This is a genomic window from Curvibacter sp. GW821-FHT09D12 (assembly GCF_059416245.1).
Map to the genome: position 1 here is coordinate 55,679 of NZ_JBWKOU010000011.1, position 55,653 is coordinate 111,331.

The 55,653-nt window shown below is 63.8% G+C and carries 54 protein-coding genes (2 of these 54 only partly in view); 30 read left to right on the forward strand and 24 right to left on the reverse strand.

Annotation, left to right across the window (positions count from 1 at the left end; translation table 11 throughout):
* On the reverse strand, positions 1–373 hold the 5' portion of the coding sequence (locus AC07PT_RS18155) for a DUF938 domain-containing protein (RefSeq protein ID WP_494657598.1). It extends 239 nt beyond the left edge of the window; only the first 373 of its 612 coding nucleotides appear in the window; the start codon lies at positions 371–373; the stop codon falls past the left edge of the window.
* 137 nt (positions 374–510) lie between these two features.
* Here AC07PT_RS18155 and AC07PT_RS18160 point away from each other — a divergent pair, with 137 nt between their 5' ends.
* The gene (locus tag AC07PT_RS18160) at positions 511–1,434 is read left to right on the forward strand and encodes an alpha/beta hydrolase (protein WP_494657599.1); all 924 of its coding nucleotides are present in this window, start codon (positions 511–513) and stop codon (positions 1,432–1,434) included.
* 34 nt (positions 1,435–1,468) lie between these two features.
* Here the strand turns inward: AC07PT_RS18160 and AC07PT_RS18165 are convergent, their stop codons facing one another.
* Entirely contained in the window at positions 1,469–2,002 is a 534-nt protein-coding gene (locus AC07PT_RS18165) for a hypothetical protein (protein ID WP_494657601.1), read from the reverse strand.
* A 353-nt stretch (positions 2,003–2,355) separates the two neighbouring features.
* Here AC07PT_RS18165 and AC07PT_RS18170 point away from each other — a divergent pair, with 353 nt between their 5' ends.
* The 4 genes from AC07PT_RS18170 to pal all read left to right on the forward strand — a co-directional run bounded on the left by AC07PT_RS18170 (position 2,356) and on the right by pal (position 5,553).
* Positions 2,356–3,414, forward strand: coding sequence for an LLM class flavin-dependent oxidoreductase (locus AC07PT_RS18170; RefSeq protein ID WP_494657602.1), 1,059 nt, complete (start codon positions 2,356–2,358; stop codon positions 3,412–3,414).
* A 15-nt stretch (positions 3,415–3,429) separates the two neighbouring features.
* Complete coding sequence (locus AC07PT_RS18175; protein WP_494657603.1) at positions 3,430–4,266, forward strand: DODA-type extradiol aromatic ring-opening family dioxygenase; 837 nt, start codon at positions 3,430–3,432, stop codon at positions 4,264–4,266.
* Positions 4,267–4,313: 47 nt separating this feature from the next.
* Positions 4,314–4,829, forward strand: a complete 516-nt coding sequence (locus AC07PT_RS18180) for a MarR family winged helix-turn-helix transcriptional regulator (protein ID WP_494657604.1) — start codon at positions 4,314–4,316, stop codon at positions 4,827–4,829.
* Positions 4,830–5,016: 187 nt separating this feature from the next.
* Positions 5,017–5,553, forward strand: coding sequence for a peptidoglycan-associated lipoprotein Pal (gene pal / locus AC07PT_RS18185; RefSeq protein ID WP_492345725.1), 537 nt, complete (start codon positions 5,017–5,019; stop codon positions 5,551–5,553).
* A 196-nt stretch (positions 5,554–5,749) separates the two neighbouring features.
* Here the strand turns inward: pal and map are convergent, their stop codons facing one another.
* Positions 5,750–6,544 carry a type I methionyl aminopeptidase gene (map, locus tag AC07PT_RS18190; RefSeq protein ID WP_494657605.1) on the reverse strand — a complete coding sequence of 265 codons (795 nt, stop codon included), beginning with the start codon at positions 6,542–6,544 and terminating at the stop codon, positions 5,750–5,752.
* A complete protein-coding gene (locus tag AC07PT_RS18195) occupies positions 6,541–6,795 on the reverse strand; it encodes a ParD-like family protein (protein ID WP_494657606.1) in 255 nt (84 codons plus the stop codon). The genes map and AC07PT_RS18195 overlap by 4 nt, the downstream gene beginning before the upstream one ends.
* 404 nt (positions 6,796–7,199) lie before the next feature.
* Here AC07PT_RS18195 and AC07PT_RS18200 point away from each other — a divergent pair, with 404 nt between their 5' ends.
* A complete protein-coding gene (locus AC07PT_RS18200; protein WP_494657607.1) occupies positions 7,200–10,601 on the forward strand; it encodes a bifunctional diguanylate cyclase/phosphodiesterase in 3,402 nt (1,133 codons plus the stop codon).
* A gap of 36 nt (positions 10,602–10,637) precedes the next feature.
* Here AC07PT_RS18200 and AC07PT_RS18205 read toward each other — a convergent pair whose 3' ends face one another.
* The 4 genes from AC07PT_RS18205 to AC07PT_RS18220 form a co-directional block, all read right to left on the reverse strand.
* A complete protein-coding gene (locus AC07PT_RS18205; RefSeq protein ID WP_494657608.1) occupies positions 10,638–11,729 on the reverse strand; it encodes a GTP pyrophosphokinase in 1,092 nt (363 codons plus the stop codon).
* 146 nt (positions 11,730–11,875) lie between these two features.
* A complete protein-coding gene (locus tag AC07PT_RS18210; protein WP_494657609.1) occupies positions 11,876–13,600 on the reverse strand; it encodes a methyl-accepting chemotaxis protein in 1,725 nt (574 codons plus the stop codon).
* A 161-nt stretch (positions 13,601–13,761) separates the two neighbouring features.
* Complete coding sequence (locus AC07PT_RS18215) at positions 13,762–16,866, reverse strand: diguanylate cyclase domain-containing protein (RefSeq protein ID WP_494657610.1); 3,105 nt, start codon at positions 16,864–16,866, stop codon at positions 13,762–13,764.
* A gap of 57 nt (positions 16,867–16,923) precedes the next feature.
* Complete coding sequence (locus AC07PT_RS18220; protein WP_492345734.1) at positions 16,924–17,196, reverse strand: hypothetical protein; 273 nt, start codon at positions 17,194–17,196, stop codon at positions 16,924–16,926.
* Between the two features lie 294 nt (positions 17,197–17,490).
* Between AC07PT_RS18220 and AC07PT_RS18225 the strand changes: the two genes are divergently transcribed.
* Both AC07PT_RS18225 and AC07PT_RS18230 read left to right on the forward strand, forming a co-directional pair.
* Entirely contained in the window at positions 17,491–18,429 is a 939-nt protein-coding gene (locus AC07PT_RS18225; protein ID WP_494657611.1) for a restriction endonuclease, read from the forward strand.
* Between the two features lie 151 nt (positions 18,430–18,580).
* Entirely contained in the window at positions 18,581–19,657 is a 1,077-nt protein-coding gene (locus AC07PT_RS18230) for an MBL fold metallo-hydrolase (RefSeq protein ID WP_494657612.1), read from the forward strand.
* Positions 19,658–19,726: 69 nt separating this feature from the next.
* Here the strand turns inward: AC07PT_RS18230 and AC07PT_RS18235 are convergent, their stop codons facing one another.
* Entirely contained in the window at positions 19,727–20,440 is a 714-nt protein-coding gene (locus AC07PT_RS18235; RefSeq protein ID WP_494657613.1) for a YebC/PmpR family DNA-binding transcriptional regulator, read from the reverse strand.
* 280 nt (positions 20,441–20,720) lie between these two features.
* On the opposite strand from AC07PT_RS18235, the gene AC07PT_RS18240 reads away from it, so the two are divergent.
* The gene (locus AC07PT_RS18240; protein ID WP_494657614.1) at positions 20,721–21,428 is read left to right on the forward strand and encodes an SRPBCC family protein; all 708 of its coding nucleotides are present in this window, start codon (positions 20,721–20,723) and stop codon (positions 21,426–21,428) included.
* Positions 21,425–21,670 carry a DUF2789 domain-containing protein gene (locus AC07PT_RS18245; protein WP_492345739.1) on the forward strand — a complete coding sequence of 82 codons (246 nt, stop codon included), beginning with the start codon at positions 21,425–21,427 and terminating at the stop codon, positions 21,668–21,670. Before AC07PT_RS18240 ends, AC07PT_RS18245 begins: the two co-directional genes overlap by 4 nt.
* A 10-nt stretch (positions 21,671–21,680) precedes the next feature.
* On the opposite strand, the gene AC07PT_RS18250 is transcribed toward AC07PT_RS18245, so the two are convergent.
* Positions 21,681–22,601 (reverse strand): LysR family transcriptional regulator, encoded by a 921-nt coding sequence (locus AC07PT_RS18250; protein WP_494657615.1) that lies wholly within the window; start codon positions 22,599–22,601, stop codon positions 21,681–21,683.
* Positions 22,602–22,785: 184 nt separating this feature from the next.
* Here AC07PT_RS18250 and AC07PT_RS18255 point away from each other — a divergent pair, with 184 nt between their 5' ends.
* The gene (locus AC07PT_RS18255; protein ID WP_494657699.1) at positions 22,786–23,925 is read left to right on the forward strand and encodes an alpha-hydroxy acid oxidase; all 1,140 of its coding nucleotides are present in this window, start codon (positions 22,786–22,788) and stop codon (positions 23,923–23,925) included.
* A gap of 44 nt (positions 23,926–23,969) precedes the next feature.
* The gene (locus AC07PT_RS18260; RefSeq protein ID WP_494657616.1) at positions 23,970–24,974 is read left to right on the forward strand and encodes a tripartite tricarboxylate transporter substrate binding protein BugE; all 1,005 of its coding nucleotides are present in this window, start codon (positions 23,970–23,972) and stop codon (positions 24,972–24,974) included.
* A gap of 54 nt (positions 24,975–25,028) precedes the next feature.
* Here AC07PT_RS18260 and AC07PT_RS18265 read toward each other — a convergent pair whose 3' ends face one another.
* Complete coding sequence (locus tag AC07PT_RS18265) at positions 25,029–26,024, reverse strand: tripartite tricarboxylate transporter substrate-binding protein (RefSeq protein WP_494657617.1); 996 nt, start codon at positions 26,022–26,024, stop codon at positions 25,029–25,031.
* A 26-nt stretch (positions 26,025–26,050) separates the two neighbouring features.
* A complete protein-coding gene (locus AC07PT_RS18270; protein ID WP_494657618.1) occupies positions 26,051–27,274 on the reverse strand; it encodes a M20 aminoacylase family protein in 1,224 nt (407 codons plus the stop codon).
* Between the two features lie 161 nt (positions 27,275–27,435).
* Here AC07PT_RS18270 and AC07PT_RS18275 point away from each other — a divergent pair, with 161 nt between their 5' ends.
* From AC07PT_RS18275 to AC07PT_RS18285, 3 genes are all read left to right on the forward strand, one after another.
* Positions 27,436–28,401 carry a LysR family transcriptional regulator gene (locus AC07PT_RS18275; protein ID WP_494657619.1) on the forward strand — a complete coding sequence of 322 codons (966 nt, stop codon included), beginning with the start codon at positions 27,436–27,438 and terminating at the stop codon, positions 28,399–28,401.
* Between the two features lie 242 nt (positions 28,402–28,643).
* Positions 28,644–29,384: a LysM peptidoglycan-binding domain-containing protein gene (locus AC07PT_RS18280; protein WP_494657620.1), complete on the forward strand. Its 741-nt coding sequence runs from the start codon at positions 28,644–28,646 to the stop codon at positions 29,382–29,384.
* Positions 29,372–29,815: a lysozyme inhibitor LprI family protein gene (locus tag AC07PT_RS18285; protein ID WP_494657621.1), complete on the forward strand. Its 444-nt coding sequence runs from the start codon at positions 29,372–29,374 to the stop codon at positions 29,813–29,815. The genes AC07PT_RS18280 and AC07PT_RS18285 overlap by 13 nt, the downstream gene beginning before the upstream one ends.
* An 89-nt stretch (positions 29,816–29,904) precedes the next feature.
* On the opposite strand, the gene AC07PT_RS18290 is transcribed toward AC07PT_RS18285, so the two are convergent.
* Both AC07PT_RS18290 and AC07PT_RS18295 read right to left on the reverse strand, forming a co-directional pair.
* Positions 29,905–31,221 (reverse strand): MFS transporter, encoded by a 1,317-nt coding sequence (locus AC07PT_RS18290; protein ID WP_494657622.1) that lies wholly within the window; start codon positions 31,219–31,221, stop codon positions 29,905–29,907.
* 40 nt (positions 31,222–31,261) lie between these two features.
* Complete coding sequence (locus AC07PT_RS18295) at positions 31,262–32,548, reverse strand: gallate dioxygenase (RefSeq protein WP_494657623.1); 1,287 nt, start codon at positions 32,546–32,548, stop codon at positions 31,262–31,264.
* A gap of 297 nt (positions 32,549–32,845) precedes the next feature.
* On the opposite strand from AC07PT_RS18295, the gene mgrA reads away from it, so the two are divergent.
* The 9 genes from mgrA (at position 32,846) to AC07PT_RS18340 (ending at position 41,574) form a co-directional block, all read left to right on the forward strand.
* Positions 32,846–33,889 carry an L-glyceraldehyde 3-phosphate reductase gene (gene mgrA, locus AC07PT_RS18300; protein WP_494657624.1) on the forward strand — a complete coding sequence of 348 codons (1,044 nt, stop codon included), beginning with the start codon at positions 32,846–32,848 and terminating at the stop codon, positions 33,887–33,889.
* A gap of 39 nt (positions 33,890–33,928) precedes the next feature.
* Positions 33,929–34,114: a hypothetical protein gene (locus AC07PT_RS18305; protein WP_494657625.1), complete on the forward strand. Its 186-nt coding sequence runs from the start codon at positions 33,929–33,931 to the stop codon at positions 34,112–34,114.
* Between the two features lie 295 nt (positions 34,115–34,409).
* The gene (locus AC07PT_RS18310) at positions 34,410–35,390 is read left to right on the forward strand and encodes a Bug family tripartite tricarboxylate transporter substrate binding protein (protein WP_494657626.1); all 981 of its coding nucleotides are present in this window, start codon (positions 34,410–34,412) and stop codon (positions 35,388–35,390) included.
* A gap of 155 nt (positions 35,391–35,545) precedes the next feature.
* Positions 35,546–36,091: an ABC transporter ATP-binding protein gene (locus AC07PT_RS18315; protein WP_494657627.1), complete on the forward strand. Its 546-nt coding sequence runs from the start codon at positions 35,546–35,548 to the stop codon at positions 36,089–36,091.
* Between the two features lie 355 nt (positions 36,092–36,446).
* On the forward strand, positions 36,447–37,586 hold the full coding sequence (locus tag AC07PT_RS18320; RefSeq protein ID WP_494657628.1) for an acyl-CoA dehydrogenase family protein: 1,140 nt from the start codon (positions 36,447–36,449) through the stop codon (positions 37,584–37,586).
* An 8-nt stretch (positions 37,587–37,594) separates the two neighbouring features.
* Positions 37,595–38,401 (forward strand): ABC transporter ATP-binding protein, encoded by an 807-nt coding sequence (locus AC07PT_RS18325; RefSeq protein ID WP_494657629.1) that lies wholly within the window; start codon positions 37,595–37,597, stop codon positions 38,399–38,401.
* A gap of 39 nt (positions 38,402–38,440) precedes the next feature.
* Positions 38,441–39,682 (forward strand): ABC transporter substrate-binding protein, encoded by a 1,242-nt coding sequence (locus tag AC07PT_RS18330; RefSeq protein WP_494657630.1) that lies wholly within the window; start codon positions 38,441–38,443, stop codon positions 39,680–39,682.
* Positions 39,679–40,449 carry an ABC transporter permease gene (locus AC07PT_RS18335; RefSeq protein ID WP_494657631.1) on the forward strand — a complete coding sequence of 257 codons (771 nt, stop codon included), beginning with the start codon at positions 39,679–39,681 and terminating at the stop codon, positions 40,447–40,449. The genes AC07PT_RS18330 and AC07PT_RS18335 overlap by 4 nt, the downstream gene beginning before the upstream one ends.
* Before the next feature lie 159 nt (positions 40,450–40,608).
* Positions 40,609–41,574 carry an aliphatic sulfonate ABC transporter substrate-binding protein gene (locus AC07PT_RS18340; protein WP_494657632.1) on the forward strand — a complete coding sequence of 322 codons (966 nt, stop codon included), beginning with the start codon at positions 40,609–40,611 and terminating at the stop codon, positions 41,572–41,574.
* 27 nt (positions 41,575–41,601) lie between these two features.
* On the opposite strand, the gene AC07PT_RS18345 is transcribed toward AC07PT_RS18340, so the two are convergent.
* The 4 genes from AC07PT_RS18345 to AC07PT_RS18360 form a co-directional block, all read right to left on the reverse strand.
* Complete coding sequence (locus AC07PT_RS18345; RefSeq protein WP_492345764.1) at positions 41,602–42,006, reverse strand: 6-pyruvoyl trahydropterin synthase family protein; 405 nt, start codon at positions 42,004–42,006, stop codon at positions 41,602–41,604.
* The gene (gene queE / locus AC07PT_RS18350; RefSeq protein WP_494657633.1) at positions 42,003–42,635 is read right to left on the reverse strand and encodes a 7-carboxy-7-deazaguanine synthase; all 633 of its coding nucleotides are present in this window, start codon (positions 42,633–42,635) and stop codon (positions 42,003–42,005) included. The genes AC07PT_RS18345 and queE overlap by 4 nt, the downstream gene beginning before the upstream one ends.
* Positions 42,636–42,870: 235 nt before the next feature.
* Positions 42,871–43,209 (reverse strand): hypothetical protein, encoded by a 339-nt coding sequence (locus AC07PT_RS18355; RefSeq protein ID WP_492345766.1) that lies wholly within the window; start codon positions 43,207–43,209, stop codon positions 42,871–42,873.
* A 181-nt stretch (positions 43,210–43,390) separates the two neighbouring features.
* Entirely contained in the window at positions 43,391–43,552 is a 162-nt protein-coding gene (locus AC07PT_RS18360) for a hypothetical protein (RefSeq protein ID WP_494657634.1), read from the reverse strand.
* A gap of 63 nt (positions 43,553–43,615) precedes the next feature.
* On the opposite strand from AC07PT_RS18360, the gene AC07PT_RS18365 reads away from it, so the two are divergent.
* Entirely contained in the window at positions 43,616–44,008 is a 393-nt protein-coding gene (locus AC07PT_RS18365) for a type IV pilin protein (protein ID WP_494657635.1), read from the forward strand.
* A gap of 147 nt (positions 44,009–44,155) precedes the next feature.
* Here AC07PT_RS18365 and AC07PT_RS18370 read toward each other — a convergent pair whose 3' ends face one another.
* From AC07PT_RS18370 to AC07PT_RS18385, 4 genes are all read right to left on the reverse strand, one after another.
* The gene (locus tag AC07PT_RS18370) at positions 44,156–44,944 is read right to left on the reverse strand and encodes a response regulator transcription factor (RefSeq protein WP_494657636.1); all 789 of its coding nucleotides are present in this window, start codon (positions 44,942–44,944) and stop codon (positions 44,156–44,158) included.
* A gap of 222 nt (positions 44,945–45,166) precedes the next feature.
* Positions 45,167–46,708 (reverse strand): amidase, encoded by a 1,542-nt coding sequence (locus AC07PT_RS18375; RefSeq protein WP_494657637.1) that lies wholly within the window; start codon positions 46,706–46,708, stop codon positions 45,167–45,169.
* Positions 46,709–46,781: 73 nt separating this feature from the next.
* Entirely contained in the window at positions 46,782–47,783 is a 1,002-nt protein-coding gene (locus tag AC07PT_RS18380) for a Bug family tripartite tricarboxylate transporter substrate binding protein (protein ID WP_494657638.1), read from the reverse strand.
* A 131-nt stretch (positions 47,784–47,914) separates the two neighbouring features.
* Positions 47,915–48,460 carry a DUF2799 domain-containing protein gene (locus AC07PT_RS18385; RefSeq protein ID WP_494657639.1) on the reverse strand — a complete coding sequence of 182 codons (546 nt, stop codon included), beginning with the start codon at positions 48,458–48,460 and terminating at the stop codon, positions 47,915–47,917.
* A 212-nt stretch (positions 48,461–48,672) separates the two neighbouring features.
* On the opposite strand from AC07PT_RS18385, the gene AC07PT_RS18390 reads away from it, so the two are divergent.
* From AC07PT_RS18390 to AC07PT_RS18405, 4 genes are all read left to right on the forward strand, one after another.
* A complete protein-coding gene (locus AC07PT_RS18390) occupies positions 48,673–49,584 on the forward strand; it encodes a LysR family transcriptional regulator (protein ID WP_494657640.1) in 912 nt (303 codons plus the stop codon).
* A 209-nt stretch (positions 49,585–49,793) separates the two neighbouring features.
* Positions 49,794–50,723 (forward strand): LysR family transcriptional regulator, encoded by a 930-nt coding sequence (locus AC07PT_RS18395; protein ID WP_494657641.1) that lies wholly within the window; start codon positions 49,794–49,796, stop codon positions 50,721–50,723.
* A 177-nt stretch (positions 50,724–50,900) separates the two neighbouring features.
* Complete coding sequence (locus AC07PT_RS18400; protein WP_494657642.1) at positions 50,901–51,488, forward strand: outer membrane lipoprotein; 588 nt, start codon at positions 50,901–50,903, stop codon at positions 51,486–51,488.
* 68 nt (positions 51,489–51,556) lie between these two features.
* Complete coding sequence (locus AC07PT_RS18405; protein ID WP_494657643.1) at positions 51,557–51,880, forward strand: DUF2845 domain-containing protein; 324 nt, start codon at positions 51,557–51,559, stop codon at positions 51,878–51,880.
* A gap of 30 nt (positions 51,881–51,910) precedes the next feature.
* Here the strand turns inward: AC07PT_RS18405 and amaB are convergent, their stop codons facing one another.
* Both amaB and AC07PT_RS18415 read right to left on the reverse strand, forming a co-directional pair.
* A complete protein-coding gene (gene amaB / locus AC07PT_RS18410; RefSeq protein WP_492346158.1) occupies positions 51,911–53,401 on the reverse strand; it encodes an L-piperidine-6-carboxylate dehydrogenase in 1,491 nt (496 codons plus the stop codon).
* Between the two features lie 233 nt (positions 53,402–53,634).
* Positions 53,635–54,486 (reverse strand): IclR family transcriptional regulator, encoded by an 852-nt coding sequence (locus tag AC07PT_RS18415; protein WP_492345776.1) that lies wholly within the window; start codon positions 54,484–54,486, stop codon positions 53,635–53,637.
* Between the two features lie 205 nt (positions 54,487–54,691).
* Here AC07PT_RS18415 and AC07PT_RS18420 point away from each other — a divergent pair, with 205 nt between their 5' ends.
* Positions 54,692–55,653 carry the 5' portion of an ABC transporter ATP-binding protein gene (locus AC07PT_RS18420; protein ID WP_494657644.1) on the forward strand. Its footprint extends 130 nt past the window's final position, so 962 of the gene's 1,092 nt are visible here — the first part of the coding sequence; the start codon lies at positions 54,692–54,694; the stop codon falls past the right edge of the window.

The window sequence follows — 55,653 nt, forward strand, 5'->3', positions numbered from 1 at the left end:
CCCCTTGCATCAATGCGGCGGTGCAGGCCCACGGGGCGATGTGGATCATGTTGGCGCAGAAAACGGCGTCCACGCTGTCGGGCAAGGTTTTTGGCCAGGGCTTGCTCAGCACATCCAGTTGCACGGGGGGGCGAACTCTGTCCAGGCCTTCGCACCAGGCTCGGATGGAGTCGAGGGACCGGGCCTCGAAATCGGTGGGTTGCCACTCCCAGCCTGGCAAGCCCGTGCTGAAGGCCGCGGCGTGTTGCCCGGTGCCGCTGGCGATTTCCAGCATCAGACCCTGGGCTGGCAATGAGGCCTGCAACTGGGTCAGGATGGGGGCGGCATTGCGATCCGCGGCGGGGCTGTGCAATCGAGCGTCTGGAGCAAGCATCGCTTTAGGGTGTGGGTGGGTGGAACGGGTTGCCTAGAATACCCGCAGGCCCGAATGTGGCCCGACGGAGTGAACAGATGGATGACCGTACTTTGCCCCCAGCGATGCGTCTTTCGATGGCCCGACGGAGACGGTTGATGACGACGGCGTTGGTTGGTGCATTGGGGTATGCGTTGGCTGAAGGGGCTTCGGCTGGCCCGCTGCTGGACCGGCTTCGTGAGCGGCGCATGGCCGCCGGCCAGGCCCAGGCGCCAAGTGCTGTTTCAAACCAAAGCCCCCGTCTGGCCAACGTGTCGTATGGACCCGATCCGGCTCAGGTGTATGACGTCTATTTGCCCAGTGGCGGAGCCCGTACCCCGGGGGCGCCGGTCATTTTCATGGTGCATGGCGGTGCCTGGGCGGTGGGCGACAAAGCCATGAGCCGTGTGGTTGACGCCAAGGTGGCGCGCTGGGGGGCTCGGGGCTTTGTGCTGGTGTCGGTCAATTATCGGATGCTGCCCGATGTGCCGCCCGATGGTCAGTTGCACGACGTGGCATTGGCGCTGGCGCATGCCCAGGCGCAGGCGGGTGATTGGGGCGGCGATCCAGGGCAGTTCGTGCTCATGGGGCACTCGGCAGGCGCCCACCTGGTGGCCTTGCTGGCGAGCGCGAGGCCCACCCGCCCCGGTCTGGGCGGGCCACCCGTGCTGGGGACGGTGGCTCTCGACAGTGCCGCCATGGATGTGGAGCGCGTCATGACACATCCTCACCTGCGGCTGTACGACCGGCCGTTCGGCGCGGACCCAGGCTATTGGCGGGCCATGTCGCCCGTGCATCAATTGCACCCAGGGGCCGCCCCGGTGTTGGCGGTCTGCTCGACGCGGCGTGAAGACGCCTGTGCGCAGGCCCAGGCGTTTGTGGCGCGAGCCTTGCAGTTGGGTGTTCGCGCCCAATGGCTGGGCCAAGACCTGAGCCATGGCGACATCAATGCCACATTGGGCCAGGACAACGAGTACACCCACGCGGTCGAAGCGTTCATGGCCACGCTGAGCCCCGGCATCGCTCAGCACCTGAGCCGCTGAGTTGCATCAGTGCTGGCCGCGGGGGGGCGATGGGTCAGAGTTCGGTCGAATCGCGATCTGCGTGCACTTCGTGCACCAGAAGCAACTGGCAGGTGCCGGGCATCTGATTCAGATACAGCCGCACGTCATAGGCGCCGGCAGCCCAGGCCGTGGAGGCCTGAGCTGTCTGTGCATCGCCATTGGCTGCACCGGCGTGGCCCAGGCGCTGGTTGATTCTGGCCACCAGGGTTTGATATTGGCTGGCCGCCTGGCAGCGGGCCGGATCCGCGCGCCAACGCTCTTCGATGTGCACCACGGCTTGGTTGCGCGCAAAGAACAAGGTCTCCAATCGGCCCTGGTCCAGGGTGACGCTGGGCAAGGCCCACCAGGCTTTCAGACCCCGGGGCCCGGTCTGTGGGTGGCGCAGGCGCTGGATCTCGGGGACTGCGGTGGGCAAGGCGGCTTCGCTCAGGCCGAGCCATTGCGCCATGGGGGCGATGGGCCATGCCCTGTCCTCGGCCTGGGCGGCGTGCCATGGCGCTGACGCGGCGCCAAGCAACAGCGTGAGTGTGGTCAGGACTTTGCCCAATGGAGTCCTGAATCGGTGGGGTGTTTGAGGCGAGGACACTTGCATCGGGATGGGAGTCTAGCGAATTGCGCCTTCGACCACATGAAGGCGCAGCGCATGATGCCCTCACGGTGTTGCCTGTTGGCCTGATGATTCCGTGCAAGCTCAGGCCACGCACCCTACGTGCTTGGGACGCCTTCCAGGCACCATGAGGTTGGTTGTCTTGGCCCACTCGACCCACTGCGCGCGTGACCGCGGAATTGTTCCAATTTTGAAGACAGTCAAAACCGCAGATCTGGGTTTATCGCGTGATTTCAAGCCAGTAAAGTGCCCCATCGTGCCCAAGCCAAGCGGGCCGGCCAACAAACGGAGGTATGGGTTTGGAAATTGGCATTTACACCTTTGGTGATCTGCCGGGCGGGCTCTCGGGATCTCAGGGGCAACTGGCTGCAAAACAACGACTTGACGAAGTGCTGGCCGCCGCCCGCCTGGCCGATGAGGCTGGGCTGCAGGTGTTCGGGGTGGGCGAGCACCACCGCAGCGACTACGCCATCTCGGCCCACGCGGTGGTGTTGGGTGCCGTGGCGAGTGTGACACGACAGATCCGGCTGACCAGCGCGGTCACCATCCTCAGTTCGGCTGACCCGGTGCGGGTGTTCGAGGAATTTGCCACGCTGGACTTGTTGTCGGGTGGGCGCGCGGAGTTGATGGCGGGGCGGGGGGCCTTTGTAGAGTCGTTTCCCTTGTTCGGTTGCGAGTTGAGCGACTACGACACCTTGTATGAAGAAAAACTGGCGTTGTTGTTGCAATTGCGGCGCCAGGCCCGGGTGAGCTGGCGTGGGCGGCATCGCCCGGCCCTGCACGATGCCGAAGTGGCGCCGCGCCCTCTGCAGCCTCTGCTGCCGGTGTGGGTGGCCGCGGGCGGGACTCCCGCCAGCGCTGTGCGGGCTGGCCAGGCGGGTCTGCCCTTGAACCTGGCCAACATCGGCGGGCAACCGGCGCAGTTCAAGCCCTTCATCGACCTGTACCGGGAGACCGGACTGCGGGCCGGTCATGCCCTGGGCGACTTGAAGGTGGCTGTGTCGGGGCACCTGCATGTGCAGCGTGATGCCCAGCAGGCCCGCGACGAGTTTTATGGGCATTACAGCCACTACATGCGGCACAACCTGCCCCAACGCGATCATGGCTGGCAGGTGTCACGCTCAGCCTATGAACAACTGGCCAGCCCGCATGGCTCGTTGTTTGTCGGCAGCCCGCAGCAGATCGTGGACAAGATCCTGTATGAGCACGAGCTGTTCGGGCACCAGCGCTTTTTGGCCCAGATCGACATTGGCGGCCTGCCTTTTGCCAAAGTGGCCCGGTCGATTGAACTGCTGGCCACCGAAGTCATGCCGGCCGTGCGCAAGGCCTTGGCTGGCAACGTCACCCCTTGATTTCTGGAGAACCTGATGTCTGATGAAAACCCTGTTTCCAACGCAAGTGCTGCGACACGCATGCCCACGTGGTTCATTCCGCATGGTGGTGGCCCTTGCTTCTTCATGGACTGGAACCCACCCGATGCCTGGGACAAGATGGCCGCCTTCCTGAAGGGGCAGTCGGCCACGTTGCCAGCGGCGCCAAAGGCCATCCTGTTGGTGTCCGCCCATTGGCTGGAGCCGCAGTTCGGTGTGACTTCGGCGGCTCAGCCCGAGTTGATTTATGACTACTACGGCTTCCCTCCACACACTTACGAGTTGACATACCCGGCACCGGGCGAACCCGCCTTGGCCGACCGGGTGACCCAGTTGCTCGGCCAAGCGGGGGTGCCGGCTCAGGGCCACCCCGGCCGCGGCTTTGACCATGGCATGTTCATTCCGCTGATGCTGATGTTTCCGCAGGCCAGCATCCCGGTGGTGCAACTGTCACTGACCAGCGATCTGAATCCCGAGGCCCACCTGCGTGCCGGTCAGGCGCTGGCCCCGCTGCGGGATGAGGGTGTCTTGATTGTGGGCAGCGGCATGAGTTTTCACAACATGCGGGGCTATGGCGACCCGCGCTTTGGCCCGGTGTCGGACACGTTTGACGCCTGGTTGGGACAGGCCGTCGAGGCGGCACCCGCTCAGCGCCATCAGGCCCTGGCCGGTTGGGCCCAGGCCCCGGCGGCTCGCCTGTGCCATCCGCCACGGGCCGAGGAGCATTTGTTGCCCTTGATGGTGGTGGCTGGCGCGGCCGGGCAGGATCTGGGACGACGTGTGTTCTCCGATCGGGTGATGGAAACCACTTTGTCGGCGTTCAGCTTCGGCTGACGGCCGCCCTCCCCCTGGTCAGCAGGCTGCGCCGGTATCATCGCCGGATGCCCAAGACCGAGCAATCCGCCACTGCGCCAAACCTCACGCCACAGCCCGTCGACCTGGAGAAGAGCACGCTGGTCTTGCGGCGCTTTCGGGTGGTCTTCAACGCGGTGCGCAGCCACTTTCAACAGGTGGAGAACCAGGCCGGCTTGGGTGGCGCCCAGATCTGGGCGTTGAGCGTGGTGCGTGATCGCCCTGGCATCGGGGTATCAGGCCTGGCGGCTGCCATGGACATCCATCAATCCACCGCCAGCAATCTGGTTCGTGCGATGCTCAAGCGGTCGCTGATCCGGGCCGTGAAAGGCCTGACGGACCGGCGCAGCATCGAACTGTCCATTCTTCCGGCGGGTCTTGAAGTGCTGGGCCGGGTGTCAGGCCCTTTTGAAGGGGTGTTGCCCACGGCCTTGGCTCAATTGCCAGCCGAGACGGTGGACCGCCTCGAACAGGACCTGCGGGCCCTGATTGCGGTTCTGCATGCCGACGAGACGGCCGAACAGACGCCATTGGCCCATCTCTAATCTCTAGTTCGTGCAAACGCTGATTTCGTACCGGTGAACTCAGAGGGTGCCGGTCTCAGGTCGTTTTGCTTGAGGATCAAGGCAACTTTACATCGTGTTGAGATGTAAATGTATTTGTGCAAATGTTATGATTTTGAGTTGGATCTGTCGCTGCTATCCGGATCCAAGCTTTTGACGGAGTCATGCCATGAAATCTATTTCCTCCCTCGCTGCGCTGAGCGCGGTGGTGGTCCTGTTATCTGCCTGCAGCAGTGCGCCCAAGGCGACTGCTCCCGAGTCGTCCCCTGTGGCGACCCAGGCCCCTGCTCCGGCAGCCCCGGCGGCCCAAGCCCAGTCTGCGGTGGCCCAGGTGGTGGTGCCTGATTACCTGGACCCGAACAACCCCTTGTCCAAAGACCGCAGCGTGTACTTTGGCTATGACGATTTCAGTGTCGCCACCAAGTACCAGCCCGTGGTTGAACGCCATGGCAAGTATCTGGCTCAACATGCCAGCGTGCAGATTCGCGTCGAAGGCAATGCCGACGAACGCGGCAGCGCTGAATACAACCTGGCGCTGGGCCAAAAGCGTGCCGATGCCACTGTCCGTGCCTTGCGTGTGTATGGTGTGAAAGACAGCCAGCTGGAAGCTGTGAGCTGGGGCAAGGAAAAGCCCCGTGCCGAAGGCCACACCGAAGCGGCCTGGGCCGAGAACCGCCGCGTCGACCTGGGCTACCCAAGCCACTGAGCGTCACTCTTGGGTCGGGGTCCGTCCCGACAGGTACAGATCTTTACCGGCAGGACGGAGCTCGTGAAGACAAACGCGCTGCGCTTGTCTTCAGAACGCAGTCAAGCTGCGTGCCAACCAGGCCTGATGCCTAGGTCTGTCCCGCCTGGGGGCGCAAATGCTGGCTCAGGCTCGTTTGCCAGCAGCAACCCGCCATTCAGTCGAAGCCCGGGTAGGCGCCCGTGCCTTCGGGCCAGGGGGTTAGCACTTCGAACCCGGTTTCGGTCACCGCGACCATGTGCTCCCACTGAGCAGACAGGGAGCGGTCGCGGGTGATGACGGTCCAGCCATCGGCCAACTCGCGGGTTTCGCGTTTGCCAGCATTCAACATGGGCTCGATGGTGAAAATCATGCCGGGCTCCAGGCGCAGACCTTGACCGCGTTGGCCGTAGTGCAGCACCTGGGGCTCGTCGTGGTAGACCTGCCCGATACCGTGCCCGCAGTACTCGCGCACCACACTGAAACGTTCTCGGTGGGCCACGGTCTGGATGGCATGGCCCACGTCGCCCAGCGTGGCCCCGGGGCGCACCTGAAGGATGCCGGCTCGCATGGCCTCATAAGTGGTGTCGACCAGTCGGCGCGCCAACGGGCTGGGCTTGCCCACGCAATACATGCGGCTGCAGTCGCCAAACCAGCCATCCTTGATCACGGCGACGTCGATGTTGACGATGTCGCCGTCTTTGAGCAACTGCTGCTCTGATGGGATGCCATGGCACACCACGTGGTTGATTGAGGCGCAGATCGTTTTGGGAAAACCGTGGTACCCCACATTGGCGGGCACGGCGTTTTGCACATTCACGATGTGGTCATGGCAGAGGCGGTCCAGGGTTTCGGTGCTGACACCGGCTTGCACGTGGGGCGTGATCACGTGCAGCAGATCGGCTGCCAGCGCGGCCGCGATGCGGGCCTGAGCCAATTCGGAGGCTGTGCGGAGAGGGACTTTGCGATTCATGTTGCCACCGTGCTGGGGGTTCTGGGGGGGAGTGCTTCAGGGCGCATCAGCCAGGTCAGCCCCTGCTCACCGGTCTGGGCGGCGCGAAGCAATGCTTGGCAGATGTCGCCGTAGCGAAGGTCAGGGTGGAGTTCGGACAGCATGCCGATGCGGATCCAGTGCTCGGCCTGGGCGTTGATGGAGCGACTGAGGGCGTCGCTGGCAATGCGCAACTCCTCATGAAGCGTCTCTGAGATCTTGACCAGGCCCATGGAGGCACCCTATATGATTTATATACGAATCGTATTCTATTTATATTTTTATACCCTCCTCCCTCTGTGGGCATGGGGTTTGGCCCCCTTTACCTTGAACGGTTTTGAAGACTTTCCGGGTGCGTGTCGAAGATATCAATTTGACGCTTATGTGTAATGTGCATCGGTAGATGGCGGGCTTCTCAACACGCCGTTAGCCATCACCGATCGACCATTCAGCGCACGGTCGTTCGCCAATTGCGTCAAATTTGGGCATTCAAGTTGATTCAGGATTTCCCCAATCGTTGGCATACCTGAGGTTGAGGGGGCATTTGATGGGGCTATATTCAGGTTTTGCCAAATTGCAAGTACGGCAGATCTCGTAAATGCCATAAATGACACCTTTCAAACGACTCCGACTCCTGTTGATCACAGGACTTGCGCTCAGCAATGTGTTGGTGGTGCTCGTGTCAGGCTACGCCTTGCAGCAGACTTGGCAACAGACGCAAATTCGGGTGGCCGTCCAGACGCAGAACGTGGCCAACGCGATCGATCAGAGTGTGTCGGACAGCATCGACAAGATCGATCTGGTGCTGCGCGGTTTTGTGGATGATGCGCAAGCCCAACTACAACGGGGCAGTCTGGATGAAGACGCGCTGCGAGCCAGCATGACCCGCTACGAGCAGCGCATGCCCGAAGTTGAGTACTTTCGCATCACAGACCGGGACGGCTTCGTGGTGGTTGGCAACCAGGTCAACAAGCATGAGAAGGTCAGCGCGGCGGATCGCGATTACTTCAAGGTTTTGAGTCAACAGCCTGACATGGGCCTTTATGTGTCCAAGCCCTTGGCAGGCAAGATCATCAAGATCCCGATGATTGTGTTTGCCCGGGCCTTCAAAGACCCGGCGGGCCGCTTCGCCGGCCTGGCCTACGGCATCATCAGTGTGGAGCATTTCAGGCATCTGTTGTCCCGTTTCCAGATGGGGCCGCATGGCAGCGTGATCCTGCGCGATCAAGATCTGGGCTTGATCGCGCGCGCACCAGCCATTGCGGAAGACCCCGCAGGACAGATCGGCAATCAACAGGTCTCGCCGGAGTTGCGATCGGGCGTGGCTTCTGGCGTTCAGGCGGACACCATCCTCAACTCGGGAGGGGGTGATGGCGTTCAGCGCACCATCACTTTCCATCGCTTGGCCAAGGCACCGATGATCGTCATTGCCGGGCTGGCCACCCAGGATTACCTTGCATCATGGCATCGAGAGTTGTTCAAGGCAGCAGCTGTTGTGCTGAGTTTCCTGACGCTGTCCATTCTGTTTGCCTACTTCTTGCTGCGCATGATTCAGCGGGGCAAGGCCCTGGAGTTGGCGCACGAGGCCGCGCTCAACCGTCTGCTCAAGATCGCGAGTCGCCTGCCTGGCATGGTGTTTGAGTTTCAGATGACCCCCGACGGGACCTTCAGTTTTCCCTATGCGAGTGATGCCATCCGGGACATCTACCGCCAGGATCCGAAGGCCGTTCGTCACGACGCGAACGCTGTCTTCGAGGTGTTTCACCCTGATGATGTCGAGTCGATTCGCAGTTCATTCATGCGGTCTGCAGACGAACTCACGCTGTGGCAGCACGAATATCGCGTGCGTTACGCCGATGGCACTGAACGTTGGTTGCTTGGCAACGCCAAGCCTGAGCGAAGCTTGGACGGCACGGTCACCTGGCATGGCTTCATCACGGACATCACCAAGCGGAAACAGGTTGAATCGGCGTTGGTGGAGAGTGAGGCTTTGTTCAGGTTGATCTTCAATCACAACCTGGATGCGGCCTTGCTGACGAGACCCAACGGCACCATCGTGTCCGCGAACCTCGAAGCCCAGCGCATGTTTGGCTACAACGAAGAGGATTTCAGGCATTTGGGTCGGGAGGGCTTGGTGGACGCCAGTGACCCTCGGCTGCCTGCGGCCTTGGCCCAGCGTGCCAAGGAAGGCTGGTTCCGGGGGGAGTTGACCATGATTGCCAACGATGGTCGCCGGTTTCCGGCCGAATTGTCATCGTCGGTCTTTCGCAGCAGTGATGGCAGCGAAATGACCAGCCTGCTGATCCGTGACATCACCGAACTGAAGCGGCTTGAGCAACAACTGCGCATCGATGCCACGGTCTTTGAATCCCAAGAGGGCATGCTGGTCACCGACGCCCAGGGCACGATCCTGCGGGTCAACAAGGCGTTTTGCGCCATCACTGGCTACGGTGCCGATGAGGTGGTGGGGCAGACCAGCCACATGCTCAAGTCTGGCCGCCACGATGCGGCGTTCTACATTGACTTGTGGCGCAAGCTCAAAAAGCATGGCTACTGGGAGGGCGAGATCTGGAACCGCCGCAAGAACAACAGCATCTATCCCGAGTGGCTGACGATCACGGCGGTCAAGGGGCGCGATGACCAGGTGATGAACTACGTGGGCACCCTGACTGACATCACGGTGCGCAAGCAGGCTGAAGAGGAAATCAAGACCCTTGCCTTCTACGATCCGTTGACTCAGTTGCCGAATCGACGCCTGCTGCTGGATCGCCTGCACCACGCCATGGCTGCCAGCTCCAGGAGCGGCCAGTCATGCGCCCTGTTGTTCATCGACCTGGACAATTTCAAAACCCTCAACGACACCCGTGGGCACGACGTAGGGGACATGTTGCTGCAACAGGTGGCGCAGCGGCTGCGCACCTGTGTGCGCGAAGGCGACACGGTGTCGCGCATCGGTGGGGACGAATTCGTGGTCATTCTGGAAGGCCTGCCTGCCAACGCCCTGGACGCGGCCAGTCTGGCCGAGCAGGTGGGAGAAGAGATTCGCCGTGAGCTGGGCCGCCCGTACATGCTTGGAGGCCACAGTCACCACAGCAGCCCCAGCATCGGGGCGGCCATGTTCAGTGGACACCAGTTCTCCAGCGATGAACTGCTGAAACGGGGTGATCTGGCCATGTACGAAGCCAAAGCCGCCGGACGCAATACCCTGCGCTTTTTTGATCCGCAGATGCAGGCCCAGGTCAGTGAACGGGCCCGTCTGGAGGCCGAGTTGCGCCAGGGCTTGCGTGAACACCAGATGCTGCTGCACTACCAGCCCCAGGTCGATTTGCAGGGGCAGATCGTGGGTGTGGAGGCTCTGGTTCGCTGGCAGCATCCCAACCGTGGCCTGGTCTTTCCAGGGGCTTTCATCGGTCTGGCCGAGGAAACCCGGCTTATCCTTGAACTGGGCGAATGGGTGCTGGAGACGGCCTGTTGCCAATTGGCTGCCTGGGGCCCTCTACCCGAACGCTGTGAGTTGAGCATTGCCGTCAACGTCAGTGCGCAGCAGTTTCACCAGCGGGACTTTGTGCAGCGTGTGCAAGGAAGCCTGGAGCGAACGGGCGCCGACCCGAGGCGACTGAAGCTGGAACTGACCGAGAGCCTGTTGGTGCAAGACCTGCCCGATGTGGTGCACAAGATGAGTCAGCTGCAGGCTCTGGGAATTCGTTTCTCGTTGGACGATTTCGGCACGGGTTACTCATCGCTGGCTTACCTCAAGCAACTGCCGCTGGACCAGTTGAAGATCGATCAGTCTTTTGTGCGGGACGTGCTGGTCGATGCAAACGCCGCCACCCTGGCGCGTACCATCGTGAGTCTGGCTGACAGCCTGGCGTTGCAGGTGATCGCTGAGGGCGTTGAAACGGTTGAGCAACGTGATTTTCTGGAGCGCAGCGGTTGCCGCTATTTCCAGGGTTACTACTTCAGCCGCCCTCTTCCGCTGCCCGCATTGGAGGCCCTGCTGGGCGACCCTGCTCACCGCTCAGGCCCCCCCGCACGCTGAACTGAACCGGCAGGGCGCGCTCAACGCCGGGGGCGCTCAGGCCTCGCTACCTGGTTTGCTCTGTGGCGGGTTCTGCGACAGCCAGACATCAAAGGCTTCCTTGGCATTGCGCCGCAGTGCCGGCTTGAAGGTCTCTTTGTCGCTCAGGTACAGGCAATGACGGATCACGGTGTAGGGGTTGAATTTGAGGCCGTCATTGCGCTCTTCAAAGTACTGTTTGTAGCGCTTCACGGTTCCGATCTGGTGGCGCACCATCGAATTGAATTCACTGCGGCTGATGGTGACCGACCAGGATTTGATGCTGTCAACAAATCCATCAACCTTGGCGGGTTCGAAGACAAAGTCCTTGAAGAAATGGTTCACGATCTTCAAGAAGGTGAAGGCATTGAGCTCGCTGGAGGCATGAGCATCACGCGCGGCGATCCGACCGTCGGGTGGGGCATCCTGCAAGGCAAACTCATCGGGGGCCGACTGCAATCCTGCCTCGGTTTCATCGCGGATCTGTCGAAACTCCCGATCTGCCAATTCAAACAGGGCCGCCAACACATTGATGCGGCGTTTGAGCGGGCTGGGGATTGATTTCTTGTACTTGATCTGGTGGTCCAGCACGCTCCAGGAGTCCTGGATGATGGTGCGCACCTGCAGTTCGAACTGCGCGACAGGCAGCTCAAATCCAGCCTGCAGCCCGACATCCTCGGCTCGATAGGCCAGGTCAAGGTGCAGCCCCTTGTAGCCAAAGGAGTCATCAGTGCCTTCAACCTTGGCGATCTTGTCGGTGATCTCGATGACATTGAAGCAAGGCCTGATGAGCTCGGCCACCTTCCAGATTTCATCTTCATACAGGCAAACCACCCGCAGCCCGATCAGATCAGTCAGGTGATCGCGTATTGAATAGGGCTGATTGGCTTCTTCCAGCGCATAGCGGTATTTGCTGGTGAATTTGCGCAGGCACTCGTCCTGGTCTTTCACCCGGCCTTCCACCTTCACACCCGCGATGCCGTTGCCTCGACTCAACAACTCGCCAATCTGCTTTTGCAACCCCAGGCAAATGGTGCTGAGCCGTGAGGACTGGGCCACATAGAACGCGGTGAAAAGCTGTTCTTCCTGTTCGAAGTGCAGGGACGCCATGGGGAATAACGGGTGAATTGAACGGGGTCGGGGTCGTCACGGGGAGCCGTCTGGCCAGCTGTCACGGCCTGCCGCAATGGCGCAAGCCTTGCAAAGGCCGGTTCCCCATTTGGGGGTACTTTACACGGGCTACAGCACTCGCAGTCTCAGAATGAGGCCCAGCCTGCGTCCCCTGTCGGGGCCGCGGCGGCAGTGCCTGGATCCGGCCGCGGATCGGGGCGGGTTGTGGCGCGCCGCTCAGGGCCCTGGTAGGGCATGTTGGGGGGCAGTGGTGAACGGGTGGCCCTGGGCGTGGTCACGCTAACGGCGGGCCTGGACCCGCCTTGAGGCCCTTGGGCCAGCTTGAAGACCGCGACCGATTGCACCAGGCGTTCGGCCTGGGTGCGCAGGCTGATGGCGGCGGCGGCCGACTCTTCAACCAGCGCCGCGTTCTGTTGGGTGGCGTGGTCCATCTGCGCCACCGCCTCGCCGACCTGGCCCAGGCCCGCACTCTGCTCGGTACTGGCCGAACTGATTTCACCCATCAGCCGAGCCAGTTCCCGAATGGCGGCGACCACTTCGTCCATGGTATGGCCCGCTCGATCCACCAGGGCACTGCCCTGCTCCACCCGCTCGACGCTGGCACTGATCAGGCTCTTGATTTCGCGAGCCGCCTCGGCGCTGCGGCTGGCCAGGCTTCGCACCTCGCCCGCCACCACGGCAAAGCCCCTGCCCTGCTCTCCGGCGCGGGCCGCCTCGACCGCCGCATTGAGCGCAAGGATGTTGGTCTGGAAGGCAATGCTGTCGATGACCGCGATGATGTCACTGATTTTTTGTGAGCTTTCGTTGATGCCCTTCATGGTCTGCACCACCTCGTGGACCACCACGCCCCCCCGCTCGGCCACTTGAGAGGCGGTCCTGGCTCGCTCATTGGCGTTGCGGGCCGTCTCGGCGTTTTGCTTCACGGTGGATCCCAGTTGCTCCATCGACGCCGCGGTCTGTTGCAGCGCAGAGGCCTGCTGTTCGGTTCTGGAGGACAGGTCGTTGTTGCCCTGGGCGATTTCGGCACTGGTGTTGGCCACGCCGTCGGCGTTGTGGCGTACCTCGCGCACAATCCCGGCCAGATGGGCTTGCATGTCAGCCAGCGAGCGCAGCAAAAGGCCCGATTCGTCCTTGGCGCTGCTTTCAATGGCCTGGGCCAGATCGCCTTTGGCGATGGCCTGCGCCACCTGCACCGCCTGACCGACTGGCAGGGTGACCGAACGGGTGATGCGCCAGGCCAGCCACAAGCCCACGAGCACGGCGGCCAAGGCACTGCCACCCAGCCAGTAAAGGCTGCGCTCAGCCAAGGCCAGGCTGTCTTGGGTTTCTGCCTCGACCCGTTGGGTGACGGCCTGTTTGAGCTGGGTCAGCCGCTGCTCATAGGCCTTGAAAAGCGGTTGCAGACGCTGGTCAACCTGGTCGCCCACGTTCTGGCCGCCGTCTTGTTGCTTCTGGAGTTCTGCGCGGGTCACGCGGTAGGCCTCTCGGGCCTGCAGCGCTTGGGCGAAAGACGCCTGTTCGGGGCCAGGCAGCATCAAGGATCGGGTGCGCTCAATGCGCTGGCTTTGCGCATTGACGACCGACGCCATGTCACGTCGGGTCTTGTCAAGGTACGCCGGGTTGTCTGCCTTGAAGCTGGCTTCTGTGCGCAACCAGTTCATCTGCAGGTCATTGAACCATTCCTGCACCAGGGCTTGACGCTCCATTTCGACGGTGGAAAGGGCTTGATTGGCTTGTCGCAGTGCCTGGATCCGGGTCATTCCAAGCACCGTGATCAACAAGGCCATCATCAGCAGCAGCCCGAAGGCAAAGGTCAGTCGAGCACCCAGTTTCCAATCGTTCCAGCGCATGCATACCCCCTGTACAAATCGATTTGTATCTGCGCTCAATGTAACTTCATTGCGCCTTATCAGGCGTTCTTTTTCCTGACCTGTCCGCGTACTGTTGTGCACCGGCATACGCTGTCAGCCATGATGGCCGCCCTTGCTCAAGGGCTGGCGTTGCTCCTGGTTCAAGGGCAGATGTAAAGGCCTTGACCGCCCGAATTCTTGGCCTCGTACATGGCCGCATCGGCCAGGGCCAGCAGTTGCGAGGGCTGCCTGCCATGCTTGGGATACAGCACCACGCCCATGCTGGTGCTGACCTGAACCACCTCACCCGAGGGCAGCTCGATCGGTTCACGCACACTGGCCAGTGCCCGCCGCAAAATCGGCTCGCATTCCGTGAGGTTCATGATGGGGGTGATCAACATCACAAACTCATCGCCCCCCAGGCGCGCCACCGTGTCGTTGGCCCTGACGGCGGACTGCAGCCGGCGTGCCACCTCCTTGAGCAGAAAATCACCCGCGCCGTGCCCATGGGTGTCATTCACCGGCTTGAAGCCATCCAGATCAAGGTAGCAGACCACCCCCATGCCACCCACTCGATCGTCGAGCGCAAAGGCCTGCCGCATGCGATCAGACAAAAGCAGGCGATTCGGCAGCCCGGTCAGCGGGTCGTGAAAGGCGATGTGTTCGACCTGCTGCTGGTATTGCTTCATTTCCGAGATGTCCTGCATCAGCCACAGGGACACCCCGTCAGCCTCGGAAAGCTGAAGGCTGTTCATGTCGATCCAGATGGGGTCCCCATTCTTGCGAGCCAACTGGACCTGTTTGCGGAAATGGGCGCCGCTGCGGATCAGAGGGTAGGCCTCGCGCCCTATCTCCTCGTAAGAGGCATCGTCCAGGTACAGGCAACGGGCAGGCTGGTCCAGCAACTCGTCCGGGCCATAGCCAAAGATGCGTTCCAAGGCCTTGTTTTTCCAGATCAGTCGACGGTCCTTGAATTTGGCCAGGCCCACCAAGTCGTTGTCGAGCATGGCCTTCTGTTCATGGACCAATGCACGCATCTGGGTGCGGACACCATAGAGTTCGGTGATGTCGTGCATCACTGAGCGGCTCATCAAAAACCGTCCCTGGTCGTCCCGCAGGGCGGTGGACGAAACACTGACCCGGCGTCTCACCCCGGTTGCGCTGATCAGGTCACACTCGATGGCGCGACTTTGCTCTTCATGCTTGAAGCGCTCATAGTGATGATTGAATTTGCTTCGGTCCTCTTCATTGAAGAAGTCCGTCGGTCCCAGGCGATGCAGCACCTCCTCAGCCGTGCAGGCCAGCCAGGACAAGGTCACCTGATTGAGTGCAATGAACCGGCCGTGTTCATCCAAGGAGCAATAGCCACATGGCGCATGGTCATATAAATCCTGCAGGCGCTCGGCCGTGGCGCTCAACTCCTGCTCCAGTAATTTCTGTGGCGTGACGTCGCGCCCGACCGTCAACACCTCAATCAACTGTCCCTGGCTGTCAAAGGTGGCCCGGTTGTTGAACTGCGCCCAACGGATCGTCCCCTGCCCATCCAGGATGCGGTTCTCGACCGTGACCACCGGATAATCAGGCTTCAGCTTGCTCAGTTCAGCGGTCACCAGCGGCAGATCTTCAGGGAGCACCATCGGAGCCCATGCAGTGTTCAGCACCGCGTCCGCGTCGACACCAAACAGCCTGCAAAAAGCCTGATTCACATAAGTCAGGCGATGGTCATGGCTGTAGCGGCAGATGAGTTCCGTCTGATCTTCCAGGATGGACCGGTAGTGCTGTTCACTCAGGTACAGCTGCTCGGTACGCTCTGCAATCTTCTGCTCCAGCGTGGCATTGGCTTGCTGCAATTGACGGCGACGCTCAATCAAGGTGCGTGTCATGCTGCGCAAGGACCAGCTCAGGCGTTGCAGTTCGGCGCTAGGCGTATTCATTTCCAGGTTGACGTCTTCGTCACCCGCCTCGATCCGTTGAGCCGCCTCTGCCAGCACCTCGATCGGGTGGCTGAAACGGCGGGCCAGCACGTAGACTAGCCCCATCACCAACAACAGCAATGCAGCAGCCCCCAACAGCATCCGTTGGCGCGCCTCTTCGACCGGGGCGAGCGCAATGGCCAGGGGTTGGCGCAAGACCACCCGCCAGCCAAGGTCGGTCTCGGTGCGGCTGCGCACGCGCAGCGCGCTGGTCAGGTAGTTTTGGTCGGTACCGCCCCACTGGGTGACCGCATACGGTTGTTCGTCCACCAGCAACGAAAATGGTGCCAATGGTGCGCCAATGGCACTGTAGGGATGCAAGATTTCGCCGCGGCCATCCAGAATGAACACCTCGCTGCCATTCAATTGAGCGGCCCCACCTTGGGCGGAGCGGATCACCTCGTTGATCCAGCTCAGTGTCACGTGGGCGGCTATCACACCGCGCACCTGGCCATCACTGGTCCGCAGCGGCGCAGCAAAATCAAGAAAACGCAGAGGTTCGGAACTGTCCTGCGGCGGAAGCAGGCGCTCCAGCATGACAGCTTGATGGGCATCGCCTACGTAACGTCCCTGCTGACCGCCGCTGAACCAGGGACGTTGGCGCACATCGGCTCCGCGCAAAAGTCCCGCTGTCGCTGCTTGCACCTGTCCTTGAGCATCCGCCACGCCGATCCACGAGTAGTTCGGAAACGAGCGTCGGATTTCGTTCAGGTAAGGCTCAATCCAATCTGCACTCAAGGGACCGGCCTGGAAATTGGGCAGGCGCGAAAGCATCGCAATCTCTCGGTCACGCTCGTGTAGGCTTTCTGCCAGGGCGTTGGCGACGGCCTGTGATCGTTGATGAAGGGCTTCACCCTGGTCCTTGGTGATCCGTTCTGTCAGGTACTGGCCCATGTAGAACTCACCGAGGCCCACAACCACAAAGTAGAGCGCTCCAAAAATCAGGGACAGCTGCATCCAGAAGGACCCGAACCAAGAACGGGGGCCTGTCATCTCTGGATTGTTTGCTCCCGGCGGTTTTAGGTTGACCATTTGTAGATTTTCGCTTGATCTGCCTTGGTATGACAGGTTAGCACCCACCGCCTTGAAGTGGCAGCGATAAAACCACCTGGTCTTGCATTGGGAAGCGCATGAATCACGGAGGCATGCCACGGGATGCCTTGGGTTGGTCGGTTGATTTTTGTACCTGCCATAAAACCCATGCACATTACATTTACGGCATAAAAGCCAAAACCACGCCTTGCACTGCCCGTGGCGCAAGGCACCCGGACAGCCCAGCAAACCGAACCCCATGCTCGCGTTTGCCACGCCCTTTCACAGGGCCTCCGCCGATAGAAATCGGCCTCGCGCCTATTTCAGGTTCTCTGCAGACATCAACACCACTTTGTCGACCGCAAAGTTCACCCGGATGCTGCGTGTTGAGTCACCCCATTGGCAGGATCGAATCCCCAAGGTCTCATCACAATGGGCCGGGTCACCCACAATTTGCCGAACCTCGTCGTAGGTCTGCCCAACCTTGATGCGGTTGTAGTTCTCAAGGCTGACCTTGTTGCCACAGGCACTCAGCAAGGCCACCCCCAACACCACACAGGCCCCCTTGGCAAATTTGAAACATTCAGACATCACATCTCCTAGTTGAACAGGCCTACAAGCCAGCGATCCAAAAGCAACTCGCCCCTCGACTCAGCGCTCGGAACCCATTGATCGCCTCATTTTGGCCCCCGGTCAGCGCATCAACGCCATACAGCGGGTCTCAATCCGCCAAATTGAACACATCAGCCCTCATTTTCTCTGCCCCTCCTCCAAACTCAGATATAGACCATCGGATACATCTTGGTATGCTTGTATCAATACCTAAAAGTAGCCGGTGTGCCCTGCCTGCAAAGGCAAACAACCGGAAATGGGAGTGTCATCGAAATGATTCGCGCGCGAGAGTTCGCTCTCAGTGATCGCCTGCTGGACTGGAGCGCCACCCTGCCGTGGTGGCTGGATTGCGTCGTGGCCGTTCTGTTGTTTGCCTTGCTCCAGACGCTGAGCCAGAACGCCCATCAACCCCTGCCTCACTCGACCTCCCATGAGGTCTTGACAGACATGGTGCTTTACGGCCGTTATGCCGTGCCTGCCGTGTTCCTGATCATGGCCGCCGCTTCGTTCTGGCGCCGAAACCAACGCCAACGTCTTTTGCAACAGGCCGCCGTCAACCCGGCGGCCGACGTGTTGAACCAACTCAATCGGCGGGACTTCGAACAACTGGTCGCCGAGGCATTTCGCCTTCAGGGCTACGAGGTCGATGACATGAACGTCCACGCGCCGGACGATGGCATGGATCTGGTGCTCTGGAAAGACGGCCAGAAATCCCTGGTCCAGTGCAAACCGTGGAAGTCGTACCGTGTGGGGGTTGAAGTGGTCCGAGAGCTGACCGGCATCATGCACGCGGTGGGGGCCGATTCGGCTTTTCTGGTGACCTCAGGCAACTTCACCCGTGCGGCCCGTCAATTCGCGGCGGGCCGCCCGGTCAGGCTTCTGGATGGACAGGCCCTGCGCCATTGGATTGCCCATGTGCGCTCAAACCCGGTCACCCAGTCAAAGAGCACCCAGCAGGCCGCGCCGGTCCGCTCGAAATCGGGCCTGCTTGCCGTGCGCCACGGAGAGGTTCAACCCCCGCTGGATGCCGCCGCGCTGCTGGCTCTGGCGCAAGCCCGTGAAGCCGTGATCCCCTCCTGCCCGCGCTGTGGCAAGGCCATGCAACGCCAGGCAGCACGCCTGGACACGTCAGACGAACAATCCTTCTGGGGCTGCACCGCTTTTCCCGCCTGCCGAGGCGTGAGGGACCTGCTCCAGAGCCCCACCCACTGACCCTAACGACAGCAGGTACCTCCCATTTGGCACGGTGGTGACAGGGGCGAGCCTCCGCCGATCTGCAAGCACCTTCGAGCCGCGACATACTTGGCGGGATGGAAAGGCCACCTGATGCCGATCCCCACCGCATTCAAGACGCGAGGCCCGCTTGCAAGAACAACACGCCCCCAAACCCAAAGACCCTCTCGATTACCCCTTTGAGACGGTACCGCCGCGCGGCACCACGCTGGAGCTTGCCCCCGGCGTGCACTGGATCCGCATGCCACTGCCCTATGCACTGGATCACATCAACCTTTGGGCGCTCGACGACGACGCCGGATGGGCAATTGTCGACACCGGCACCCGCACCGACGAAAACGCCCAGGTCTGGCGCGAGCTCTTTGCCCATGCACCAGACCAGCGCGGCATCACCCGCATCTTTGTCACCCACATGCACCCCGACCACGTGGGCATGGCCGGCTGGCTGACACGCAAGTTCAACGCCCGCCTCTGGATGACCCGGCTCGAATACATGAGCTGCCGCGTGATGGTGTCCGACACCGGGCGAGAGGCCCCGCCCGAGGCCATCGAGTTCTTCCGCCAGGCTGGCTGGGGCGAGGCCGCCATCGAACGCTACCGCCTGCGCTTTGGCAACTTCGGCAAGCACATCCACGCGCTGCCCGAAAGCTTCAGGCGCCTGCGCGACGGCGAGACGCTGCGCATCGGTCAGCACGACTGGCGCATCATCGTCGGCACGGGCCACTCACCTGAACACGCCTGCCTGTATTGCGCCGACCTGAAGGTGTTGATTTCAGGCGACCAGGTGCTGCCGCGCATTTCCTCCAACGTCTCGGTCCACCCGACCGAACCCGACGCCGACCCCATGAGCGAATGGATGGCCTCGATCGAGAAACTGCGCCGCGAAGTGCCCGATGATGTGCTGGTGCTGCCCTCGCACAACGAGCCCTTTCGGGGCCTGCACTTGCGCCTGGACCGCCTTGCCGAAGGCCAGCACAAGGCGTTCAACCGCCTGCGTGAAGCCTTGGGCAGCGAGCCACGCCGGGTGGTAGACGTGTTTGGTGCACTGTTCTCGCGCCCCATCGCCGAAACCGACACCGGCCTGCTGGGCATGGCCACCGGTGAAACCCTGGCCTGCCTCAACTACCTGATCGGCCGTGGGGAAGCCACCCGCACCTTGCGCGATGGCGTCAACTGGTATGCACTGAAAACTGCCTCGGCGGCCTGATACGGACACGCCCGATCTGGCGTCAAAGTGCAGAGCCGGGCCTCGGCAGGCCCTGGCTGGCGGGGGCGATCAGTCCACCAAGCCCACGTAGACGTTTTGCACGTCATCGTTGGCATCAATGGCGGACAGGAAGGATTCCACCTCCTCCAGTTGCTCTGCGCTCAGGTCCGAGGCCTTCACCGGGTTTTTGGGCTTGTAACCCAGCTTGGCGCTCAGCACCGTGAAACCATGTGCAGGCAGGGCACGGCTCACCAGGTCCAGATCGGTTGGATCGGTCATGAACACGGTCACGCCATCCTCGTCAGCCGGCTCGAAATCCTGGGCGCCGGCTTCAATGGCAGCCAGTTCAGCATCTACACCCGCCGCAGCGGGTTCGGCCTCGATCAGGCCCAGGTGGTTGAAATCCCAGGACACCGAGCCCGAGGTACCCAATTGCCCTTTTCGGAACAACACGCGCATTTCCGGCGCGGTACGGTTCACGTTGTCGGTCAGGCACTCCACCATCACCGGAACGCGCTGCGGGCCGTAACCCTCGTACATCACATGCTCGAAGCTGACGTTTTCACCCGTCAGACCAGCGCCCTTCTTGATGGCCCGCTCCAGCGTGTCCTTGGGCATGGACACCTTGCGTGCCTGCTCCACCACCAGGCGCAGGCGCGAGTTGGCCGCCGGATCAGCACCGCCGCGAGCGGCCACCATGATTTCCTTGGCCAGCTTGCCGAACAGCTTGCCTTTGGCATCTGCAACCTGTGCCTTGCCTTTTGCTTTCCACTGCGCGCCCATGTCTGAAATTCCTTGTGTTGTCGGGCACACCGCGGTGCCCATTGGGGGTCAAGCCTGTGCTTTTTGCGAACTGCACACAAGCCCTGAAGGGGGAAGGTTATACACCGAGCCGGTCGGCAGACTTGGCTGAGCGGTCAGACTTGTCGCAAATTCCAGCCTCCTGCACGCGCCTTTTCAATCCGCGCACCAAAGCAATACGGCCTACAATTTTGTGGATACATGCTTTCCGAGGCGCCGCCACCGCAGCACTTGGAGCCCAGAACACCGCCGTCAAAACACCATGCTTCACCCTTTTTCTGGCCCCCGGCCCCAGCGCCAGAGCGTTTCCGGCTGGCTGCCCACGGCCTGCCTGGTCGCCGGTCTGCTGGCCAGCGGTGGCGCAACGGCCCAGACCGAGTTCAAGGACATCAAACCCGACGATGTCACCGTGGTGTTTGGGAACGAACAGATCGAAATCAGCCTGGACACCCAGGCCCCCGTTCCCGCCGCCCAAGCCTGGGCGGTGCTGACCGATTACGAGCACATGAGCCAGTTCCTGCCGGGGCTGGAGCTCAGCGAAGTGGCCAACCGCCAGGGCAACACCTTGCGCGTGCATCAGCGCGGCAGCACGCGCGCCGGCATCCTGCACTTTGATTACGAAAACGTGCGTGATGTCAGCCTCACGCCCCAACGCCTGATCACCACCCACGGTGTGTCCGGCGATGTGAAACGGCTCGACAGCAGCACCGAACTGAGGCCCCGCGAAGGGGGGGTGCAACTGCGCTACCACGTCGCTTTCGAGCCGACCCGGCCCCTGCCTTCGTTTCTCGGCAACTCGGCCCTGAAACGGCAAACCGCCGACAATTTCAACGCCTTCATCCGTGAGATGATCCGGCGCCAAGACAACGCATCGCGCCGCAGCGCATCAGGCCCCACCCCATCCAGCAACGCCAGCCCGCCCGACACCCGGGCCATGGCCCCTGAAGGCTCCCCAGGATCCGCACCATGAACAGCCCCATCCACAACGAACTGTTTCACCGCTTCACCGACCTGTTTGCGCAACTCGGCTTGGCTTCCGACCCCCATTCCATCGCGACCTTCATCGGTCACCATGCCCCGCTGGCCGACGACCTGGAACTGGCCGACGCCCCGTTCTGGACCCCCTCCCAGGCCACCTTCCTGCGTGAGCAGCGCTTGCAGGATGCCGACTGGGCTGAACTGGTCGACCAACTGAACCTGGCCCTGCGCTGACCGAACCGGCTCAGCCGGCCAAGGGGGCCGCGCCCGCAAGGCAAGGCAACAGCGAAAAGTCCAGCACCGAGCTGACCATCCCCTGCATGACCGGCACCAGGCTTCGCGCATCGCCCCGGCGCCACTGAAACGCATACTGCAGCGCCCCCAATTCGGGCTCAACCTCAAGGCGGCACAAGCCCAGCCCGTCAATCCAGCCCTCGGGCAGAAAACCCACTCCCACCCCCTCGCGCAACATGCCCGCCACAGCGGCCCAGCTGTTGCACTGGATGCGCTCCCGCGGCTCGGCCAGGCCTTGGGCCAGCAACCAGTCGTCCAGCAAGCGCGTGGTGCCGGCCTGGGGTGGCAACGTGATCAATGGGCAGCGCTCAAGCAGACCTGCCACCGAGGCCGCAGACGAAACGGCCAGATGAGGCGACGCCGCCCAGGCAAAGCGCGCTGCGCCCACCGATTGCGACACCAGGGCGCTGCGCGACGAGCGACCGGCGATCACCGCAAAATCCAACTCGCCCTCGGCCAGGCGCCGTTCCAGCACCCCGCCCACATCCACACAGGCCTCCAGGGTGAGGCCTGGGTGCAAACGCCTTGTCCCAGCCACCAGGGCGGGCAACCAGGTCAATGCCGACAGATCACCCACCCCAAAACGGCAGTGACCTGACAAGGCCCCGGTCTCTGCCAAGCTGCGTCCCAGGTCAGCCACGGCGTTGAGCACCCTCAACGCCGCCGGCAACAGGCGCCGCCCCGACTCGGTCAGCATCGCTTTGTGACCCGTTCGGTCAAACAGCGCCTGACCCAGCGCACCCTCCAGCTCGCTGATGCGTTTGGACAGAGACGACACCGACAGGTGAAGGCGCTCGGCGGCGGTGCTGAAGTTGCTGCAGGTGGCGGCCCACCAGAAAGCCTCCAGTTGCTTGACCGAGGGTGTGGCCATCTATTTTCCATTTAGAGAACATATTTCTTCTGAATATATCGCTTTCTTTCGCCTACATCGGCTTCTACAGTGCAGCTCATTCCTTTGCACAGAAGCCCTCATGCACGCCACGCCCACCCACCCCAACCCAGCCCAAGCGGCCAGCACGGCCTCATCGACCCCGGCTTCCAGGGTGTTGCGCCGCATGCTGTCCCTGCAGGATTTCGAGGCCGCCGCTCGCAGGCGCCTGCCTCGACCGATCTTTGGCTACATCGCCGGCGCTGCCGAGGACAACCGCTCTCTGCAGGACAACCGTGCCGTGTTCGATGAGTACGCCTTCGTCACCCGGGTGCTGCGCGACGTGTCGCAGCGCAGCCAGGGCGTTGAACTGTGGGGTCGACGCTACCGCTCCCCGTTTGCCATCGCCCCCATGGGCATCAACGCCCTGTCCACCTACCGTGGCGACGTGGTGCTGGCCCAGGCGGCACAAGTCGAAGGCATTGCATCGATCATGAGCGGTACCTCGTTGATCCCGATGGAAACCGTGGCCCAGACCTGCCCTGGCACCTGGTTCCAGGCCTACCTGCCGGGAGATCAGGACCGGATCGATGCGCTGATCGACCGGGTCGAGCGTGCCGGCTTTGACACCCTGGTGATCACGGTCGACATCCCCATCTCGGCCAACCGCGAAAACAACATCCGCACCGGCTTTTCGACCCCGTTGCGCCCCAGCCTGCGCCTGGCCATCGATGGCGTGCTGCGTCCGGGCTGGGTGATCGGCACCTTCGCCCGCACGCTGCTGCGCCATGGCATGCCCCATTTCGAGAACTCGTTTGCCACCCGGGGCGCCCCCATCGTGTCCTCCACGGTGCTGCGAGATTTCTCGGCCCGCGATCACCTGAACTGGCAACACCTGCAGCGCATTCGTCAACGTTGGCGGGGCCGCCTGGTGGTCAAGGGGGTGCTCAGCGTGGCCGATGCCCTGGCGGCACAGCAGGCGGGTGCCGATGGCGTGATCCTGTCCAACCACGGCGGGCGCCAGTTGGACGGCGCGACCTCACCAATGCGGGTGCTCGGGGATGTGGTCCAGGCCCTGGGCCCCAACTACCCGGTGCTGATCGACGGCGGCTTTCGCCGCGGCTCGGATGTGCTCAAGGCCTTGGCGCTGGGTGCACGCATGGTGCTGGTGGGCCGGCCCTTCAACTATGCCGCCGCCGTGGCAGGCGAGGCAGGCGTGCGCCACGCGATCGGCCTGCTGCGCGATGAGGTGGATCGCAATCTGGCCATGCTGGGGGTGAACCAGCTGAGCGAGCTCGGCCCGGACACCCTGATCCGCAAGCGCTGAACACGCCAACGACTGCCCCATTCAATCAACACGGAGACTGCACCATGACCCTCGTTAACCCCCTCGATTGCGCGACTTCAAGAACCCTGACCCGGCGCACCGGTCTTCTGGCCGCCCTGCTGCTGGCCGCGCCTGCCATGGCTGCGGAGCCCTACCCCAGCAAGCCTGTGCGCCTGATCGTGCCCTTTGCGCCCGGTGGCACCACCGACCTGGTGGCGCGGGCCATTTCCCAGCGCACCGGCGAAGCGCTGGGCCAGCCCCTGGTGATTGACAACAAGGGCGGCGGTGGCGGCTCGATTGGTGCCCATGAAGCCGCCCGTGCACTGCCCGACGGCTACACCCTGGGGGTGGGCACGGTGTCCACCACCGCCACCAACCCAGCCATCAATCCGCGCCTGCCCTACAACCCACTGACCGATTTCACGCCCATCAGCAACATCGCGGCCACCCCCAACGTGCTGGTGGTCAGCCCCAGCTTCAAGGCGCAAAGCTTTGCCAGCTTTGTGGACGAAGTCCGCAAGAACCCCAACCGCTACAGCTACGGCACCGCGGGCACCGGCTCGATCGGCCACCTGTTGATGGAACTGATGGCCAGCAAGACCGGCCTGACGCTGACCCACGTGCCCTACCGCGGATCGGGACCGGCCCTGAATGATGCGATTGCAGGGCAGATCCCCATCGTGTTCGACAACCTGCCTTCGGCTCTGCCTTTCATCAAAAGCGGCCGCCTGACCGCGCTGGCGGTGGCCGCCCCCAGGCGCCTGGCCCAGTTGCCCCAGGTGCCCACTTTTGCCGAACTCAAGCTGGAGGAGGTGAACCGCACGGCCTTCTATGGCCTGGTCGGCCCCAAGGGCCTGCCACCCGAGATCGTCAAACGGGTACACGCCGCCGTGCAAAAGGCGCTGTTGGCGCCTGAGGTGCGCCGACAGATCGAGGACACCGGTTCGCAAGTCATCGGCAATCGCCCTGAGGAGTTCGCCCAGGAGATCACACTCGAAAACGCGGTCTACAAAAAGATTGCGGCCGAGCGCCACATCAGCGCCGATTGATCGCCCCCCATGCCCAAAGCCCAGGTTGCTGGGGCACCAGCGGCCACAGCTCGCTCAGTCACGCATGTGGGCGTATTCCACCAAACCAGCGTACTGCCGGCTTTCGCGGGCCATCAGCACCGACAGGTCTTCGTGCCCGTTGCCCAGCACATTGCCACCCTCCTCCAGCTTGCGGCGCACGCCCGGGTCTTGCAGCACCTCCTGCAGCGCCTGGCTCAGGCGTTGGGTGATGGTGGGTGGCAGGTGGGCCGGGCCCATCAGGGCAAACCAGCCGCTGAGCTCGTAGCCCTTCAAGCCCGGCACCTCACCGATCGTGGGCACTTTGGGCAAGGCCGACAGACGCTGAGCGCCGGTGCAGCCCAGCGCCGTGATGCGCCCACTCTGCAAGAACGGCAGCGCCGCTGGCACCGACAGCATGGCCAGGTCCAGGTTGCCGCCCGCCAGATCGCTGGTCAATGAAGCCACGCCCCGGTAGGGGATGTGGGTCATGAAAATGCCCGCACGCTGCTTGAGCAACTCGCCAGCAAAATGCAAGGTCGAGCCCACACCCGAGCTGCCATAGCTGAGCTGCCCGGGTTTGCGCCGCGCCAGCTCGATCAGTTCAGGCAAGGTCTTGACCGCCGCACGGGGCCCCGCCACCAGCAACACCGGCGCCGTGGCGATCAGACCCAGCGGCGTCATGTCCTTCTGGGCGTCGTAGCGCTGGGCCGGGTTGACCAGGCGGGTGGCCACCAACTCATTGCTTGAGCCCACCAGCAAGGTGTACCCGTCAGCCGGGCTGCTGACCACGCGCTGGGCCGCGATGGCACCGGCCGCGCCGCCCTGGTTGTCGATCACGACCGGGGTTTTCAGGCGCTGGCCCAAGGCATCGCCCACCAGGCGCCCCACATAGTCGACCGAGCCCCCGGGCGGGTAGCCGATCACGATCTTGATGGGTTTGTCTGGGTAGGCCGGCTGGGCCAGCGCCGACAGTCCGGGGGACAACAGGCTGCCTGCCAGCAGGCCGCCCAGTGTGCGGCGATTCAGTGAAAACGGCGAATTCATGTTCATGGTGAGGGTTCCAATGCGGAGCTGACTCAGGCTGCCTTGGACAAAAAGCGTTCGGCCAGGCGCACCCAGTAGGTCGCGGCCAGCGGCAGGATGGCGTCGTTGAAGTCGTAGCCCGGGTTGTGCACCATGCAGCCCCCGCTGCCGTGCTGATCCCCCACGCCATTGCCCACGATGAAATAGCTGCCGGGACATTGCTCCAGCATGAACGAAAAGTCTTCGCTGCCCGTGAGCGGCTGCACGTTCTCCATCACGCCCTGCGGGCCCAGCCAATCCAGCGCCACCTGGCGTGCAAATTCAGTGCTGGCCGGATCGTTCACCAAAGCCGGGTAGCGCCAGTGGTAGTCCACTTCGGCGACACAGCCCAGGGCCACGGCCTGGGCCTGAGCCAGTTCGGTGATGCGCTCGCGCAACTGTGCCCGCACCTCGGGCCGGTAGGACCGCACCGACAGCTTGAGCGCCACCGATTCGGGGATCACATTCGGGGCATCGCCGGCATGGATGGCGCCCACGCTGACCACGGCCATGTCACGCGGGTCCACGTTGCGCGCCACCACGGTCTGCAGCGCCAGGATCAAGGTGGCAGCGGCCACCACCGGGTCACGCGACTGGTGCGGTGCCGAACCATGCCCACCCTGCCCTTTCACGGTGATCAGTACCGTGTCAGACGAGGCCATGAACGACCCCGCCTTGAAGCCGAACTGGCCCACCGGAAAACCCGGCATGTTGTGCAGCGCAAAGATTGCATCGCAGGGGAACCGCTTGAACAATCCGTCTTCGATCATCCGGCGGCCGCCCCCCAGGCCCTCTTCGGCCGGTTGGAAGATCAGGTTCAGCGTGCCCTCAAACACCCCCTGTGTGGCCAGATGGCGGGCTGCGGCCAGCAGTGTGGCGGTATGGCCATCATGGCCACAGGCGTGCATCTTGCCGGCGTGTCGGCTGGCGTAGGGCAGGCCCGTGTTCTCGGTGATCGGCAAGGCGTCCATGTCGGCCCGCAAGCCCAGCCGGCGTCCGCCGGCGCCCTTGCACAAGGTGCCCACCACCCCGGTGCCGCCCAGGCCACGGTGCACCTCATAACCCCACTCGCTCAGACGCTGGGCCACCAGGTCGCTGGTCGCCAGCTCCTCGAAAGCCAGCTCGGGGTAGGCGTGCAGGTGATGGCGCAGCGCCACCATCTCGGATTCGATGGCGCGAATGCCGGGGGCCACAGGATCGGCCGCAGCCGACGCTGGAAGTGTTGGGACAGTGCTCATGGGGAATCTGATCGGGCCAAGGCCGGGATGGGAAAGACCGCAGTCTAGAAAGCCCCCCGGGCCCCCATAAGACAGGGACAACCTGCCCCGAAAGGTAGTTCCTGTCAGACGAACGCTCGGCCCAGGCACAATCCCTGCTGCCCAGTGCTGAAGGCTTTGCCATGAAACTGCACCAAATCCGCTACCTGATCGCCGTCGCCAGCCAAGGCAGCATCCGCGCCGCAGCGCGCTCTCTGAGCCTGACCCAAGCCACCCTCACCCAGGCCCTGCGCGAACTCGAAGAGGGCCAGCAGATGCCCTTGTTCGTGCGCCAGAGCTCAGGCCTGGCCCTGACCGAAGCCGGTACGGCCCTGCTGCGCCACGCCCGCCTGATCGCCGATCAACTGGACCATGCCGAGGCCGAAATGGCCAGCCTGCGCCAAGCCGGGCGTGTGGAACGCCTGAGCGTTGGCGTCACCCCCTGGATCGCCCAGAGCATTCTGCCCAGCGTGGTGCAGGCCTTCACCCAAGACCAGCCCCAGGTGCGGCTGGAGCTGTTCGATGGTCTTTCAGCCGTGTCGCTGCCTCGCTTGCGCGAAGGCGCCTTGGACCTGCTGTTGGGCCGCCTGCCCGAACCCGGCGCGGCCCACGACCTGCATGTCACCCCCTTGTTCAGGTACGAAGTCACCGTGGGCGCCCGCGCCGGCCACCCACTGGCCCAGGCCCGCTCGATGCAAGCCCTGCGCGAGGCCCGCTGGCTGCTGAACTACGCACCTCAGGAGGAGGCCGCGATGTTCCATACTTTGTTCGAGCAGCATGGCCTGCCGATCCCCCATGGGCGCATCCACCTGGCCCAATCAGCCGCCCTGATGCTCAAGCTGGTGGCCAGCACCGACATGCTCACCCTGCTGCCCTGGCCCTTGATCGAATGCGAAGGCGCCCACGGCCTGCTGGTGCCGCTGAACCTGGACACCCGATTCGCCCCGCGCGAGATCGGCGTGCTGCGGCGCCGCCAGGCCCCGCTCAGCGCCCCGGCCGAGCGCTTTCTGCACCACCTGATGGACCAGCTGCGCCAATGCCAGAGCTCGTCCGACGGCATGCTGCAGCGCGTGTTCCGGTCGATTGATCTGTCCGCCGATGGGTCTTGAGGCTCGACACACCGGCACGGTAGGTTCCGGGTCAAGGTCGCTGCGGAAGCACAGGCGGTAGGAGTGACATCCAAGCTCTTGATGAGAATGATCCTTTGCATCTGGCCCCATCACCGGCTTAGATCACCGGAGACATCCCTCAGACCTGGGCCGTGCTGATCCCTGTGGAGGGGCCTGAAGCTGATGCCCTCATGGTGTGAGCGCACCAACAGCATGAACCCTTTACCTCGAAAGGATGAAACATGGCACTTCAGACTTCACCCCAAACGGGCTTCGAGAAGTGGCAAGACGGCATTAACAAGGCAATGAGCGATGCGCGATGGCAAGCCTGGGATTGTGAAATTCAAATGGCCGTCAATCAATACAACCGTCATTTGTCTGGTACAGCTGGTTATGTGTCACTGGATTGGCACCTCATCAAGGCCATGGCGTGGGTAGAAACGGGCGCTCATGATGCTGACTGGAACGTCAAGCCCATGCGCATCGGCGTTCCTGGAGATCCAGGTCTAGCATCCCTTCTTGCCAGTCGCGAAGGTGGCGATCTGATTCTTCCACCTGCCTGGAATGGACAACTGACGCTAAGCTCAGCCAGAACTCTGCCGGCACACAACCTGCGCGCGGGTATTGGCTACCTCTTGATGAAGCTGGCGAACTACGGCTATCGCAACACACCAGACGCCCATTCGAAGGTGTTTGAAATCACGGTCAAATCTGGCGACAGCCTTGACAAGATCGCAAGGGCTCAAGTAAGCACAGTCGAAATGCTGAAACAACTGAATCCGACGGCAGGCACTCTGCGAGTTGGCCAGACATTGAAATGCCGGAGGGCAGTCATGCAACGCATCGTGACGAGCTGGCGGCCCATCACCACGACGGTGGTCGCTCAACGCTACAACGGCGGCGGCGACCCCTACTACGCCAGAAAACTCGACCACGCACTGCCCCTGGTGCGCCAAGGAAAGGTAGCTCCGTGCGAAGCCTGAAATCATTCGCTTTTGGTTTGGCTCTGCATGGGCCCCTTTGTGTTCTTGCCGCCACCTCAACCCCTGTTACTGACGAGCGGGCCATGCGGGAAGAGTGCAGCGCTTTCTCCCAAGCGGGCATGCTCGACTGCCTGGCCCAAAAAGCCGAAAGTAGTCAGCAGGCCTTGAAGAATGCCGAAAAGAAGGCGGAGACCGTTCTCTCCAGGTGGGACGAGGACAGCAGTTACCGCCACCAAGCCAAGACGAGATTGGCGGCATCCCAGAAGGCATTCATCCAGTACCGTGATGCACAGTGCAGGTTGGCCTATTCCCTGGGGGGCGGAGCCATTGGCAACGCTCTGGACATGCGCCGTCTGGCTTGCTTCGCCGCACTCAATGAAAGGCAAGCCTTGCAGATCCATGACGCCGTGTCTGAACTGCCTTTGAAATAGCCAGACCCGTGCAGCCGGCTGACAAACCCGCGATCCGGGCCGCGCAAGCACCGGGCCTGGTTTGTCACCCTCAGCTCAGCCCACCAGCCTCACAGGCTGCGCCGATTCCACAAAATCGCCAGCGCAGCCAGCACGGCCGGGGCCGCCAACGCCATGAAGATCCCGTCAAAGCCCCAGCCCTGGCTCAGCAACACGCCGCCGATGGACGAACCCAGGATGCTGCCCAGGCGGCCCACGCCCAGCATCCAACTCACCCCCGTGGCACGGGCGACCGTGGGGTAGCAGCCCGGCGCGAAGCCGTTCAAACCGGTTTGCGCACCACTGAGGCAAAAGCCCACGGCCATGACCAGCCACACGATGGATTCGGACATCAAGCCATTGAAGCCCATCACCACCAGGGCCACAGCGCCCAGCCCATAGGCGCCTGCCATCACCCGGTTGGGGTTCATGCGGCCCATCAGCCAACCCACCAGCAGGGCGCCCACGGTACCGCCCAGTTGGAACATCGCGGTCACGTTGGCGGCGCGGTCAATGCTCATGCCCGCGTCTTTCATCATGGTGGGCAGCCAGCTGGTGGTCAGGTAGATCACCAGTAGGCCCATGAAGTAGGTCACCCACAGGGTGGCTGTGCGCAGCCTGAAGCCGCGTTCGAACAACACCGCCAGGGGCTGGCGTGCCGGCACCTCGGCCTCGCCCGAAACATAGGCCGTCACGCCCGCCAGCGGGGCACGGCAGACCCGGCTCAGCACCGCCGTGATGCGCTCGGCCGACATGTTGCGGGCCACCATGAAGCGGGCCGATTCGGGCAGGTACACATACAGCACCGGCAGCAGAAGCAAGGGCAAGGCGCCCCCCAGCAGCAGCACCGAGCGCCAGCCGGCGTGCGGAATCAGGGCCGCGGCGGCAAAGCCCACCAGGGCCGAGCCCAGGTTGAAGCCGGTGAACATGGCTGCCACCAGAAAGGCGCGGCGCCGCTCAGGCACGTACTCGGACAACAAGGTGGTGGTGTTGGGCATGGCGGCGCCCAGGCCCAGGCCGGTCAGAAAGCGCAGCGCCGCCATCTGGGCCGTGTCGTGGGCCAAGGGCGTGAGCAGGGTACACAGGCCAAAGCCCAGCACCGAGCCCATCAGCACGCGGCGCCGCCCCCACCAGTCCGACGAGGAGCCGGCCAGCACGGCCCCCACGGCCAGCCCGATCGGAGCCGCCCCCATCACCATGCCGAAGGCCGGCCGCGAGATGCCCCACTCGGCCAGGATGGAGGGCGCGACAAAGCCCATGATGGCCACGTCCATGCCGTCCACGGCCACGATGAAAAAGCACAGCAGGACCAACACCCACTGATTGGGGGAAAGCGCTCGTGCGTTGATGAACTCCCTGACGTTCAGGGTCGTTGTTGCATGGCTCATGAAGTCTCCGTGTTGTTGTTCCGGTCCGAATCGATGGGGCTCAGGTGTTCCAGCTCAGGGTCTTGCTGTCCTGGCCCGCCACCGAGTACAGGGCCCCGGGGGCATTGCGGGTCTTCTGGAAATCCTCCAGCGACTCGCCCCGCATCGCGGCATAGATGTGCAGGTTGGACACCCCGATCACCGCGCCCAGCTTCTCCAGCATGAAGAAGATCACGCCGTAATGGATCAGGCCGCGCCAGTTGCGCTCGCGCACCAGCGTGCGTTCTTCATCCGTCAGGCCGGCCTGCTCAAAAGCGGCCTCGGGGTCAGCCATGAATGCCTGGCGGTGCGCCGGCACGATCAGCTCATGCAAAAAGCGGTTCAGCCGGTAGGCCTTGACGCTGCGGGCCAGGTCGAAGGGGTAGGTCCCGCTCAGGCCGCCGGCACCGGCCAACTCTTTGGCCATGTGGGCGCGATGGCGCTCGATCTCGCCCGCCACCGGGCCCACCGAGGCCTGGTTCTCATAGATGGCGGTGGCGATGCCGGTCATCGACGGCAGGTAGTAGCTCTGATGCACCTTGCGCACATTGGCCGACAGGGCCCCGCGCATGATCAGCCACATGATGACCTCGGCGCCTTCCAAGCCACCCAGGCTGGCGAACTCCGCCTGGGTCATGCCGGCCAGGCGCTCGGGGTCTTGCTCGATCAGGTCGAGAAAGCGCTGGTCCCAGGCCGGGTTGTTGAATCCGGCGCGTTCACCATGCACCTGGTGCGACAGGCCGCCCGTGGCCACCACCGCCACCTTCAGGTCTTCGGGGTAGCTCTCGATGGCCCGGCGCAGCGCCTGGCCCAGCTTGTAACAACGGCGCGCCGAAGGCACCGGGAACTGCAGCACCCCCACCTGCAGGGGCACGATCTGCACCGGCCAGGCCGGCTCATGTGGGCACACCATCGACAGGGGCGAAAAGCAGCCGTGGTCGAGCGGCTTGTCCTGAAAAAACGACATGTCAAACTCATCGGCCACCAACGACTGCCCCACGTGCCGGGCCAGGGCCGAGTGCCCGCCCACCGGCGGCAGGTCGCGCGCACCGCCGCCCTCGTCGGCCACCTCGTAGCGCTCGCCGACACCCAAGGCAAAGGCCGAGTAATGGTCGAAGAAAAACGAGGTGACGTGGTCGTTGTAGATCACAAACAGCACGTCGGGCTGGCGCTCGGCGATCCACTGCTGCACCGGTTTGAAAGCCTCAAAGATGGGCGCCCACACCGGGTCATGCTGCTTGTCGCGGTCAAAGGCAAAGCCGATGGTGGGGGTGTGCGAGGTGGCGATGGCGCCGATGATCTGTGCCATGGTTTGCTTTCGGAATGCGGTCCTGGGGAAGGCCGCCCGCCAAGGCAGCCCGTGTTGAGCGCCGGATTCTCGACAAGCCGGCCCCAGCCGAAAAGATGTCGGGCATCAAGGCGCGATACCTGGCGGTTATCGGTGTGCCCGGCCACTGCGCCGGTTCGACCGCCCAGGCAGGCCCGTCCTGCGGCGGGTCTCATGCACGGAGCAACTATCCATGCGCCCAAATATTCGCCCCCTTCCGAAGCAGGCTTTCTATATTCGTCACACAAACGGCTTGCCTGCCATTCACCTCGAATCCCCATGACCCGCTTCACTGCCTCGCCTGATCGCTACACCCGCCTCCCTTACCGCCGCACCGGCCGCAGCGGCCTTCAATTGCCAGCGCTCTCGCTGGGCCTGTGGCACAACTTTGGTGACACCACCCCATTGAGCACCCAGCGCGAGCTGTTGCGCTCCGCCTTTGACCTGGGCATCAACCACTTTGACCTCGCCAACAACTACGGCCCCCCCTATGGCAGCGCCGAAACCAACTTTGGCCGCTTGCTGCGTGAGGATTTCAAGCCCTACCGCGATGAGCTGATCATCTCCAGCAAAGCCGGTTGGGACATGTGGCCTGGCCCCTACGGCCAAGGCGGCGGCAGCCGCAAGCATGTGCTGGCCAGCCTGGACCAGAGCCTGCAGCGCCTGGGCCTGGACTATGTGGACATCTTCTACTCGCACCGCTTTGACCAGCACACCCCGCTGGAAGAGACTGCCTCAGCCCTGGCGCAAGCCGTGCAACAGGGCAAGGCCCTCTATGTCGGAGTGTCTTCTTACTCGGCCACCAAGACGCGCGAAATCGCGGCCCTGCTGCAAAGCTGGAAGGTGCCGCTGCTGATCCACCAGCCGGCCTACAACCTCTTCAACCGCTGGATCGAAAAGGACCTGCTCGACGCCACCGACGAACTCGGTGCCGGTGTGATCGCCTTCACGCCCCTGGCGCAAGGTCTGCTCACCGACAAATACCTGGCCGGCCCACCGGCCGATGCCCGCATCAACCGCCCCGGCGGCCAGTCGCTCAAGCCAGCCCACCTCTCGGAAGCCAATCTGGCGCGCGCCCGCGCCCTGAATGAGATCGCCCGCCGCCGCGGCCAGAGCCTGGCGCAACTGGCACTGACCTGGACGTTGCGCGACCCGCGGGTCACCTCGGCCCTGATCGGCGCCAGCACCGTCGCGCAACTGCGTGAAAACGTGGCCGCCCTGACCCAGGCCCCGCTGAGCCCGGCCGAACTGGCCGAGATTGACCAGCACGCCGTCGAAGGGGGCATCAACCTGTGGGAAAAACCCTCGACCGACTGGGTCTGAAGCCCCGCCCCTAAACCGCCAGCCCCCTGGAACAAGACCATGCCCCAGACCGTCACCCCCCGTTCTTCCCCTCACCTGCTGCTGGAGGATGTGGCCAACCCAGGCCTCAACAGGACCCGCTTCTGGCTCGATCTGACCCAGGCCCTGGGCATCGCCGTGCTGCTCGTCAGTGCCTTGTTCCTGATCATGGGCTTTCTGATCATGCCGGGCGTGCCCTGGGCATGATCTATGACTATCGATATGCAAGCTCCTTCGTTCACGTGAGCCGGGCTTGATGCGACATTGCCAACATGCAGACGCTGAGGTGAAGCCCCTGGACCCCCAAAGGGCTTGACCACAACAGCACCGAATGGCTCGCGGGGGTGAGCTGTGTCCGGCCACAGGCCGGACCTTTCTGATGGCCGCCAGAAGTCTCTTTCTGGCGGCCTCTTTTTTGGGGGTGCCGCTGTGCCGGCCACCATGACCGTCAAACGGCGCTGGCTAGAATTGTTGCAAAAGCCCACCACCGAGGAGACACCCCATGCAAGCCCGCCGAAGAACCGCCCTGAGCCTGCTGGCCCTGACCGCGGCCATGGCCACCGCCACCGTCCTGGCCCAAGACAGCAAGTACCCCAGCAAACCCGTGACCCTGGTGGTCCCCCAGGTGGCAGGGGGCGCCAACGATGCGATCGCGCGCATCGTGGCCCAGAAGCTGTCAGAGACGCTGGGCCAGCAGTTCATCGTCGACAACCGTCCCGGCGCGGGTGGCAACATCGGCACCGCCACCACCGCCCGGGCCAAGCCCGATGGCTACACCTTGCTGTTGACGGCCGACAGCGCCTATGTGATCAATCCGGCGCTTTACAAGTCCACCGGCTTCGACCCCCTGAAGGATTTCGAGCCTGTGGGCACCGTGGCCTCTTCGGGCTACGTGGTGGTGGCCAACCCTCATTTCGCGCCCAACAACATCGCCGAACTGATCACGGCCGCCAAGGCCGCGCCGGGCAAGATCAACATCGCCTCGGCCGGGAACGGCACGGTGAACCATTTGTTTGGCGAAATGCTGGGCAAGGCGGCTGGCATCGACATGACCCATGTGCCCTACAAGGGCGCCTCGGCCGCCGTGACCGACCTGGTGGGCGGCACGGTACAGGTCTCGGTGCAAAGCCTGCCCTCGTCCATCTCCTTCATCAAGGGCGGCAAGCTCAAGGTGCTGGGGGTAGTCAACGAAAAGCGCATCGCCGCCCTGCCCGACGTGCCGACCGTGGGTGAGACCGTGAAAAACCTGGGCTACACCCCCTGGTACGGGGTGTTTGCACCAACTGGCACGCCCAAGGCCATCGTGGCCCAGTTGCAGACCGCCATCGGCCAGGTACTGGACGCGCCCGATGTGCGCGAAAAGCTGGCCGGTATCGGCTGCGAGCCCTTGAAGATCGGGCCCGAACCACTCGCTGCCCTGATCCGCAAAGAGCTGCCGCGCTGGGCCAAGGTGGTCAAAGAGGCCGACGTCACCCTCGATTGAAGCTACAAGTTAACTGATTTCTCACAGAACTTTACCGCCGCATGGCCAGGGTGACCGCCTGCAGGGCCGGAAGTAGCTGAGGCCGACGATACACTCGATCAGCCCCTTTTCAGGGGCTTTTTTCTTTGCTGCCCGCACGTTGGCGGGCCCCGGCCATGTCTGTATCACTTCCAACAACCCACCGCCTGCGGGCTCAAATCTGCGCCTGCACAGCAGCCTGGGCGTTCACCCTTGCAGGTACTGCCGCAGCACAAGTCTCCCAGCCCGCCCCCACGCCGACCTTCAGCGCCACAGCGCAGCCCGGCCAGTGGACGCTGAGCCTCTCGCCCTTCACCCAGCACTGGCACGACGATCCCGCCCACCGCCACGTTTACCTGGCCGGCCTGGAACGCTCCGGGCCTGGGGGCAGCTTCACGGGCGTGAGCTTGTTCCGCAATTCCTTCGGCCAGCCCGCCGCGTACGCCTACCGGGGCTGGCAGTGGCACCCCTGGGCAGCACACCCCAACCTGTACACCAAGCTCAGCGTCGGCGTGATCTATGGCTACCTGCCGCCCTACAACAACAAGGTGCCGCTGAACTACCACGGCTTCTCGCCGGGCCTGATCCCGGCCCTGGGCTACCGCCTGGGCGACCAGGATGCGATCCAGATCAATCTGCTGGGCACGGCAGGCTTCATGCTGGCCTACAACCACTCGCTGTGATGGCGGTGGGGGGCCCGCCCAACGCCCCCACGCCAAGGACCGCCCCGCCCAGCAAGCACTGTTTCTTCTGATTTCCGCCTGCAGGACGCTAGAAGATCAGATTGGGACGCTGGAAGGGCGAAAGCGGTAACAAAAGGTAGACAATTCAGCACCGCCGCACCGGCCTTGCTCCGTCTCCCTCACTTCAAGCCATGACCCGCCAACCCCTGCGCGCGCTGCGAGCTCTTGTCAAAGCCTGCCGCGCTCATTGGAGATCGGGCATGGAGCAGCACAGTGATCCGGCCACGCTGAAGGAGGTGCCAACCGATGCGCCCATCGGTTTCAAGGCCTGTATCACCGCATCAAACCTGAACGCATGAGCACCTCTCGCCCACCCTCCCCAGCTTGGCTAACCGAAACGCTTCGGACATGGCTGCAAGCAAACGCCGATGCAATTGATCTGGGCCAGGGTCCGACCGAGGAGCTGCTGCCTCGTCTGGGCCAGGCGGGCCTGCTGCGTATCGGCGTGCCCAGCGCCCTGGGGGGCGCCGATGCCACCATCGGCGACGCCATCGAGGCCATCGCCCAGGTGGCCGAACACTCGTTGACGGCGGCTTTTGTCCTCTGGGCCCAGCGCGCCTTCATCGATTACGTGGTGAACAGCGAGAGCCCGGCCCCACGCGAGCGGTGGCTGCCCCAGTTGCTGACAGGCGAGTTGGCCGGCGCCACCGGTTTGTCGAATGCGATGAAGTTTCTGTCGCAGATCGAACAGCTGCAGGTCCAGGCCCGACCCGACCCCGAGCAGCCCGGTGACCTGCGCCTGGACGGCCGCCTGCCCTGGGTCACCAACCTGCAGCCCCAGGGCTATGTGGTGGCCGCCGCCGTGGACATGGGCGCGGGCCAAGCCCTGGCCGTGGTGGCCATCGAGAGCGAGCGCTGTGGCCTCCACCGCTCGGCCGATCTCGATCTGCTGGCGCTGAACGGAAGCCGCACGGCTGAACTTCAACTGAAGGACCTGGCACTGCCAGCCAATCAGGTCCTGTCTCACCATGGACCTGACTTTTTGCGCCGGCTGCGCCCTCACTTCCTGGGCATGCAATGCGGGATGTCGATCGGGCTGACCCGTGGGGCCCTGGCGGCCAGCCATGTCGCCTGTGACTCGCGCCCCAGCCTACAAGCCCCCTGGCAGGCGCTGGAGCGCGATTTGAAGCAGGCCACTGCCGCGCTGCAGGCCGGTGTGGCCTCGGGCCAGTACGTCACCCAGGTGGCCCCCTTGTTCGAGCTGCGCATCGCCTTGGCCGGTCTGGTGCAGGCCGCTGTACAACTGGAGCTTCAGGCCACGGGTGGCCGCGCCTACCTGAAAGGCCAAGACAAGGGCTTTGCACGCCGCTGGCTCGAAGCCGCATTCGTACCCGTGGTCACGCCCAGCCTGACCCAGTTGCAGGCCGAGTTGGCACGCCAACGCGCACAGACCCCGCCCATTTCATCGGCGACCTCCTCCGGGGCGACAACATGACGACCGAGATGAGCCCCCCGCTCCAACCCAATGCCGACAGCCCTGAACCCGCTCTGTGCGCCCGGGGCCTGAGCCGCCGCTGGCCCGGAAGGGCCTTGCCGGTGTTCGGCCCGCTGGACCTGCAGATCGCCCCGCGGGAGATCGTCTGCCTGTTGGGCGGCAGCGGCTGCGGCAAATCCACCCTGTTGCGCGCCCTCGCAGGCCTGGAGCCCCCCCACGAAGGCTGTGTGGAATTCATGGGGCAGGCACTGACTCAACCGCACCCGAGGGCGGTGGTGGTGTTCCAGCAGCCCAGCCTGCTGCCCTGGTTGAATGTGCAGGCCAACGTGGGCTTCGGGCTGGATTTCAAGCATCAGCCCGCCAGCACCCGGTCCGAACGCGAGCACCGCATCGGCGACGCGCTGGCCGCCGTCGGCCTGGCCGGCAAAGGTGGCCTGTACCCGAGCCAGTTGTCGGGCGGCATGGCCCAGCGCGTGGCCCTGGCTCGTGCCCTGGCGCGCGAGCCGGCCCTGCTGCTGGCTGATGAGCCCTTCTCGGCGGTCGACGCCATCACCCGCACCGAGTTGCAAGACCTGCTGGTCGAGGTGGTGCACCGCTGGCACAGCGCCGCCTTGCTGGTCACCCACGACATTGACGAAGCCCTGCTGGTGGCCGACCGCATCGTGCTGATGGGCGGCCACCCCGGCGAGCCGGCCCGCCTGGTGCGCGAATGGGCCGTGGGCCTGAGCCGCCCCCGCCTTGAACACCCGGCCGAGCTGACCCGGCTGCGCCTGGACATCCTGGCCGCCCTGCAAGACCTGCGGGCCGCGCACTGATTGATGCGCCCAGTTCACCCCATTCAACACTGATTGACCATGAACCTCGACTCCCGCCCGAACTACCAGCACCTGTGTGCCACCTCCGACTGCGGCTGCGGCATGAGCCGGCGCGACCTGTTGCGCCTGGGCGCCCTGACCAGCGCCAGCGTGGTCGCCCCCTTGCTGGCCGCCGGCGACGCCCGGGCCCAGGCCTTCAAGGGCGACGACCAGCCGGTGCGCATCGGCTACCTGCCCATCACCGATGCCACCCCGCTGCTGGTGGCCCACCAGCGCCGCTTTTTCGAGGCCGAAGGCCTGCGCACGGAGGCGCCGCGGCTGTTCCGGTCGTGGCCCCAATTGGTCGAGGCCTTCATCGCGGGCCAGGTGAATGTGGTGCACCTGCTGTCGCCCACCACCTTGTGGGTGCGCTATGGCAGCAAGTTCCCGGCCCGCGTGGTGGCCTGGAACCACGTCAACGGCTCGGCCCTGACGGTGGCCAACGACATCCAGTCGGTAGCCCAGTTGGAGGGCAAGACGGTGGCCATCCCGTTCTGGTATTCGATCCACAACATCGTGCTGCAGCAACTGCTGCGCCAGCACGGGCTGACGGTCGTCAATCGCCCCCGCGGCGAGGCGCTAAAGCCCGGGCAGGTGAACCTGGCGGTGCTGTCTCCGCCCGAGATGGTGTCGGCCTTGGCCGCGCGCTCCATCGCAGGATTCATCGTGGCCGAGCCCTACAACGCCGCCGCGGAGAGCCTCAAGGTCGGCCGCGTGCTTCGCTTTGTGGGCGACATCTGGAAGAACCATGCCTGCTGCCTGGTGACTCTGGCCGAGCGTGACCTGGTCGAACGCCCCGAGTGGGCCCAGCGGGTGACCACGGGCCTGGTCAAGGCCCAGCTCTGGACCCGCAACAACCAGTTGGAGACCGCCAAACTGCTTTCCAACACCGGCGAGGGCAAGTACACGCCGCACACCCTGCCCGTGCTGTCCAAGGTACTGGCTGCCACCGACTACAGCGAGTACGAAAAGGCCGGCATCATCAAAAACAAAGGCTGGAACCAGCGCCGCATCGACTTCCAGCCCTACCCTTACCCCTCGTACACCGAGCAGTTGGTGCGCTCGCTTCGCGAGACCACCATGGAGGGCGACAACCGTTTCCTGCAAACGCTGGACCCTGCCTTTGTGGCCCGCGACCTGGTGGACGACCGCTTTGTGCGCCAGGCCCTGCAAAGTGTAGGCGGCCTGCCCGCCTTCGGTCTGAGTGCCGATTTCACCCGACGCGAGGCGCTGAACCCATGACGACCTGGCTGGCGCGTTTGGGTTGGCCCCTGCTGGGCTTTGCCGGGGCGGGGCTGCTGTGGCAGCTCGGGGCCGGGCATCTGTCGGATGTCGAGGCCATCAACCAGGCCTTCTCGCCGCAGGCCGGGCTGAGCACGCTGTGGGCGCTGCTGGGTGAGGCCAGCTTCTGGGGCCACATCGGCACCAGCCTGCAGCGCATCGGCATGGCCCTGGCAGGTGCGTTGCTGATCGGGCTGCCGCTGGGCCTGCTGACGGGGCTGTCGCCACGCTTTGCACGCATCACGGGCACGTTGTTCCAGTTTCTGCGCATGGTGTCCCCGCTGTCCTGGATGCCGCTGGCCGTGATGGCGCTGGGCCTGGGCAATGGCGCGGTGGTGTTTTTGTTGGTCTTCGCCGGGGTCTGGCCCATCGTGCTGAACACGGCAGCCGGCGTGGCAGCCCTCGACCGGCATTGGTTGCAACTGGCCGCCAGCCTGTCGGCCACCCGCTGGGAGCTGATCAGCCGGGTGGTGCTGCCGGGCATTCTGGCCCATGTGCTCACGGGCTTTCGCCTGGCTCTGGGCGTGGCCTGGATCGTGTTGGTGCCGGCCGAGATGCTGGGGGTGTCTTCGGGTTTGGGCTACTTCATCCTCGATGCCCGTGATCGCCTGGCCTACCAGGAGCTGACCGCCGCCATCGTGGTGATCGGTGCGCTGGGTTTTGCCCTGGACAGCCTGGCCCGCACCCTGATCGGGCGCTGGACCCACGCCGGCCCCGGGCAACAATGACCCCGCCCAGGCGTGCGGTGCTTATGCGCACAGCGCGCTAGCAAGGGCGAAATGGGCGCATGCAAGAGGAGCCCAGGCGGCTAGGCTGGAGCCCACAAGCCAGCGTGGCCGGCCCCGGGCCACTGCCTGGAATCCCAACAGCCCAGACGCCCCTTGCCCATGATCGACACCCCGACCCGACGCCGCCTCTTGCAGGCCGGCTTGGCCTTGCCTGCCACCTTGTGCCTGACCCCACTGCAGGCGGCCGAAGCCGACCGCCTGCGCATCGGCTACCAGAAGTCATCCACCCTGATGATCTACCTGAAGTCCAAGGGCGTGCTGGAGAAGGCACTGGCGCCCTGGAACGTGAACGTGCAATGGCACGAGTTCAACTCGGGCCTGCCCCTGCTGGAGGCCTTGAACGTGGGCGCCATCGACCTGAGCGCCGACGTGGCCGATGCGGTACCCCCGTTCGCGCTGGCCGCTGGCGCGCAGCTGACCTACTACGCGATCGAAACCCCCTCGCCCCAGGCCCAGGCCATCGTGGTTCGCAAGGACTCGCCCGTGACCAGCGTGGCTCAGTTGAAGGGGCAGAAGGTGGCCTTTGCCAAAGGGGCCGGGGCGCATTACCTGCTGCTGGAGGCGCTGGCGCGCGATGGCCTGAGCATCCAGGACCTCGAGCCGGCCTACCTCAGCCCGGCCGACGCCCACGCCGCCTTCGAGACCGGCAAGGTGGCGGCCTGGGTGATCTGGGACCCCTTCCTGGCGGCGGTGCAACGCCAGTCAGGCGCCCGCATCCTGGTCGACGGCAGCAGGCTGTCGGCCTACCGGCGCTTCTACCTGGCGGCCACGCCCTACGCCCAACGCCGCCCCGACGTACTGGGCCTGGTGTATGGCGAGCTGCAGCGCGCCGGCCACTGGATCAAGCACAACCCCAACCAGGCCGCCGAATGGCATGCCCCGGTGATCGGTCTGGACGCGGCCACCGTCGAGGTAGCCAACCAGCGCCGCAGCTACCAGGTGCAGCCACCCGACGCCGAAGCCCTGGCCGAGCAGCAGCGCATTGCCGACGCCTTCAGCCAAGCCAACATCATTCCGCGCAAGGTGCGCATTGCCGACTCGCCGGTGTGGCGCCCGGGAGCCTGAGCACCGTGCTGCGCCGGCGGCTCAGGGCTACGACCAACGCAGGGTACAGCGGTCACCCACCGCCTGACGCTCTACCGTGATGGCGCTGAGCTGGGGCAGCACCGGGGCCAGTTGGCGGCCGATGAACAGGCACAGGTTCTCCAATGTGGCGGGGCCCAGATCGGGCACTTCGTCGAGAAAGTGGTGGTCAAGCTGCTCACGCAGGCGGGCGATTTCGGCCCGCACAAAGCCCAGATCCACCACCATGCCGGTGACAGGGTCGGGTGCACCGCTCACATGCACTTCGGCGTGGTAGGTGTGGCCATGGATTCGGCGGCTGCCTTCGGCCTCGATCTGGCGCTGCAAGGTGTGGGCGGCATCAAAGAAAAAGCGCTGTGACAGTTCGAACACCGCGCCCTGGCGCGGAAAAGGCTTGGCTGGGGCGAGGCTCATCGGATGTCCAGAACTTTGTGGGTTTGCACCGACAGGCGCCAGCGCGGCTGGGCCTGGCAGTAGGCGATGCAGGCGCGGGTGTTGGCGCGTTGGTTGGCGTTGTCCATGGGCTGCAGCAGAAAATGCTCGAAGTCCAGGGTCTGCAGTTCGACCGGATCCAGCCCGGCCTGTGGGTAGACCAGCTTGAGCTCGTGCCCCCTGCGTTGCACCAGAGGCGCTCCGGCCTTGGGGCTGACACAGATCCAGTCAATGCCGGGTGGGGCCGGCAGGCTGCCATTGGTTTCCACCGCCACTTCAAAGCCTTGTTCGTGCAAGGCCTCCGTCAGGGCCTGGTCCACCTGCAGCAGGGGCTCGCCGCCCGTCAACACCACGTATCGGTGGCCCTGGCCCTGGGGCCATTGGGCGGCGATCAAGGCGGCCAAGGCCTGAGCGTCGGCGAACCGGCCACCCAAGGTGCCGTCGGTGCCCACAAAATCGGTATCGCAGAAGCGGCACACGGCCGTGGCACGGTCGGCTTCCCGCCCACTCCACAGATTGCAGCCGGCAAAGCGGCAAAACACCGCAGGGCGGCCCGCACGCAGGCCTTCACCTTGCAGGGTGTAAAAGATTTCCTTCACCGCGTAGCTCATGCCGCCTCCTGGGCGCACATGGGCGTGATCAAGATCTGACCAAGAAGAAAGGCGGGGGCTTGGGGGCAGAAAACGACAGGTAGCCGCACAGCGTGCAGCGACGAGGTTTTGAACATGGTGTTCCTCTACATGGCCCCGGGCGTGAACGACATGAACCTTGGCCGGGGCGGCAAGAGGCAGCATTTTAGCTGAAGGCCCAGCCGCTTCGCGGGCAAGCCTCAGTCAAGAGCGGGGCTCAGCGCGGGCTTGGCCACCATGCAAACAGGCGCCGCCACCAGGGCTGAGGCGCCGGCACCGGCGCGCGAGCCCGTTTGCGGCTGGCCCGCCGCTGGTTGTGAGCCCTTGCGGAGGGTGGCTTCGCCATCTCCCACCCGCCCAGGGGCTGAGGCTCGACCGTCATCAGATCAGAGTCGTACTGATTGATTTCACTGGTCACAAAGTGCTCAGCGATGAAGGACTCTGCGCGACGATCGCCCCGGTGAAAGCTGTCGTCCAGACGACTGATCACATCGGCATCGTCCTCCTCCGACATCACCGAGTCCAGAAACTTGACTTCAAGACCTACTGATTTCATGACATTCCTACCCTTTTTTTAGTCGGCTCCAATGTCACCCCCTTGGGCGCTCATTCGAACCGCTTATCAAATAAGTGTCACAGCCAGAACCGTCAGTACGCAACTATCAAAATTGATGGTTATGGGTCTACAAGACCACTCGCCGAACCCGGCGCGAGGCCATCGGTGTTCATGCCCAGGATCAAGCGATGCGAGCCATTGTTCTGTTGTAGCGCTTCTGCACCAGACATCCACTATCGAAAGTGATAGTTGCGACCACCGCCAGTTTGGAAAGAATCGACTCGCTTGTTACAAAGCATTCGGCCGACGGCATCACGCTGCCAGCGGCTTCCACTTCAGTCACCAAGAAAGTCCATGCAGGCGCTGCGTTTGACAAACCCTTTGAGCCGGTCTGAAAGGGTTGAACATGTTCGTCTTGATTGAGGGGTTGTTGGCTCTGGCCTTGGCGGGCCTGATGTTGGTGATCGCCCTGCCCACACTGCACGCCCAAACTCCGCCCAGCCGCACCGAGATGTCTGCCCAGTACCTGCTGGCCCTCAGCCAGGTGCTGGAGCGTGGTTACCAACAGACCCAGCGTTACCCCAGCCAGGTGATGGCCGACTTTCCGGACCTGAGCACTGACAGGATCTCCGGCGTTGGCGTGCCGCCTGGACCGGCATTTCGTTTTTCGCTGCATTCCAGCCCCCACGCCTACACCCTGACCGCAAGTGCCCAGAACGGCTTGCAATGCACGCTGACGCTCAATCAGGCGGGGGCTCGATCGATGAAAGGCGCCGATTGCGGCACCTTACGTTGGTGACGGCCCTCTAAAAGGCCACTTGGCTCAAAACCCAACAAGACCCTTGCCTGACGACCGGATCACGAAGGCGAGCCTCAACACCCTGCATCATTTATGAAAAAATAATTCCATCTGATTTGAATAAGCCGTGGATTTTCAGCCAGATTTTCAATGAAAACCACGCAAATCAATCCATCCACGGGACAGTGCCAAAGCCACGGCATGGGCCTTGGAGGCAGCGTGCATTTTGGAAATGGCATTTTTGAGGTGAAATGCCACCGTCGCTTCGGACACCGTTAATATTTTCGCGGTGTCGGCGCCGGTTTTGCCAAGCGCCGCCCATTTCAGGCATTCAAGCTCACGGGGTGTCAACGTCTGATCTTTGACGTGCTCAAGCGCCGCCTTGAAAATGCGCATCAAGGAAATGCGATTGGCGGCCAGAATCAGGCGCGACGCATTCATCAAGCCACCTTCGGTTGACGCGGAACCGTCCTCTTGCGTCAGCGACAGGACCAGCCGATGCGGCAGACCGACTCCCGCAGGAAACTCCATGACCTGTCGCGTCTTGACGCGCACCCCTTCCGGGAGATCAAAGGTCTGAAAATCAGTGGAGGGCCCCTGTCGCGCGGCTTCCGACGGATCCGCCTGCGTCAATTCCTGCCGGGATGCCGCGCCAAAGATGAAGTCTTTGTCGGGCACGTTGACCACACTGGAACGGCCATCATCGATATTTGAAAACCACAAACGACGGGCTTCACCAGAAACCGCCCAGTATTCAACCATCAGATCCAATCGATCCACATCGAGCATCTGAGCGATTTTCACCAACAGACCACGCACCGACTCCAAGTCAGTTGCTTTGGACAACTGAGAGATCGTGGCAATCAGATGATGTTCTGTGGGAGGCATGAGCAAGTGAATGAAATGCCGCGTGGAAATCAGCAATGGGCGCAACAAGCGCCCATTTCCAATTTGCCACCAGTATCCCCAACAGGAAAATGACGTGGCAGTTCAGCGGTACGAGAAGATTGGGGGTACAGACACAAGCGAGGGGGGATTGGATTCCCTCCCGCTCATCGCTATCAGATTCTAGCCAGAAACCACGCAGGCCATTGAATGCCACCCTCATCAAGAAGGAAAAACCCGCATCATCCGCCCGTTGCCCTCCCGTCGCCCGCCTCAAACCACAGATTGACCAGTGCCGGACAGGCCGGCCACGCCGGTGTGCGGAACCTCAGGGGGGTGGGTGACGATGCTGTCCAGCGCCGGCACCGGTGGTTTGAGTGCCGCCAGGTCGGGCAGCGGTCGACGCAGCACAGGTGAGGCCGCGAAGGCCTGCTCCATGGCGCGCGCAGCCGAGAGCAGCTCCAGGTCGCCCCGGAAGCGCCCCACCACCTGCAGGCCGAACGGCATGCCCAATGGGTCGGTACCGCAAGGCAAACTGATGGCCGGGTGGGTGGTGAGGGTGATCACATAGGTCAGCGCCAACCAGCGGTAGTAGTTGGCCTGGGCTTTGCCGTCGATGGTGTCGGCGTGCGGCAGCGTCCAGGGAAACGGAGACACCGGCGTGGTGGGTGTGAGCAGCAGATCGTAGTCGGCATACACCGCCTGGAACCGGTTGAGGATGCGGGTCTGCTCGGCCTGCGCCCAGGCGCTGTCGAGCAGGCTCATGCGCATGCCGATCTCATAGTTGGCGCGTGGGTTGGGGCCCAGGCTGGCGGGGTCGCGCTCATAGGCGTCTCGGGTACCGGCCACAAAGGCCTCGGCGCGCAACACATCAAAACAGCGGTGCACATCGCCCAATTCAAGATTCACCTCGTCGCAGCGGGCAAACAGGTGTCGCATGGCCTCCATCTTGGCCAGGAAGGTGGCGCGGATGACCGGGTCCACATCGCAAGATCCCAAATCAGTGCTGTAGGCCACGCGCAAGCGGCCCAGATCGCCCATCGGAGGGCGCAGGAAACTCAGCGGATCCAGCGGATAGCTCAGTGGGTCACCCGGGTGCATGCCGGCCGATGCGGCCATCTGCAGGCAGGCATCGCCGACGGTGCGCCCCATGGGGCCGACCACCGAGATTGGCGTCCAGCCCAGCAACTTGCGCACGCTGGGCACCACACCGGGCGAGGGGCGCAGGCCCACCACACCGCATTTGGCGGCCGGGATGCGCAGCGAGCCACCCGTATCAGAGCCGGTGCACACCGGCAGCATATCGGTCGCCAGCGCCGCCGCAGAGCCCCCGGAGGAGCCCCCCGCATTGAGGTTCGGGTTGAAGGGGTTGCCAGTGGCCCCCCACACCGGGTTGCGTGAATTGGCACCCGCCCCCATCTCAGGCACATTGGTCTTGCCGGTCACGATGGCGCCTGCGCGGCGCAGGCGGGCCACCAACTCGATGTCCTGGGCCGGGATGTTGTTGCGGTAATTCGGCGAGCCGAACGTGCTCAGCAGCCCGGCGGTGGGCTCCAGGTCTTTCACCCCCAATGGCAGGCCGTGCAGCAGGCCCAGGGCTTCGCCACGCAGCACCGCCTGCTCTGCCGCTCGGGCCTCGACCCGGGCGCGGTCATAGCATTTGGCGGTGACCGCATTGATGCTGGGGTTGACGGTCTCGATGCGCTCGATGCAGGCTTCGAGCAATTCAACGGGTGAAATCTGGCCTTGTGCGATCAGCTCGCGCAGCTCAACGGCAGAGCGGGTGACCAGGTCGGAGGAAGTCGATGCAGTCATGGGCAGGGTCTGGGGTGAACGATCGTGAAGGGAGAGACAGGCCTCAATCGGGCTCAAACGGCCTCAAATGGCCTCAATCGGCCTGGATGTTGGCGCGCGCGGCGGTGGCGCGCATCAGTGGCAGTTCACTTTCGATCAGGGCCGAGGCTTCGGCCGCGGTGGAGAAACTGGGCTCCAGCCCCTGGTCGCTCAAGGCCTTGCGCACGCCCGGGTCGGCCAGGGTGTCGCCCAGGGCTTTTTGCAGCTTGGCCTTGACGGGTGCCGGGGCGCCGCGCGGCGTCAGCAGCATGACCCAGGATTCGAGTTTCACGTCGGGGTAGCCTGACTCGGCAAAGGTGGGCACATTCGGCAAGGCACTCAGGCGCTTGGGCGAGGCCACGGCCAGGGCCTTGATCTTGCCGGTCTTGAGCTGTGGCAAGGTGGCAGTGACGGTGTCGAAAGCCAGCGGCACCTGGCCGCCCAGCAGATCGGTCATGGCAGGGGCACTGCCCTTGTAGGGAATGTGCGTGACCTTGAGGCCCATGGCGTAGAAGGCCATTTCAGCCACAAAGTGCGAGCTGGTGCCGGCGCCAAAGGAGGCATACGAATACTTGTCGGGCGCGGCCTTCACCGCGGCTTTCAGATCGGCCAGGTTCTGCACCGGCACCTGGGCATTGGCCAGCAAGACCAAGCCAGCACGGGTGATCATGCCGACGGGCTCGAAACTCTTGACGGAGTCATAAGGCAGGTTCTTGCGCACCGCCGGGTTCAGCGTGAGCGTGGAGCCCGGGCCCATGAACAAGGTGTAGCCATCCGGGGCCGCCTTGGCCACATAGGCCGCGCCAATGGCGGTGCCCGCCCCGGGCCGGTTGTCCACCACGATGGGGGCGCCCAGGCGCTCACCCAGCTTGGGTGCAATGGCGCGCGCTACCACGTCGGTACTGCCGCCCGGCGGGAACGGCACCACCAGCGTGATCGGGTGGGCGGGGTAGACCGCCTCGGCACCCGCCATGCCGGCGCACAGCGCCCATCCCGCCAGGCCCAGGATGTTCAGGGTGGCACGGCGACTCAAAGCAGAAGAAAAAGACAGCTTCATGGCAAAGGCTCCAGACGACTTGAAAGAGTGGGTTCAAGCCATGTTAGGCAGCCTAGAGCCCTCCAGCAACGGCAATCCAAACAAACCTGCGTTGCGAACAGCGCAATTCATGTGGTGCCGTGGCACCCACCCTAGCGCATGCGGTCCAGGTTGTACTCGGCATCGCGTACCCGGTCACGGGCACGGCGCAGGTTGCGGTCGTTGTCCGACAGGTCGTCGCGCAGCTTCTTGCGCGCATCGTCATTGCCTGCGTTGCGCAGCTTGTTTTCAAGATCGATGCGCCGGTTGTCCAGGCTGCGCACCTGCTCCCTTGAGTCGCGCACCTCGCGCCCCACGTTGACCCGACGGCGGAACTCGCCATCGATGGCTGCGGGGCAAACGCCGTTGTAGTACTTACCGTCCAGCCCCAGCCGCACCGCATTGGGCATTTGGCAATAGCTGAGCAGCCCCTGATCGCGCCCGGCCACATAGGCCCGGGTGTCCACGACGACCCTGGCTTCGGCACAGTCCTTGGACAGATCGTTGAGCTTGGACAGCGGCGCACCCGCCATGCCGTCACGCAGGCCCACATCGCTCCAGCGGGCCACCTTGCACTCCTCGACACTCATGGTGGAACAGCCGGCCAGCAGGCCCAGGCTGCCGATCGAGATCGCGAGCCAAAAAATCAACTTCCTCATGCGCATTGCCTCCAATGGTGATTTGTTCGGCCCAGTTGGCCCGAATGACGAATCGGTGTGTACACAGCCCCACGGGCCCCACCCCCGGTGGCCGATGATAGGAGATCAGATACATTGCGTTGCAATTTTGGAGAGCGCAGCATCCTGCTTAACATGTCGGCCTCGCCTGCCTGCGCCGCAAAGCGCCTTGTTTTCTGATGAACCGCCCCGCCATGAATCACCAAGCCTTGCAAGACACGTCCTTGCGCTATTTCCTGGAGGTGGTGCAGACCGGCTCGGTGACCGAAGCGGCAGCCCGCCTGCAGGTGGCTCCCTCCGCTGTCAGCCGGCACATTGCCCGGCTGGAGGCCGAGCTGGATACCTTGCTGTTCGAGCGGCGCGCGCGCGGCATGGTGCCCAACGCCGCAGGCGAGTTGCTGGCCACCCACGCCCGCCGCGCCTGGCAAGACATTGAACGGGTGGCCGACGAAATCCAGGCCTTGCGAGGCCTGAAAAGCGGCGTGGTGCGGGTGGCCTGCACCGAAGGCTTTGCGTCCGAATTCGTGCCGGGCCTGATCGCAGATTTTCAGCGCCAGTACCAGGGCATCCGCTTCGGCCTGCAAGTCAGCCTGCAGGCCCAGGTGCCCGAAAAGGTTCGCCAGGGAGAGGTGGATATCGGCATCACCGTGAGCACAGTGTCCGAGCGCGGCATCAGCGTGGCGCTGCGGCATCCCTCCCCGATCATCGCGGTGCTGTACCCCGAACACCCTCTGGCGGGCCGCAGCCAACTCACGCTGGCGCAACTGGTGGGCCATGCGGTCGCCCTGCCGGGGCCGGACTCCACCTTGCGTCAGCTGTTTGACATCAGCTGCAGCCGCCAGGGCCTGAACTTCGAGGCGGTGTTTGAATGCGATCGGCTCGATCCCTGCCTGTCCTTTGTGCGCTCGCGCGGCGGCATCACCTTGAACGGCGAACTGGCGCTGCGCGAGCGCCTGCGCCGCGGCGAGGTGGTGGGCATCCCGCTGCGCGACCGCGAAATGAACGAGCGCCATTTCGAAGTGCAGACCCTGGCGGGTCGCACCCTGCCGCGTGCCGCCAAAGCCTTTCTGGACCACCTTCTGGAGGCGCTGGGCCAGCAGAAATGAGGCTTGAGGCATGCCCGACGCCATGGCCCCTGCAAACCCAGGCCGCACCACAGCGCCATACTGGTTGGCTGACCTCAGATGGGGCCGCGGAGACTTCGCGCCTGCACCCGCAACGCGAGCCGGTGCAAACGCTCGGCACGGCCACCTCTGACGGGCCACAATAGACCAGGCAGCCTGGGTGAGCCCAAGCCGCTCACCCAACGATCGCCATGAACCAACTCGACTCTCTGCGTGCCCTGCTGGCCGTCATCGACCTGGGCGGCTTTGCCGCCGCAGCGCGAGCACTTGATACCTCGCCCGCCAAGGTCACGCGACTGATCCAGGACCTGGAGAAGACCCTCAACACCCGGCTGCTGCAGCGCACCACGCGGACCTCGTCACTGACCGAGGCCGGAGAACTCTACGCAGCCCGCATCCGCCCGGTGATCGATGCACTGGATGCCGCGAATGACGAGGTGAGCACCAGCGGCCGCCTGCCCAGCGGGGTGCTGAAGGTGCGCTCGTCTCTGGACTTTGCCGCGGCCCAGTTGATCCCGCGAGTCTCTCGCCTGCAGCGCCTGTACCCCAAACTCGAAGTTGAGATCAACACCAGCGATCGGTTGCTGGAGTCGCCCGACCTCGAGTCAGACCTGACTGTGCTGTTCTCGCGCAACGGCCTGCCGGACGGTGATTTCGTGGCCCGCAAGCTGGGCACCACCACCGGTGTGATGTGCGCCTCGCCGCACTACCTGAAGACCCATCCGGCACCTGAACACCCCTCGGATCTGGTGCACCACGAGTGCTTGCTGCCCTCAGGCAAGGACCTGCCCCATTCCTTTCTGCTGGCTTCGTCCGAACCGGCCGCCCCCCAGCATTACGAATTCCGCCCCGGGCCGGCCAAGTTCCACTCCAACAGCTCGGAAGCGCTCTACCACGCAGCCTTGCAGGGCCTGGGACTGGTCGGCATGCTGTCGGTTCATGCCCAGCCCTACATCCGCAGCGGGGCCTTGGTACGCGTGTTGCCGCAATGGATAGGAGACCGATGGCAGGTATGGGCCGGCTACGCCGGGCGGAAACACGTGCCCCGCAAGGTCCAGGCCTTGCTGGAGTTTCTGCAGACCGAGTTTGGTGACCCAGAACTGGACCCCTGGTTGCTTTGACGCATGCCGCGATCGGTGAGGCTTGAAATCCCGACGCACCAGCATGGCCGGAGGCATCCCACGCCAGCAGCCTTCAGGGGGGGCGCCAAACCGTGAACAGCCCTACTCACTGTTACATTCAAAATTGATAGTAACAATCATGTAAGCGTAAGATAAAAATCATTTTGTGAGGTCATCATGCGCCCATCCCTTTTGCTGCCTTTCATGTTGAGCGCCATGGCCTGGGCCTCGGCGGCTCAGGCCCAGGCCCCCGCCGACACGCAACAAGCCAAGAATCGTTACAAGCAAGACTTGCAAATCTGCGCCAGCGAAACCAGCGCCGACAGCCGCATGCAATGCAAGCGCGACGCCAAGACCGAATACAACCAGGCCCTGGCCACCCTCAAAGCCAGCCAGCCTGTCACGGCGCCCGAGCACGCGGGCCCGGCGGGCTGTGCCGATTGCGGCACGGTGAGTTCAGTCAGTCAGGTCGAGCGTGAGGGCGAAGGCAGCGCCTTGGGCCTGATCGCGGGCGGCGTGGCCGGTGCGGTGCTGGGCCATCAGGTGGGTGGCGGCTTTGGCAAAGACCTGGCCACCGTGGCGGGTGCTGCAGGGGGCGCCTATGCGGGCCGCGAAGTCGAGAAAAAGGTCAAGAGCCACAAGATCTGGGTGGTTGCCGTGCGATTCAACGGCAACAGCACCCAGCGTTATGAGTTCCAGAACGACCCGGGCTTCAAGGTGGGTGACGCCGTCAAAAAATCGAATAAATCGATTGTGCGGCCCTGACACCCGTCATTGACGATACGCGGGGTAGGTGTCGCCATCATGCCCCCCTCGGTCCAATTGATCTGCCCATGAAAACCACAGCACTTTTCGCAGGCTCATTGCTGGCTGCCTTGCCTTTGCTGGCAGCCGCTCAATCGCTGAAATGCGGCAACGACTTCACCCAGCTCGGCATGAGCAAGCTCGATGTGCTGCAGAAATGCGGCCAGCCCCTGGCCACTGACAGCTTTTGCAAGCCCACCGACCCGGCGCGCGCCCCGGCCCAGAGTGCGGCCGGCAGCTGCGAAAAGGTGGAAGAACTGCTCTACAACCCGGGCTATGGGCAGTTCATGACCGTGTTGCGCTTCGAGAGCGGCGCCCTCAAGGAAGTGCGCTACGGCGACCGGGCCCGCTAGCCCAGGCCAGGCTCGACCGCCCGACCTGGATCAACCCTCCACGTCGAACTTCACACCCTGGGCCAGCGGCAGCTCGCGCGAATAGTTGATGGTGTTGGTGGCCCGGCGCATGTAGGCCTTCCAACTGTCCGAGCCGGCTTCGCGGCCACCGCCGGTTTCTTTCTCGCCGCCAAAAGCGCCACCGATCTCGGCGCCGCTGGGGCCGATGTTGACGTTGGCAATGCCACAGTCCGAGCCCACGGCCGACATGAAGCGCTCGGCCTCGCGCAGGTCCAGCGTGAAGATCGACGACGACAGGCCCGCACCCACTGCGTTGTTCAGCGCAATCGCTTCGTCCAGATCGGTGTAGCGCTGCACGTACAGGATGGGGGCAAAGGTTTCATGCAGCATGGGGCCGCTTTGGGCCGGCATTTCCACCAGCGCGGGGCGGGCGTAACAGGCCGACTCGCCAGCCTCGGTCAACACCCGCTCGCCGCCGTGCACCACGGCGCCCAGTTCGCGAGCCTGCTGCAGCGCCTGCTGCATGGCGCCCAGTGCGGCCGCGTCGATCAACGGGCCGACCAGCACGCCGTCTTCACGCGGGTCGCCCACCCGCACGCTGGCATAGGCCTTGATCAGGCGCGGCACCAGGGCGTCGTACACCGAGTCGTGCACAAACAACCGGCGCAAGGTGGTGCAACGCTGGCCTGCGGTGCCCATGGCCGCAAAGGCGATGCCGCGCAGGGCCAGGTCCAGGTCGGCGCTGGGGGCCACGATGGCGGCGTTGTTGCCGCCCAGCTCCAGGATGGCGCGGGCAAATCGGGCCGCCAGCTTGGGGCCCACGGCGCGCCCCATCGCGGTAGATCCGGTGGCCGACACCAGGGCCACCCGGGGGTCGTCCACCAGGGCGGCACCCACATCACGTTCACCGAGCAGCAGGGGCAGCAGCCCTTCAGGGGCCGTGCCGAAGCGGCTCAGGGCGCGCTGAACAATGGCCTGGGTGGCCAGCGCCGTGAGCGGTGTTTTCTCGGAGGGCTTCCAGACCACCGAGTTGCCGCAGACCAGGGCCAGCGCGGCATTCCACGACCACACCGCCACCGGAAAATTGAAGGCCGAAATCACCCCGCACACCCCCAGCGGGTGCCAGGTTTCCATCATGCGATGGCCGGGGCGCTCGGTGGCGATGGTCAGGCCGTGCAATTGGCGCGACAAACCTACCGCGAAATCACAGATGTCGATCATCTCCTGCACTTCGCCCTCACCTTCGGACGGGCTCTTGCCCACCTCCAGGGTGACCAATTGGCCCAGCAGGGCCTTGTGGGTGCGCAGTTCTTCTCCAATCAGCCGCACCAGCTCGCCGCGGCGCGGGGCCGGGGTTTCGCGCCAGGCCAGAAATGCCTGCTGGGCCTGCCCGATCACAGCCGCCACCTCAGCCGCCTGTTGCAGCGGCAATTGGGCCATCACCTCGCCCGTGATCGGCGAGCGCACGATCAAACCGCCCGGCTGGCGGTATTGGGTGGGTGCCACGCCCAAGGCCCCCATCAAACGGTCCAGTTCCTGGGGGGCCGGAGGAAATCCGCTGGACAGCGGAGAGGAAGGGGAGGACAGGCTGATGGTGCTGCTCATGAACGTCTTTCGGGTGAGGCTCGGAAGGCCGCACTATCGCGCAAACCAACGCCCCTGCCTATCGACGTTTGCGAAAGACTTGATGTTCAAACAGAATCAAGTCTACTCAAACATCCCACAGATTAGCGTTTCATCATTCTCTGACAGCATCATGAGGCGATCCCTGCATCGGGCTCTGCGGGCTGTGTCCAGGGCTCGGCCAGGCTTTGTGAGGGGCGCCGCAACACCGGATCGAAAGGGTTGATGCGCGGGCCGATCTGGGCCGCCTCACGCTGCAGCAAGGCCACCACGGTGGGCAAGCGCTCGGGGTTGAGCCGGTCGGCGATCGTGCCCACGCTGAGGGCAGCCACGGCCCGGCCATCGGCCCCCAGCACCGGCACCGCCACCCCGGCCATGCCATCGAGCAGGCCGGTGTTGCGCCCGGCATAGCCGAGTTGGCGCACCCTTTCGACCTCGGTGCGCAGGTAGACCTCGTCATACACCCCGAACTCGCGAACCCGCGACAAATTGAAGCGGATCACCTCCTCGCGTTCGTCTTCGGGCAAAAACGCCAGGATGGCCAGCGCCCCCTGGCCCACCCCCAGGGCCACCCGCCCACCAATGTCGCCCGTGAACGAGCGGATCGGAAACGGCCCCTCGGCCCGGTCCAGGCACACCGCGTCAAAGCCGCTGCGCACCAGCAGGAAAAGTGTGTCGCCCAGGCTGGCGCAAAGGCGCAGCAGGGCCGGCCGGCACAGTGCGCGCAGCCCGCCCGTGTTGCCGGCCTGTGCGGCCAGGGCAAAGAAATCGACGCTCAGCCGGTACAGCTTGCTGCGGCCGTCCTGCTCCACCATGCCTTCGGCCACCAGGGCCTGCAGCAAGCGGTGCGTGGTGGCCTGGGTCAGGCCCACGGCCTGCGCCAAATGGGTGACCCGCGCACCTTCCGGGGGCACGCGGCTCAGCGCCCGGATCACCGCAAACACGCGTTGCACACCACCGGTGCCAGTTTCTGCTTCTGCCATCTTCACCTCGTTGGAATGGACCCGAGGCATTCAACCCCAGTTATTTCATTTAACGGAATATTTTATAAATATCTTCTGTTTAATGGAATATCCCATTGTTTCGGGCCCGGGTATTGCAATAGATTGAAAAAAGAACGAGCGACTTTCCAGCTTCCACTCTTCATCGACGCCGATGCCCCCGGGCATCTGCTGAAAGGCTTTCACGATGTCCTTTTTGCAACTGCACGACCTGTGCAAAAACTACGGCGCCACCCGGGCCGTGAGTGACCTGAACCTGCAGGTGGAGCAAGGCGAATTCGTTTCGCTGCTCGGCCCTTCGGGCTGCGGCAAGACCACCACCTTGCAGATGATTGCCGGCATCGAGGCGGTCAGCAGCGGCCGCATCGTGCTGGATGGCCAGGACATCACCCACACCAAGACCAGCAGCCGCGGCCTGGGCATCGTGTTCCAGACCTACGCCCTGTTTCCGCACATGACTGTGGCCGAGAACGTGGGCTTTGGCCTGGAGATGCGGCACTGCCCCAAGGCCGAACGCGATCAGCGCGTCGCCGAAGCCCTGGCCCTGGTGCGGCTGGACCAGCATGGCCTACGCTACCCGCGCCAGTTGTCGGGCGGGCAGCGCCAGCGCGTGGCGCTGGCGCGTGCCCTGGTGATCCGCCCGCCAGTGCTGCTGCTCGACGAGCCCCTGTCCAATCTGGACGCCAAGCTGCGCGAAGAGATGCAGTTCGAGCTGCGCCGCATCCAGCGCCAGGTGGGCACCACCACGGTGATGGTCACCCACGACCAGTCGGAGGCCCTGTCCGTGAGCGACCGGGTGGTGGTGATGGAGGCTGGGCGCATCACCCAGGTCGACCACCCCGAAGCGGTGTACGAGCACCCGGGCAACCGCTTCATTGCCACCTTTGTGGGCAAGGCCAATCTGATTCCGGCCCAGGTGGTGGCCGGCGAGCACGGCCCTGAGATCAGCCTGGGCCCCTTGCAACTGGCGGTGCCGGGCCTGCGCCAGACGCCGGGCACCGGCGTGCTGGTGGGCCTGCGCCCCGAAAAGCTGCGCCTGTGCGCGCCCGGCCAAGGCCGGCTGGGCGCCAAGGTGCTGGAGCGCTTCTTTCTGGGCAGCCAGTGGATGTACCGACTGAACAGCGCCCTGGGGGAATTGCTGCTGCTGGC

Bases quoted from the DNA above. Each gene is read 5' to 3' on its own strand.
- AC07PT_RS18160 (WP_494657599.1), top strand. From the start codon at position 511: ATGACGACGGCGTTGGTTGGTGCATTGGGGTATGCGTTGGCTGAAGGG.
- AC07PT_RS18170 (WP_494657602.1), top strand. From the start codon at position 2,356: ATGGGTTTGGAAATTGGCATTTACACCTTTGGTGATCTGCCGGGCGGG.
- AC07PT_RS18175 (WP_494657603.1), top strand. From the start codon at position 3,430: ATGTCTGATGAAAACCCTGTTTCCAACGCAAGTGCTGCGACACGCATG.
- AC07PT_RS18180 (WP_494657604.1), top strand. From the start codon at position 4,314: ATGCCCAAGACCGAGCAATCCGCCACTGCGCCAAACCTCACGCCACAG.
- pal (WP_492345725.1), top strand. From the start codon at position 5,017: ATGAAATCTATTTCCTCCCTCGCTGCGCTGAGCGCGGTGGTGGTCCTG.
- map (WP_494657605.1), bottom strand. From the start codon at position 6,544: ATGAATCGCAAAGTCCCTCTCCGCACAGCCTCCGAATTGGCTCAGGCC.
- AC07PT_RS18195 (WP_494657606.1), bottom strand. From the start codon at position 6,795: ATGGGCCTGGTCAAGATCTCAGAGACGCTTCATGAGGAGTTGCGCATT.
- AC07PT_RS18205 (WP_494657608.1), bottom strand. From the start codon at position 11,729: ATGGCGTCCCTGCACTTCGAACAGGAAGAACAGCTTTTCACCGCGTTC.
- AC07PT_RS18210 (WP_494657609.1), bottom strand. From the start codon at position 13,600: ATGCGCTGGAACGATTGGAAACTGGGTGCTCGACTGACCTTTGCCTTC.
- AC07PT_RS18215 (WP_494657610.1), bottom strand. From the start codon at position 16,866: ATGGGGTTCGGTTTGCTGGGCTGTCCGGGTGCCTTGCGCCACGGGCAG.
- AC07PT_RS18220 (WP_492345734.1), bottom strand. From the start codon at position 17,196: ATGTCTGAATGTTTCAAATTTGCCAAGGGGGCCTGTGTGGTGTTGGGG.
- AC07PT_RS18225 (WP_494657611.1), top strand. From the start codon at position 17,491: ATGATTCGCGCGCGAGAGTTCGCTCTCAGTGATCGCCTGCTGGACTGG.
- AC07PT_RS18235 (WP_494657613.1), bottom strand. From the start codon at position 20,440: ATGGGCGCGCAGTGGAAAGCAAAAGGCAAGGCACAGGTTGCAGATGCC.
- AC07PT_RS18240 (WP_494657614.1), top strand. From the start codon at position 20,721: ATGCTTCACCCTTTTTCTGGCCCCCGGCCCCAGCGCCAGAGCGTTTCC.
- AC07PT_RS18245 (WP_492345739.1), top strand. From the start codon at position 21,425: ATGAACAGCCCCATCCACAACGAACTGTTTCACCGCTTCACCGACCTG.
- AC07PT_RS18250 (WP_494657615.1), bottom strand. From the start codon at position 22,601: ATGGCCACACCCTCGGTCAAGCAACTGGAGGCTTTCTGGTGGGCCGCC.
- AC07PT_RS18255 (WP_494657699.1), top strand. From the start codon at position 22,786: ATGCTGTCCCTGCAGGATTTCGAGGCCGCCGCTCGCAGGCGCCTGCCT.
- AC07PT_RS18260 (WP_494657616.1), top strand. From the start codon at position 23,970: ATGACCCTCGTTAACCCCCTCGATTGCGCGACTTCAAGAACCCTGACC.
- AC07PT_RS18265 (WP_494657617.1), bottom strand. From the start codon at position 26,024: ATGAACATGAATTCGCCGTTTTCACTGAATCGCCGCACACTGGGCGGC.
- AC07PT_RS18270 (WP_494657618.1), bottom strand. From the start codon at position 27,274: ATGAGCACTGTCCCAACACTTCCAGCGTCGGCTGCGGCCGATCCTGTG.
- AC07PT_RS18275 (WP_494657619.1), top strand. From the start codon at position 27,436: ATGAAACTGCACCAAATCCGCTACCTGATCGCCGTCGCCAGCCAAGGC.
- AC07PT_RS18280 (WP_494657620.1), top strand. From the start codon at position 28,644: ATGGCACTTCAGACTTCACCCCAAACGGGCTTCGAGAAGTGGCAAGAC.
- AC07PT_RS18290 (WP_494657622.1), bottom strand. From the start codon at position 31,221: ATGAGCCATGCAACAACGACCCTGAACGTCAGGGAGTTCATCAACGCA.
- AC07PT_RS18295 (WP_494657623.1), bottom strand. From the start codon at position 32,548: ATGGCACAGATCATCGGCGCCATCGCCACCTCGCACACCCCCACCATC.
- mgrA (WP_494657624.1), top strand. From the start codon at position 32,846: ATGACCCGCTTCACTGCCTCGCCTGATCGCTACACCCGCCTCCCTTAC.
- AC07PT_RS18305 (WP_494657625.1), top strand. From the start codon at position 33,929: ATGCCCCAGACCGTCACCCCCCGTTCTTCCCCTCACCTGCTGCTGGAG.
- AC07PT_RS18310 (WP_494657626.1), top strand. From the start codon at position 34,410: ATGCAAGCCCGCCGAAGAACCGCCCTGAGCCTGCTGGCCCTGACCGCG.
- AC07PT_RS18315 (WP_494657627.1), top strand. From the start codon at position 35,546: ATGTCTGTATCACTTCCAACAACCCACCGCCTGCGGGCTCAAATCTGC.
- AC07PT_RS18320 (WP_494657628.1), top strand. From the start codon at position 36,447: ATGAGCACCTCTCGCCCACCCTCCCCAGCTTGGCTAACCGAAACGCTT.
- AC07PT_RS18325 (WP_494657629.1), top strand. From the start codon at position 37,595: ATGAGCCCCCCGCTCCAACCCAATGCCGACAGCCCTGAACCCGCTCTG.
- AC07PT_RS18330 (WP_494657630.1), top strand. From the start codon at position 38,441: ATGAACCTCGACTCCCGCCCGAACTACCAGCACCTGTGTGCCACCTCC.
- AC07PT_RS18335 (WP_494657631.1), top strand. From the start codon at position 39,679: ATGACGACCTGGCTGGCGCGTTTGGGTTGGCCCCTGCTGGGCTTTGCC.
- AC07PT_RS18340 (WP_494657632.1), top strand. From the start codon at position 40,609: ATGATCGACACCCCGACCCGACGCCGCCTCTTGCAGGCCGGCTTGGCC.
- AC07PT_RS18345 (WP_492345764.1), bottom strand. From the start codon at position 42,006: ATGAGCCTCGCCCCAGCCAAGCCTTTTCCGCGCCAGGGCGCGGTGTTC.
- queE (WP_494657633.1), bottom strand. From the start codon at position 42,635: ATGAGCTACGCGGTGAAGGAAATCTTTTACACCCTGCAAGGTGAAGGC.
- AC07PT_RS18355 (WP_492345766.1), bottom strand. From the start codon at position 43,209: ATGAAATCAGTAGGTCTTGAAGTCAAGTTTCTGGACTCGGTGATGTCG.
- AC07PT_RS18365 (WP_494657635.1), top strand. From the start codon at position 43,616: ATGTTCGTCTTGATTGAGGGGTTGTTGGCTCTGGCCTTGGCGGGCCTG.
- AC07PT_RS18375 (WP_494657637.1), bottom strand. From the start codon at position 46,708: ATGACTGCATCGACTTCCTCCGACCTGGTCACCCGCTCTGCCGTTGAG.
- AC07PT_RS18380 (WP_494657638.1), bottom strand. From the start codon at position 47,783: ATGAAGCTGTCTTTTTCTTCTGCTTTGAGTCGCCGTGCCACCCTGAAC.
- AC07PT_RS18385 (WP_494657639.1), bottom strand. From the start codon at position 48,460: ATGAGGAAGTTGATTTTTTGGCTCGCGATCTCGATCGGCAGCCTGGGC.
- AC07PT_RS18390 (WP_494657640.1), top strand. From the start codon at position 48,673: ATGAATCACCAAGCCTTGCAAGACACGTCCTTGCGCTATTTCCTGGAG.
- AC07PT_RS18395 (WP_494657641.1), top strand. From the start codon at position 49,794: ATGAACCAACTCGACTCTCTGCGTGCCCTGCTGGCCGTCATCGACCTG.
- AC07PT_RS18400 (WP_494657642.1), top strand. From the start codon at position 50,901: ATGCGCCCATCCCTTTTGCTGCCTTTCATGTTGAGCGCCATGGCCTGG.
- AC07PT_RS18405 (WP_494657643.1), top strand. From the start codon at position 51,557: ATGAAAACCACAGCACTTTTCGCAGGCTCATTGCTGGCTGCCTTGCCT.
- amaB (WP_492346158.1), bottom strand. From the start codon at position 53,401: ATGGGGGCCTTGGGCGTGGCACCCACCCAATACCGCCAGCCGGGCGGT.
- AC07PT_RS18415 (WP_492345776.1), bottom strand. From the start codon at position 54,486: ATGGCAGAAGCAGAAACTGGCACCGGTGGTGTGCAACGCGTGTTTGCG.